At 69.9% G+C, this 52,749-nt stretch carries 46 protein-coding genes and 2 tRNA genes; 30 read left to right on the top strand and 18 right to left on the bottom strand.

The window, feature by feature from the left end; all coding sequences use genetic code 11:
* The 3 genes from ACI3KY_RS12905 to ACI3KY_RS12915 form a co-directional block, all read left to right on the top strand.
* Positions 1-519 (top strand): DUF6993 domain-containing protein (locus tag ACI3KY_RS12905; RefSeq protein WP_404930572.1); only part of this gene is annotated, 519 nt, incomplete at its 5' end.
* Between the two features lie 120 nt (positions 520-639).
* On the top strand, positions 640-2,319 hold the full coding sequence (gene ettA / locus ACI3KY_RS12910; protein WP_404930573.1) for an energy-dependent translational throttle protein EttA: 1,680 nt from the start codon (positions 640-642) through the stop codon (positions 2,317-2,319).
* Positions 2,312-2,836, top strand: coding sequence for an acyl-CoA thioesterase (locus tag ACI3KY_RS12915; RefSeq protein ID WP_404930574.1), 525 nt, complete (start codon positions 2,312-2,314; stop codon positions 2,834-2,836). The genes ettA and ACI3KY_RS12915 overlap by 8 nt, the downstream gene beginning before the upstream one ends.
* A gap of 3 nt (positions 2,837-2,839) precedes the next feature.
* Here the strand turns inward: ACI3KY_RS12915 and ACI3KY_RS12920 are convergent, their stop codons facing one another.
* Entirely contained in the window at positions 2,840-3,700 is an 861-nt protein-coding gene (locus ACI3KY_RS12920; RefSeq protein ID WP_404930612.1) for an acyl-CoA thioesterase, read from the bottom strand.
* 112 nt (positions 3,701-3,812) lie between these two features.
* On the opposite strand from ACI3KY_RS12920, the gene ACI3KY_RS12925 reads away from it, so the two are divergent.
* Positions 3,813-4,490 (top strand): hypothetical protein, encoded by a 678-nt coding sequence (locus tag ACI3KY_RS12925; RefSeq protein ID WP_404930575.1) that lies wholly within the window; start codon positions 3,813-3,815, stop codon positions 4,488-4,490.
* Positions 4,491-4,516: 26 nt separating this feature from the next.
* Here the strand turns inward: ACI3KY_RS12925 and ACI3KY_RS12930 are convergent, their stop codons facing one another.
* The 10 genes from ACI3KY_RS12930 to ACI3KY_RS12975 form a co-directional block, all read right to left on the bottom strand.
* A complete protein-coding gene (locus ACI3KY_RS12930; RefSeq protein WP_404930576.1) occupies positions 4,517-6,181 on the bottom strand; it encodes an FAD-binding dehydrogenase in 1,665 nt (554 codons plus the stop codon).
* Between the two features lie 69 nt (positions 6,182-6,250).
* Positions 6,251-6,784, bottom strand: coding sequence for a globin (locus ACI3KY_RS12935; protein WP_404930577.1), 534 nt, complete (start codon positions 6,782-6,784; stop codon positions 6,251-6,253).
* Positions 6,781-7,890: a mechanosensitive ion channel family protein gene (locus ACI3KY_RS12940; protein ID WP_404930578.1), complete on the bottom strand. Its 1,110-nt coding sequence runs from the start codon at positions 7,888-7,890 to the stop codon at positions 6,781-6,783. Before ACI3KY_RS12940 ends, ACI3KY_RS12935 begins: the two co-directional genes overlap by 4 nt.
* Before the next feature lie 88 nt (positions 7,891-7,978).
* On the bottom strand, positions 7,979-8,671 hold the full coding sequence (locus ACI3KY_RS12945) for a response regulator (protein WP_404930579.1): 693 nt from the start codon (positions 8,669-8,671) through the stop codon (positions 7,979-7,981).
* Positions 8,664-9,983 (bottom strand): sensor histidine kinase, encoded by a 1,320-nt coding sequence (locus ACI3KY_RS12950; protein WP_404930580.1) that lies wholly within the window; start codon positions 9,981-9,983, stop codon positions 8,664-8,666. The genes ACI3KY_RS12945 and ACI3KY_RS12950 overlap by 8 nt, the downstream gene beginning before the upstream one ends.
* A gap of 9 nt (positions 9,984-9,992) precedes the next feature.
* Positions 9,993-10,853 carry an ABC transporter permease gene (locus ACI3KY_RS12955; protein WP_404930581.1) on the bottom strand — a complete coding sequence of 287 codons (861 nt, stop codon included), beginning with the start codon at positions 10,851-10,853 and terminating at the stop codon, positions 9,993-9,995.
* Positions 10,853-11,761 carry an ABC transporter ATP-binding protein gene (locus tag ACI3KY_RS12960; RefSeq protein WP_404930582.1) on the bottom strand — a complete coding sequence of 303 codons (909 nt, stop codon included), beginning with the start codon at positions 11,759-11,761 and terminating at the stop codon, positions 10,853-10,855. The genes ACI3KY_RS12955 and ACI3KY_RS12960 overlap by 1 nt, the downstream gene beginning before the upstream one ends.
* Positions 11,762-11,861: 100 nt before the next feature.
* Entirely contained in the window at positions 11,862-14,408 is a 2,547-nt protein-coding gene (pepN, locus tag ACI3KY_RS12965) for an aminopeptidase N (protein ID WP_404930613.1), read from the bottom strand.
* Between the two features lie 113 nt (positions 14,409-14,521).
* On the bottom strand, positions 14,522-16,162 hold the full coding sequence (locus ACI3KY_RS12970; RefSeq protein ID WP_404930583.1) for a SulP family inorganic anion transporter: 1,641 nt from the start codon (positions 16,160-16,162) through the stop codon (positions 14,522-14,524).
* 53 nt (positions 16,163-16,215) lie between these two features.
* Positions 16,216-16,578, bottom strand: coding sequence for an ArsR/SmtB family transcription factor (locus ACI3KY_RS12975; RefSeq protein WP_404930584.1), 363 nt, complete (start codon positions 16,576-16,578; stop codon positions 16,216-16,218).
* Positions 16,579-16,632: 54 nt separating this feature from the next.
* Between ACI3KY_RS12975 and ACI3KY_RS12980 the strand changes: the two genes are divergently transcribed.
* The 8 genes from ACI3KY_RS12980 (at position 16,633) to ACI3KY_RS13015 (ending at position 25,418) form a co-directional block, all read left to right on the top strand.
* Positions 16,633-17,832, top strand: coding sequence for a ferrochelatase (locus ACI3KY_RS12980; protein ID WP_404930585.1), 1,200 nt, complete (start codon positions 16,633-16,635; stop codon positions 17,830-17,832).
* Positions 17,833-17,915: 83 nt separating this feature from the next.
* Positions 17,916-18,458 (top strand): ribose-5-phosphate isomerase, encoded by a 543-nt coding sequence (locus ACI3KY_RS12985; RefSeq protein ID WP_404930586.1) that lies wholly within the window; start codon positions 17,916-17,918, stop codon positions 18,456-18,458.
* 4 nt (positions 18,459-18,462) lie between these two features.
* The gene (locus ACI3KY_RS12990; RefSeq protein WP_404930587.1) at positions 18,463-19,461 is read left to right on the top strand and encodes an Fpg/Nei family DNA glycosylase; all 999 of its coding nucleotides are present in this window, start codon (positions 18,463-18,465) and stop codon (positions 19,459-19,461) included.
* A 42-nt stretch (positions 19,462-19,503) separates the two neighbouring features.
* Positions 19,504-20,145, top strand: a complete 642-nt coding sequence (locus tag ACI3KY_RS12995) for an FMN-binding negative transcriptional regulator (RefSeq protein ID WP_404930588.1) — start codon at positions 19,504-19,506, stop codon at positions 20,143-20,145.
* Positions 20,142-21,647 carry an amidohydrolase family protein gene (locus ACI3KY_RS13000; RefSeq protein WP_404930589.1) on the top strand — a complete coding sequence of 502 codons (1,506 nt, stop codon included), beginning with the start codon at positions 20,142-20,144 and terminating at the stop codon, positions 21,645-21,647. The genes ACI3KY_RS12995 and ACI3KY_RS13000 overlap by 4 nt, the downstream gene beginning before the upstream one ends.
* 90 nt (positions 21,648-21,737) lie before the next feature.
* Positions 21,738-23,342 (top strand): multicopper oxidase family protein, encoded by a 1,605-nt coding sequence (locus ACI3KY_RS13005; RefSeq protein ID WP_404930590.1) that lies wholly within the window; start codon positions 21,738-21,740, stop codon positions 23,340-23,342.
* The gene (locus ACI3KY_RS13010) at positions 23,323-24,729 is read left to right on the top strand and encodes a sensor histidine kinase (protein ID WP_404930591.1); all 1,407 of its coding nucleotides are present in this window, start codon (positions 23,323-23,325) and stop codon (positions 24,727-24,729) included. Before ACI3KY_RS13005 ends, ACI3KY_RS13010 begins: the two co-directional genes overlap by 20 nt.
* A 20-nt stretch (positions 24,730-24,749) precedes the next feature.
* Positions 24,750-25,418 (top strand): response regulator transcription factor, encoded by a 669-nt coding sequence (locus tag ACI3KY_RS13015; RefSeq protein ID WP_404930592.1) that lies wholly within the window; start codon positions 24,750-24,752, stop codon positions 25,416-25,418.
* Between the two features lie 48 nt (positions 25,419-25,466).
* Here ACI3KY_RS13015 and ACI3KY_RS13020 read toward each other — a convergent pair whose 3' ends face one another.
* Complete coding sequence (locus ACI3KY_RS13020) at positions 25,467-25,949, bottom strand: Dps family protein (RefSeq protein WP_404930593.1); 483 nt, start codon at positions 25,947-25,949, stop codon at positions 25,467-25,469.
* A 166-nt stretch (positions 25,950-26,115) separates the two neighbouring features.
* Here ACI3KY_RS13020 and ACI3KY_RS13025 point away from each other — a divergent pair, with 166 nt between their 5' ends.
* On the top strand, positions 26,116-28,263 hold the full coding sequence (locus tag ACI3KY_RS13025; protein WP_404930594.1) for an acyltransferase family protein: 2,148 nt from the start codon (positions 26,116-26,118) through the stop codon (positions 28,261-28,263).
* Positions 28,260-28,799 (top strand): gamma carbonic anhydrase family protein, encoded by a 540-nt coding sequence (locus ACI3KY_RS13030; RefSeq protein ID WP_404930595.1) that lies wholly within the window; start codon positions 28,260-28,262, stop codon positions 28,797-28,799. The genes ACI3KY_RS13025 and ACI3KY_RS13030 overlap by 4 nt, the downstream gene beginning before the upstream one ends.
* A gap of 33 nt (positions 28,800-28,832) precedes the next feature.
* Here ACI3KY_RS13030 and ACI3KY_RS13035 read toward each other — a convergent pair whose 3' ends face one another.
* The gene (locus tag ACI3KY_RS13035; RefSeq protein WP_404930596.1) at positions 28,833-29,741 is read right to left on the bottom strand and encodes an alpha/beta fold hydrolase; all 909 of its coding nucleotides are present in this window, start codon (positions 29,739-29,741) and stop codon (positions 28,833-28,835) included.
* 174 nt (positions 29,742-29,915) lie between these two features.
* On the opposite strand from ACI3KY_RS13035, the gene ACI3KY_RS13040 reads away from it, so the two are divergent.
* On the top strand, positions 29,916-30,485 hold the full coding sequence (locus tag ACI3KY_RS13040; protein ID WP_404930597.1) for a hypothetical protein: 570 nt from the start codon (positions 29,916-29,918) through the stop codon (positions 30,483-30,485).
* Between the two features lie 65 nt (positions 30,486-30,550).
* On the opposite strand, the gene ACI3KY_RS13045 is transcribed toward ACI3KY_RS13040, so the two are convergent.
* A tRNA-Gly gene (locus ACI3KY_RS13045) sits at positions 30,551-30,624 on the bottom strand.
* Positions 30,625-30,723: 99 nt separating this feature from the next.
* Between ACI3KY_RS13045 and ACI3KY_RS13050 the strand changes: the two genes are divergently transcribed.
* The 9 genes from ACI3KY_RS13050 (at position 30,724) to ACI3KY_RS13090 (ending at position 38,530) form a co-directional block, all read left to right on the top strand.
* Complete coding sequence (locus tag ACI3KY_RS13050; protein WP_404930598.1) at positions 30,724-31,101, top strand: nuclear transport factor 2 family protein; 378 nt, start codon at positions 30,724-30,726, stop codon at positions 31,099-31,101.
* A 99-nt stretch (positions 31,102-31,200) separates the two neighbouring features.
* Positions 31,201-31,274: transfer RNA gene (locus ACI3KY_RS13055), tRNA-Pro, on the top strand.
* A 79-nt stretch (positions 31,275-31,353) separates the two neighbouring features.
* Positions 31,354-32,889 carry a trigger factor gene (gene tig, locus ACI3KY_RS13060; RefSeq protein WP_404930599.1) on the top strand — a complete coding sequence of 512 codons (1,536 nt, stop codon included), beginning with the start codon at positions 31,354-31,356 and terminating at the stop codon, positions 32,887-32,889.
* A 69-nt stretch (positions 32,890-32,958) separates the two neighbouring features.
* On the top strand, positions 32,959-33,450 hold the full coding sequence (locus ACI3KY_RS13065; protein ID WP_404930600.1) for a tetratricopeptide repeat protein: 492 nt from the start codon (positions 32,959-32,961) through the stop codon (positions 33,448-33,450).
* 79 nt (positions 33,451-33,529) lie between these two features.
* A complete protein-coding gene (locus tag ACI3KY_RS13070; RefSeq protein WP_194415272.1) occupies positions 33,530-34,123 on the top strand; it encodes an ATP-dependent Clp protease proteolytic subunit in 594 nt (197 codons plus the stop codon).
* Between the two features lie 33 nt (positions 34,124-34,156).
* Complete coding sequence (locus ACI3KY_RS13075; RefSeq protein WP_194415273.1) at positions 34,157-34,837, top strand: ATP-dependent Clp protease proteolytic subunit; 681 nt, start codon at positions 34,157-34,159, stop codon at positions 34,835-34,837.
* Between the two features lie 216 nt (positions 34,838-35,053).
* Positions 35,054-36,322, top strand: a complete 1,269-nt coding sequence (clpX, locus tag ACI3KY_RS13080; protein WP_194415274.1) for an ATP-dependent Clp protease ATP-binding subunit ClpX — start codon at positions 35,054-35,056, stop codon at positions 36,320-36,322.
* Between the two features lie 96 nt (positions 36,323-36,418).
* A complete protein-coding gene (locus ACI3KY_RS13085) occupies positions 36,419-37,402 on the top strand; it encodes a serine hydrolase domain-containing protein (protein ID WP_404930601.1) in 984 nt (327 codons plus the stop codon).
* A 9-nt stretch (positions 37,403-37,411) separates the two neighbouring features.
* Positions 37,412-38,530, top strand: a complete 1,119-nt coding sequence (locus ACI3KY_RS13090) for an epoxide hydrolase family protein (RefSeq protein ID WP_404930602.1) — start codon at positions 37,412-37,414, stop codon at positions 38,528-38,530.
* Positions 38,531-38,537: 7 nt separating this feature from the next.
* Here ACI3KY_RS13090 and ACI3KY_RS13095 read toward each other — a convergent pair whose 3' ends face one another.
* On the bottom strand, positions 38,538-40,589 hold the full coding sequence (locus ACI3KY_RS13095) for a M3 family metallopeptidase (RefSeq protein ID WP_404930603.1): 2,052 nt from the start codon (positions 40,587-40,589) through the stop codon (positions 38,538-38,540).
* A 106-nt stretch (positions 40,590-40,695) separates the two neighbouring features.
* Here ACI3KY_RS13095 and ACI3KY_RS13100 point away from each other — a divergent pair, with 106 nt between their 5' ends.
* From ACI3KY_RS13100 to ACI3KY_RS13110, 3 genes are read left to right on the top strand one after another with little or no spacing between them, the layout of a single operon-like run.
* Complete coding sequence (locus ACI3KY_RS13100) at positions 40,696-41,331, top strand: ArsR/SmtB family transcription factor (RefSeq protein ID WP_404930604.1); 636 nt, start codon at positions 40,696-40,698, stop codon at positions 41,329-41,331.
* Positions 41,328-41,558 (top strand): hypothetical protein, encoded by a 231-nt coding sequence (locus tag ACI3KY_RS13105; RefSeq protein WP_404930605.1) that lies wholly within the window; start codon positions 41,328-41,330, stop codon positions 41,556-41,558. Before ACI3KY_RS13100 ends, ACI3KY_RS13105 begins: the two co-directional genes overlap by 4 nt.
* Entirely contained in the window at positions 41,555-42,931 is a 1,377-nt protein-coding gene (locus ACI3KY_RS13110) for an MFS transporter (protein WP_404930606.1), read from the top strand. The genes ACI3KY_RS13105 and ACI3KY_RS13110 overlap by 4 nt, the downstream gene beginning before the upstream one ends.
* Before the next feature lie 9 nt (positions 42,932-42,940).
* Here the strand turns inward: ACI3KY_RS13110 and ACI3KY_RS13115 are convergent, their stop codons facing one another.
* The 3 genes from ACI3KY_RS13115 to ACI3KY_RS13125 all read right to left on the bottom strand — a co-directional run bounded on the left by ACI3KY_RS13115 (position 42,941) and on the right by ACI3KY_RS13125 (position 47,283).
* Positions 42,941-43,189, bottom strand: coding sequence for a hypothetical protein (locus tag ACI3KY_RS13115; RefSeq protein WP_404930607.1), 249 nt, complete (start codon positions 43,187-43,189; stop codon positions 42,941-42,943).
* Position 43,190: 1 nt separating this feature from the next.
* Positions 43,191-45,785: a valine--tRNA ligase gene (gene valS / locus ACI3KY_RS13120; protein ID WP_404930608.1), complete on the bottom strand. Its 2,595-nt coding sequence runs from the start codon at positions 45,783-45,785 to the stop codon at positions 43,191-43,193.
* 148 nt (positions 45,786-45,933) lie between these two features.
* Positions 45,934-47,283 carry an MFS transporter gene (locus tag ACI3KY_RS13125; RefSeq protein ID WP_404930609.1) on the bottom strand — a complete coding sequence of 450 codons (1,350 nt, stop codon included), beginning with the start codon at positions 47,281-47,283 and terminating at the stop codon, positions 45,934-45,936.
* Between the two features lie 312 nt (positions 47,284-47,595).
* Here ACI3KY_RS13125 and ileS point away from each other — a divergent pair, with 312 nt between their 5' ends.
* From ileS to ACI3KY_RS13140, 3 genes are read left to right on the top strand one after another with little or no spacing between them, the layout of a single operon-like run.
* Positions 47,596-51,000, top strand: a complete 3,405-nt coding sequence (gene ileS, locus ACI3KY_RS13130) for an isoleucine--tRNA ligase (protein ID WP_404930614.1) — start codon at positions 47,596-47,598, stop codon at positions 50,998-51,000.
* The gene (locus ACI3KY_RS13135) at positions 50,997-52,355 is read left to right on the top strand and encodes a bifunctional folylpolyglutamate synthase/dihydrofolate synthase (protein WP_404930610.1); all 1,359 of its coding nucleotides are present in this window, start codon (positions 50,997-50,999) and stop codon (positions 52,353-52,355) included. Before ileS ends, ACI3KY_RS13135 begins: the two co-directional genes overlap by 4 nt.
* Entirely contained in the window at positions 52,352-52,747 is a 396-nt protein-coding gene (locus tag ACI3KY_RS13140) for a DUF4233 domain-containing protein (protein ID WP_404930611.1), read from the top strand. Before ACI3KY_RS13135 ends, ACI3KY_RS13140 begins: the two co-directional genes overlap by 4 nt.
* The last annotated feature ends 2 nt before the right edge of the window (positions 52,748-52,749 follow it).

Raw genomic sequence — 52,749 nt, forward strand, 5'->3', positions numbered from 1 at the left:
CTCCCGCCCCGCGCTGGCTTTCCCGACCGGCGTCGTCGTGCGACCTGGGCGCTCACGGCGACTCTGCTCGTCGGCGCGCTCACGGCGTGCGCTCCCGGCGAGACTCCCGACCCGACCCCCACCCCGACCATCTCGGCGTCGAGCGCGCAGCCGACCCCGGATCCGACGCCGACGCCTCCGCCCGCGCCGACGCTGATGCCGAACGGCACAGCCGCCGAGAATCTGCCGCTGTTCACATCGGTGACCGCGGCCGTGTGGGCATCGGAGAACCGCGTGGCCGGACGAGCGTACGTGGACGCGCTGACGGCTGCAGGGTTCGACAAGGCGGCGATGCAGCTCACGAACGACCAGACGACGGTGGGCAATCCGGCCGAGAGCATCCAGTTCTCGGTGCGATGGGGCGACGAGTGCCTCGTCGGCCAGGTGGGTCCCGCCACGGGGAACCCCGTCACGGTGGTGGTGCCGGTTCTCGCCGAAGGCACATGTCTCGTCGGCGAGACGCGCCCCATCGACTGGTGACAGCCCGCTCGACCGGTCGGCGGCGGCGCCCGCCCGCAGGCACCGCCGTGGAGTCGGCCCGCCGTGAGGCCGGTAGGCTGGGACGCTGACGTCCGAAGTCCGAGGAGAGCAGAAACCCGCATGGCTGAGTACATCTACTCCATGGTCCGAGCCCGTAAGGCGGTCGGCGACAAGCTGATCCTGGATGACGTCACGATGGCGTTCCTTCCCGGCGCGAAGATCGGCATGGTGGGCCCGAACGGCGCCGGCAAGTCGACGATCCTGAAGATCATGGCGGGGCTCGACACGCCGTCGAACGGCGAGGCGAAGCTGGCGCCCGGCTTCAGCGTCGGCATCCTCATGCAGGAGCCGGAGCTCGACGAGACGAAGACGGTCCTCGAGAACATCCAGGACGGGATCGCGATCAAGGCGAAGGTCGACCGCTTCAACGAGATCTCCGGGCTGATGGCCGATCCCGATGCGGACTTCGACGCACTGCTGGCAGAGATGGGCGTGCTGCAGGAGGAGATCGACGCGGCCGACGCGTGGGACCTCGACTCGCAGCTCGAGCAGGCGATGGATGCGCTGCGCACCCCGCCGGGCGATGCCGAGATCGCCCCGCTGTCCGGCGGTGAGAAGCGGCGTGTCGCGCTCACCAAGCTGCTGCTGCAGAAGCCCGACCTCCTCCTCCTGGACGAGCCCACCAACCACCTCGACGCCGAGAGCGTGCTGTGGCTGGAGCAGCACCTGCAGAAGTACCCCGGCGCCGTGATCGCCATCACCCACGACCGGTACTTCCTCGACAACGTCGCCGAGTGGATCGCCGAGGTCGACCGCGGTCGCCTCATCGGCTACGAGGGCAACTACTCGACCTATCTCGAGAAGAAGGCGGAGCGCCTCGCGGTCCAGGGCAAGAAGGACGCGAAGCTCGCGAAGCGCCTGGCGGAGGAGCTGGACTGGGTCCGCTCCAACGCGAAGGGGCGCCAGGCCAAGTCCAAGGCGCGTCTCGCGCGCTACGAGGAGATGGCGGCGGAGGCGGACCGCACCCGCAAGCTGGACTTCGAGGAGATCACGATCCCGCCGGGGCCGCGCCTGGGCAGCGTCGTGATCGAGGCCAAGAAGCTGCAGAAGGGCTTCGACGGTCGTTCGCTCATCGACGGTCTGAGCTTCAGCCTGCCGCCGAACGGCATCGTCGGCGTGATCGGCCCGAACGGCGTCGGAAAGACCACGCTGTTCAAGACGATCGTCGGCCTCGAGCCGCTCGACGCCGGCGACCTCAAGATCGGCGAGACCGTCAAGATCAGCTACGTCGACCAGTCGCGCTCCAACATCGATCCGAACAAGACCCTGTGGGAGGTCGTCTCGGACGGCCTCGACATCATCACGGTGGGAAAGACGGAGATCCCCTCGCGTGCGTATGTCTCGAAGTTCGGGTTCAAGGGGCCCGATCAGCAGAAGAAGGCCGGCGTGCTCTCGGGCGGTGAGCGCAACCGCCTCAACCTGGCGCTGACGCTCAAGGAGGGCGGCAATCTGCTGCTCCTCGACGAGCCCACCAACGATCTGGACGTAGAGACGCTGCAGTCGCTCGAGAACGCGCTGCTCGAGTTCCCCGGCTGTGCGGTGGTCATCACGCACGACCGCTGGTTCCTCGACCGCATCGCGACGCACATCCTCGCCTATGAGGGCACCGACGACGACCCCGACAAGTGGTACTGGTTCGAGGGCAACTTCGAAGCGTACGAGACGAACAAGGTCGAGCGCCTCGGCGCCGACGCCGCCCGGCCGCACCGTACCGCCTACCGCAAGCTCACGCGTGACTGACACCGGCGACACGGCACGGACGGCCGCTCCGAGCGGCCGGCGCCTGCACGTGCCCATCCACCTGCGCTGGGGCGACCTCGATGCGCTCGGGCACGTCAACAACACCTCCATGCTCAAGCTGCTCGAAGAAGCGCGCCTGCGCGCCTTCTGGCGCCCCGAGGACGGGACGGATGCCGCGGCCACCGCGGTCTTCGACATGTCGGTCCTCGAGGGCGGCGGCTCGCGGGCGACTCTCGTCGCACGGCAGGAGATCGAGTACCTGCGACCCGTGCCCTACGGGCAGAAGCCGCTGGACGTCCAGCTCTGGGTCGGCCGCATCGGCGGCTCGAGCGTGGAGGTCTGCTACGAGGTGTTCAGCCCTGAGGGGAACGACGCGCAGGTCCTGTACGCGCGGGCGTCCGCCGTCGTCGTCCTGGTCGACACCGCCAGCGGTCGCCCGACGCGGTGGGGAGCGGCCGAGCGCGCCGCCTGGGCGCCGTTCGTCGGCGAGCCCATCGTGTACGCGAAGCGTCGCTGAGGCTCAGTCCCGGCGCTCGGCGGCGTCGGGCACACGCACCATGATCTCCTGCGCGACACTGGCGAGCAGCGTGCCGTCCGCGGCATAGATGCGTCCGGTCGCAAGGCCGCGGCCGCCTCGGGCGCTCGGCGACTCCTGGACATACAGCATCCATTCGTCCACCCGCCCGAAGCGATGCCACCACATCGCATGATCCAGGCTGGCCACCTTGAGTCCGGGAGTGGCCCACGAGACGCCGTGGGCGCGCAGGATCGACTCCTGGATGGTCAGATCGCTGAGGTACGCCAGCGCCGCACGGTGGATGGCCGGATCGTCGGGAATCGGACGCCGCACACGCATCCACACCGCCTGCCGGGGAGAGCGCGCCGCGTCCGCCGCGACGTAGATGGGCGACGGGATGTGCCGCAGATCGACAGGTCGGTCGGTGAACAGGCGCTTGGACATCGGATGCAGGCCCTGCAGGTGCGACTCGACGTCGGGGAGATCGTCGGGCGCCGGCACGTCGTCGGGCATCGCCTCCTGATGCTCCAGACCGGGGTCCTCGTCCTGGAACGACGCGATCATCGAGAAGATCGGCACGCCCTCCTGGTAGGCCTGTGTGCGCCGCGTGGAGAAGGACCGCCCGTCGTGGATGCGGTCGACCGAGAACGTGATGCCCTTCGCCGAGTCTCCCGGCCGGAGGAAGTAGCCGTGCATGGAGTGCACGGTCCGCTCGTCGGGGATGGTCCGCGACGCCGCGACGATCGACTGCGCGAGCACCTGGCCGCCGTAAACCCGGCCGAGCGGCATCGACTGTGAAGCCCCGGTGAAGATGTCCTCCGTGGTGCGCGCATCCGACGCACTGAGATCGATCACCGACAGCATCGACGCGACCGGATCGGCCTCGGGCGCCACCTCGGCGTTCGACTCCGCATCCACGGGTGCTCCTCTCCGGGGCGGCGGCCGCCCGCAGGTCCGCTTGGTAGCTTAGGGGGCGATGTCCCAGCGCCTGTTGCTCGCCGATCCCGATTCCGCCGCCGATGCCCTGACCTTCGCCGGACGAGCCTCGCGCGTCACGGTCGAGGGGGTGCGGCTGCGCGCAGAGGGCGGAGTGCTCGTGATGACCGCTGCACCGCTCGCTCCCCGCGGATTCGGCGACCCTACCCCGACGGTCCTGGCCCTGCGCACCCTCGCCGCCGATCCTGAGCTGGAGTGCGACCTGGTGGTCGACGCATCCGCCCTGCGCGCCGTCGCGGACGACCCGCGCGCGCTCGAGCTGCCCGAGACGGCGCTGTCACCGGCTTGGGCCGGCATCACACCGCCCCGGGGCGGCTGGGACTCTCGCGCGGGGATCGATGCGTCCACCCTCGCGGCGCAGGCGCAGGCCGGCATCGCGCGCGTGGCCGAGACGGTTCCGACGGATGCCGGCGAAGACGTCGTGCGGACGGTGCGCGCCGCGGTGTGGGGCGCACCGTCCGACGAACTGGGCGGCCTGCCGCTCGGCGTCGCCTACGCGGCGCTCAGCCTGGGCTTCATCAGCGGAGGTGAGACCGCGAGGGTTTTCGCCAACGGGCCGTGGACGCGCATCAGCCTGACCCGCGGACACGTGCTGGTGCGAGGTCCGGTGGCGACCGGTCTCACGGCCGTGCGCCGCACCGGTCCAGCCGCGGGCTGAGACGCCCTCGCGCCGGCGGGCAGCCGTCAGAGGGCCGCCGCCGCTGCCCGGCCGGCCACCCGGCCCGAGAACAGGCATCCACCCAGGAAGGTGCCCTCCAGCGCGCGATAGCCGTGCACCCCGCCCCCGCCGAAGCCGCTCGCCTCGCCGGCGGCGTACAGGCCGGGCACGGGCTCACCGTTCGCACCCAGTGCGCGCGCCGAGAGGTCCGTCTCGATGCCGCCGAGCGACTTGCGCGTCAGCACGTGCAGCTTCACGGCGATGAGTGGACCCGACTTCGGGTCGAGGATGCGGTGCGGTGCGGCGGTGCGGATGAGCCGGTCGCCGCGGAAGGCGCGCGCCGAGCGCAGCATCGCGATCTGCGCGTCTTTGGTGAAGTCGTTGTCCATCTCGCGGTCGCGCGCCTCCACCTCGAACCGCACACGATCGGCGTCGAGCACGTCGCCGCCGGGGAGGGCACGCATGCCGGCGATGAGATCGTCGAGGGTGTCGCGCACGACGAAGTCCGCACCGCGGTCCATGAACGCCTGCACGGGGCCCGACGCCCCTTTGCCCAGGCGCGACTTGGCCAGCAGGCGCACGTCCTTGCCGGTGAGGTCGGGGTTCTGCTCGCTGCCCGAGAGCGTGAACTCCTTCTCGATGATCTGCTGCGACAGCACGAACCACGAGTGGTCGTGGCCGGTGGCACGGAGATGCGCCAGGGTGCCGAGGGTGTCGAAACCCGGGAAGAGCGGCACCGGCAGACGGTTGCCGGTCGCATCGAGCCAGACCGACGACGGTCCAGGCAGGATGCGGATGCCGTGATCCGGCCATACCGGATCCCAGTTCTGGATGCCCTCCACGTAGTGCCACATGCGGTCGCCGTTGATGAGGCGGGCACCCGCGGCCTCGCTGACCGGCTGCAGCGAGCCGTCCACGTACGCGGGGACACCGGTCAGCATGGTGGCCGGGGGAGTGCCCAGGCGCTCGGGCCACCACCGGCGTACCAGTTCGTGGTTGCCCCCGATGCCGCCGGACGAGACGATCGTCGCGCCGGCGGTGATCGCGAACGCGTCGACCACCTCGCGAGAACTGGCGACGCCGCGTGCCGCGCCCGACGGCGCCAGCACATCGCCCGCCGCACCCGTGACGGTGCCGGCCTCGACGGTGAGCGAGGTGACCCGATGCCGCGGCAGGATCGTCACGCGTCCGTCCGCCTCGCCCGACTCGACGGCCGCCTGGAACGGTGCGACCACTCCCGGACCGGTGCCCCAGGTGACGTGGAAGCGCGGCACCGAGTTGCCGGGGCCCGTGGCCGAGTAACCGCCGCGCTCTGCCCAGCCGACGATCGGGAAGAAGCCGACGCCCTTCTCCCGCAGCCACGCGCGCTTCTCCTCATGCGCGAACTGCAGGTACGCCTCCGCCCAGCGGCGGGGCCAGAGATCCTCCTCGCGGTCGAAGCCGGCGTTGCCCAGCCAGTCCTGCCGTGCCAGCTCGAGGGAGTCGCGGACGCCGAGCCGGCGCTGCTCGGGCGAGTCGATGAAGAACAGCCCGCCGAACGACCACCACGCCTGACCGCCGAGATTGGAGCGCGGCTCCTGGTCGACGATCGTGACCCGTTTGCCGGCGGCCACGGCTTCCGCCGCGGCGACGAGACCGGCGAGGCCCCATCCGATGACGAGGATGTCGGTCTGGTGGGTGGCGAGGGGCATGTCGACTCCTTCGTCGGCGTTGGGGTGGGCTGTCGGGAGGCGGTCTGGGAAGCGGTGCGGGGCGGTGTCTCAGCCGGTGGCGCCGGGATCCGCCGGCGGCGCCGGCGTCACGGGCAGACCGGTTGCGCTGCGGACGCCCGCGGACGGCCCGATGCCTGCGGGCTCGAACGTGTTCACCATCGCGTACGCGGCGCGCTGCAGGTAGTCCCAGAGCGTGGTCTCATGCAGCGGCGGCAGATCGAGGTCGTCGACGGCGATGCGCATGTGCGCCAGCCAGCGGTCGCGCGCGTCAGGATCCACATGGAACGCCGCATGACGCATCCGCAGGCGCGGATGCCCGCGCTCCTGGCTGTAGGTCGTGGGGCCGCCCCAGTACTGCTCGAGGAACAGTGTGAGACGTTCTTTCGCGGGCCCGAGGTCCTCCTCGGGATACATCGGTCGCAGCACATCGTCGTCCGCGACGCCCCGGTAGAACGCGTCGACCAGGCGCACGAAGGTCTCGTGCCCGCCGATCTCGTCGTAGAAGCTGAGGGGCGTGGCCGGTTCCGACGCGCCCGGGGCAGCGCCACCGGCAGTCGGCTGGGGAGGCGTGGAATCGGTCATGGCGTTCCTCCCGGAGTGGTCCCCGGCTCCTCGCCCGAGGGCGGGGAAGCGGGCTTCTTGGTGGGTCGCTTCGGCTTCCACACCGGACGTTCGGGCGTGGCCGCGACGGGAGTGGGCTTCGTCTTCGGGGGGTTCGCGCCGCGGACGCGCTGCGCGCCTTCGATACCCGTGGGCATCACGGCAGTGAGTGCGGGAAGCGTGATGCCCATCTCGTCGATCGTGTGCTTGAGCCGCATGCGCAGTTCGCGGGCGACGTCGTCCTTCGCGTTGGCGCGGGTCTTCATCACGAGGCGGATGACGAGCGCGTCGCCCGAGATGGATTCGAGGCCCCAGACCTCGGGCTGCTCGAGGATGCGCGTGCGCCACTTCGGGTCCTTGGCCAGGGCCTTGGCGGTGTCGAGCATCGCCTTCTCGACCTCGTCGATGTCGGAGTCGGTGGCGACGGACAGATCGAGGATGACACGGGACCAGCCCTGCGACAGGTTGCCGATGCGGGTGATCTCGCCGTTGCGGACGTACCAGAGCGTGCCGTTGACGTCGCGCACGTGGGTGACACGGACGCTCACGTACTCGACGATGCCGGTGGCGAGCCCGAGGTCGACGACGTCGCCGATGCCGACCTGGTCCTCGGCGACGATGAAGATGCCGTTCAGCACGTCCTTGACGATGTTCTGGGCACCGAAGCCCAGACCGGCGCCGATGGCGGCGGTGAGGAGGGTCAGCGACCCGAGCGCCGTCGGCGCGAGGACGTTGAGGATGAGCAGCAGTGCGACGATGACGATCGTCACGTTGACGATGTTGCTGAGGATCGAGCCCAGCGTGCGGGTGCGCTGCACCAGCCGCACCGATGCGAGCGGCGACCGCTCCAGGGCCTGCGTGTCGTCGACGTTCGCCTTGTTCTTCGCGCCGTTGACGATGCGGTTCACCACGCGGTGGATGACGAGCCGGAGGATCCAGGTGACCACCAGCGCGCCCACGATGATGCCGATCACCGCGAGCAGATTCCATCCCGCGAGGACGAAGAACGAGCCGACGCCGGTCCAGAATTCGGGCGTCGTGATGTCCGGGGCATCGGCGGTCGGCGTGGTCGTGTCGAAGGGGAGCATCGTGTCGATCCTAACGAGCGTCGCCCGAGCATCGGCCGAGTGGCGCAGGCCGAGACGGACGTGGGCTCAGGGAGTGTCCGGGGTCGTGTCAGCCCGGTCGCCCGGAATCGCGCGGGACGACGCCCAGGCGGTGAGCCAGGATCACGGCGTGGACCCGATCCCGCGCGCCCAGCTTCGCGAGGACGCGCCCGACGTGGGTCTTCACCGTGGACTCGCTGACGAACAGCTCCGCGCCGATCTCGGCGTTGGTGAGCCCGCGTGCCATCGCGACGAAGACCTCCTGCTCGCGCTCGGTGAGGTCGCGCGTGCGCGCGTCGGCGGCGGCATCCACCGGAAGCCGATCGCCGAACATCTCGAGCATGCGGCGCGTCACGCGGGGTGCCAGCACCGCGTCCCCGCCGTGCGCGGCGCGGATCGCGCCGGTGAGCTCGTGGGGGTGTGCGTCCTTCAGCAGGAACCCGCTGGCTCCGGCGCGCAGCGCCGCGAAGGCGTACTCGTCCAGGTCGAACGTGGTGAGCACGACGATGCGGACGCTCGGATGCTCGGCGACGATGCGCCGCGTGGCTTCCAGGCCGTCCATCCGCGGCATCCGCACGTCCATCAGCACGACGTCGGGATGAGTTGCGCCCACCGCGGAGACCGCCTCGACGCCGTCCGACGCGTCTCCGACGACGGCGATGTCCTGCTCCGCCTCGAGCACGAGCCGGAACCCGAGGCGGATCAGCTGCTGATCGTCCACCAGCAGCACCCGTATCGGTTCCATCGTGGTCGGCTCAGCCATGCTCCGCTCCCTCATCCTCGGCTCCCTCGCGCTCGCCTTCCGCAGGCTCAGCTTCCTCCCGCTCGCCATCCATCGGCAGCTCGGCGGTCAGCCGCCAGAGTCCGGGAGCGGCGAGGCCGGCGACGACCGTGCCGCCGAGCGTGCCGACCCGTTCCTGGAGGCCGCGCAGTCCCCAGCCCGCACCCGCCGACTCCGCTTCGGGGTGAGCCCCGTCGTTCTCCACGACGATGCGCACACCGCCAGGCGAATACGCCGTGGTCACGCGGATGAAGCTCCCGTCGCGGGAGTACCTCATGGCGTTGGTGATGGCCTCCTGCACGACCCGGAGGATCGCAAGCCGGTGGGCGGAGGGAACGTCCGGGTCGCCGGACACCGACAGCGTCGCGGGGAACCCGGCCGCGCGTGCGGCCTCGATGACGTCGTGGAGTGACGCGTCGAGCAGCGGGCCGAGCGGCGCGTCGTCCGCCGAGCCTGCGCCGCGGAGCACACCGAGCATCATCCGCATCTCCGAGAGCGCCTCGCGGGCGGTCGCCGCCACCGCCCGGCTCGCCTCGCGTGCGCGCACCGGATCTGCGGTGGCGCTCGCACCCTCGGACAGCGCCACGATGACGGTGAGCGAGTGCGAGACGATGTCGTGCATCTCCCGGGCGATGCGGGCACGCTCGGATGCGGCGGCGAGCGCGGCCTGCTGGTCCCGCTCCACGAGCAGCTGACGGGAGCGGTCGATGAGGGCGCTGAGGTAACGGCGGCGATTGCCGACGTTGATCCCGACCAGTGCGCCCAGCAGCAGCGCGACCGTCGTCGACACGTCGACGTTGATCTGCGCGACGGCGACCGCAGGCTGCGTGAGCACCAGTGCCAGGGTGCGCACGGCGATCAGCCCCGCCGCCGCGCCGAACGCGATCCAGCACGCGCGCACGCCGCGATAGACCGCGACCGAGTAGATCGCGATGAGCGAGACCGGTCCGCTGAGCGTCGCCGCGAGCCCCGGCTCGATCAGCAGGGCAGGAAGAAGCGAGATGGCGAAGACCGTCAGCGGCCAGCGCCGCCGCCACACGAGGGCGACGCAGCCGACGAGAACCAGCGCCAGCCCGGCGCCGATCATCCATGGATCGATCGGCTCGGGCAGTGCCGAGCGCACCGTGACAGCGGGGATGGAGATCAGGAGCGCGATGACCGCGATCAGGATGTCGGTGCCGAGCGGATGCCGCGCCCAGAACTGCCGGAACATGCCGGGCGGCTTCGGCAGACGCAGCTCGTCCTCGGCCGGGAGCGACTCCCGGCCGAGGACGATGTCTGGGTGTTCGGACACCGATCGACTCTACGCGTCGCGCGTTTTCAGCACGGCGATGCCTCCGGCGATGGCGACCACGGCCCAGGCGGCGAGCGTGACGAGCGCCGGGACGGGCTCCAGGAGCTCCCCGGTCATCGGCGCGCCCATGAAGAGCGACTGCCCGGCGTTGGAGGGCAGGTAGCTCGCCGCATCGTGGATCCACTGGAACGAGTCGAGCCGGGGGAAGAACAGCACGAGGATCGGCGCCACGAAGACGAGGCCGATCCCGGCCGCCAGCGCACCGGGCCCGTTGCGGATGATGAAGCCGATGCCCACGCCGACGACGGCGGTGATGGCGAGGTAGACGGTCGCACCCAGCAGCGGCATCAGGGAGCTGTCGGGATGGCTGAGATCGACGGCGCCCGTCGGCAGCACGGGACCCGACACGGCGGCGGCGATCGCGAACACGACGGCGCTCGTCACGAGCATGGTGACGGCGACGACGAGGGCCTTGGCGAACAGCGCACCCACACGCCCCGGCGCGGCGGTCAGGGTGGAGTGGATCATCCCGGTCGAGTACTCGCCCGTCACGGTGATCGTGCCGAGCACGACGGCGAGCAGCTGCGTGAGGACGGTGCTGAACACCACGACCTGCACGGCCTGCCGGTTCGCCTCTTCGACCGACATCGGCGGCATGTCACCGGCGAAGGCCGCGTAGGAGAAGGCCATGAGCAGGCTGAGGCCGATCGAGACGACGGCGACGAGTCCGATCGACCACCAGGTGGAGCGGAGGCTCGTGAACTTGATCCACTCGGAGGCGACGAGGCGCGCGAAGGAGAGACGGTAAGGGGAGTCGGCGGCGGAAGCACGCGCCGGTGTGGTGGGGGCGGGAGCGAGTGCGGTGGTCATCAGATGTCCTTCGTCTTGTATTCGACGTCGTCGCCGGTCAGCCCGAGGTACGCGTCTTCGAGGGTGCCGGATGCGGGGGTCAGCTCGTGCAGGGCGATGCCGTGCGCGAGGGCGAGATCGCCGATGTCCTGAGCGGCAGCGCCCTCGACATCCATCAGCCCGTCGGCGAGGTGCGTGACCGTCACGCCGTCTCGCGCGATGAGCTCGGCCAGCTCGACCGCCCGCGGCGTGCGGATGCGCACCGTGGCGCGCGTCCACTGACGAACGAGGTCGTCGACCGACGCATCGGCGAGCACCCTGCCGCGTCCGAGCACGATGATGTGATCTGCGGTGAGGGCCATCTCACTCATCAGGTGGCTCGACAGCAGCACCGTCTTGCCCTCGGATGCCGCGTGCCGGACGAACCGCCGGACCCAGAGGACGCCCTCGGGGTCGAGGCCGTTGACCGGCTCGTCGAGGATGAGCGTCCGGGGGTCGCCGAGCAGCGCGGCCGCGATGCCGAGGCGCTGACCCATGCCGAGCGAGAACCCGCCGGCGCGCTTGCGTGCCACCGAGCTGAGCCCGGTGATCTCGATCACCTCGTCGACGCGTCGACGGGGGATGCCGTGGGTCGCGGCCATCGCCCGCAGATGGTTCTGGGCGCTCCGGCCGGTGTGCACCGCTTTCGCGTCGAGGAGCACGCCGACCTCCGTGAGCGGCGAATGCAGCCGACGGTAGTCGCGGCCGTCGACGGTCACCCGGCCGCTGGTCGGCCGGTCGAGTCCGACGATCATCCTCATCGTGGTCGATTTGCCGGCACCGTTCGGACCGAGGAACCCGGTCACCCTGCCCGGTTGGACGGTGAAGCTCACGTCTTGGACGGCGTGCTTGGCTCCGAAGCTCTTGCTCAGATTCTCTGCGACGATCATGTCTTCGACGCTACGCAAGACCCTCCCTGGGCCGCGTCGGCCGCAAGGAGGGTCTTGGTGAACGGCGACTGGTACCTGGGTACCACGCCGGGAGTGTGTCCTACTGAGCGTCGCGGTCCTGCACCGAGAGCGCCCGCTCGACACCCGCGAGGTTCTCGGCGACGAGGCGGCGCAGCGCCGGAGCGGCATGGGCGTTCGCCTCGAGCCAGGCACGCGTGGCGTCGCGCAGGGCGACGTTCGCCAGCGGCGCGGGGTAGAGCCCGACGATCAGGTACTGCGCGATCTGGTACGTGCGCGAGTCCCAGATCGGCACCAGCGCGTCGAAGTAGCGCTCCACGAAGCCGTCGAGCAGCTCCCGACCCGCCGGGTGCACGAATCCGAGCGACGCGGCGCGAACGATCGTGTTCGGCTGGTCGTCGCTGTCGACGAGCGACGACCACGCCGTGGCCTTCGCCTCGGCCGTCGGCAGGGCCGCCTTCGCCTGTGCCGCGAACTCGCCGCCCTTCGCCGTGTTGTCGGCCGCGAGGGCGGCGTCGATCTCGTCCGCGGTCACGACACCGCCGGCGGCGAGCGACACGAGCAGCTGCCACGAGAGGTCGGTGTCGATCTCGAGGCCGGTGAACGTCGCCTCGCCCTCGCGCACCTGACGCACCTTCTCCCACTGGCTCGGCGTGGCGGCCGCGGAGGCGAAGGCAGTGACGAACTGCAGCTGGCTGTCGCTGCCCGCCTGGGCGGACTCCGCGAGCCGCCACAGTGCGTCGGCGACGCGGGCACGGGTGATGTCGCGCTTCTCGGGCGCCACATACGAGTTGGCGGCCAGCTGCAGCTGCGCCAGGGTCGTCCGCACCGTGGTCGACTCGGTCTCGGCACCGATGTTGCGCAGCACCAGGTCGACGTAGTCCGACGCCGAGGTCTCGGCATCCCTCGTCTGGTCCCACGCGGCACCCCACACCAGCGACCGCGCGAGCGGGTCGGTGATCTTGCCGAGGTGGTCGATCGCGGTCTGCAGCGACTGGTCGTCGAGGCGGATCTTGGCGTAGGCGAGGTCCTCGTCGTTCAGCAGGACGAGCGCGGGGCGCCGGCGGCCCTTGAGCTCAGGCACCTCGGTCAGGTCGCCGTCGACGTCGAGCTCGACGTGGTGCACACGCACGAGCGCATCCCCGTCGAGTTCGTAGAACCCGACACCGAGCCGGTGAGGGCGGATGGTCGGGTAGTCGGCCGGCGCCGTCTGCACGATGGCGAAGCGCGTGATCGTGCCGTCGACGTCCGTCACGATCTCGGGCGAGAGCGTGTTGACGCCCGCGGTCTCGAGCCACTTCTTCGACCACGTCGAGAGCTCACGGCCGCTGGTGGTCTCGAGCTCGGTCAGCAGGTCCGAGAGCTCGGTGTTCGACCACTCGTGCTTCTTGAAATACGCGCCGACGCCCGAGAAGAAGGCGTCGATGCCGACCCACGCGGCGAGCTGCTTGAGCACCGAGCCGCCCTTGGCGTACGTGATGCCGTCGAAGTTGACCTGCACGTCCTCGAGGTCGTTGATCTGGGCGACGACGGGGTGCGTGGAGGGGAGCTGGTCCTGGCGGTACGCCCAGGTCTTCTCCATGGCGTTGAAGGTCGTCCACGCCTCGGTCCACTCGGTGGCCTCGGCGGTGGCGATCGTCGACGCCCACTCGGCGAACGACTCGTTGAGCCACAGGTCGTTCCACCACTTCATCGTGACGAGGTCGCCGAACCACATGTGGGCGAGCTCGTGCAGGATCGTGACGACGCGACGCTCCTTGACGGCATCCGTCACCTTCGAGCGGAACACGTACGTCTCGGTGAACGTCACCGCGCCGGCGTTCTCCATGGCGCCCGCGTTGAACTCGGGGACGAACAGCTGGTCGTACTTCGCGAAGGGGTAGGGGTAGTCGAACTTCTCCTCGAAGTACGAGAATCCCTCCCGCGTCTTGTCGAAGATGTAGTCCGCGTCGAGGTGCTGCCAGAGGCTCTTTCGGCTGTAGGCGCCGAGGGGGATGACGCGGCCCGACGAGCTGGTGAGCTCCGAGAACGTGGCCTCGTAGGGGCCGGCGATGAGCGCCGTGATGTACGACGAGATGCGGGGAGTGGGCTCGAAGCGCCACGTCGCGGTGCCGTCGCCGTGCTTCTTGGGCTCGGGGGTGGGGGAGTTGGAGACGACCTTCCACGGCTCGGGTGCGGTGACCGTGAACGCGAAGGTCGCCTTGAGGTCGGGCTGCTCGAACACCGCGAAGACGCGGCGGGAGTCGGGAACCTCGAACTGCGAGTAGAGGTAGACCTCGCCGTCGACGGGGTCGACGAAGCGGTGCAGGCCCTCGCCGGTGTTCGTGTAGAGGCAGTCGGCGTCGATGACCAGCTCGTTGTCGGCGGCGAGGCCGTCGAGCGCGATGCGCGAATCCGCGAAGGCGGCCGCCGGGTCGATCGACCGGCCGTTGAGGGTGATCTGCCGCACCTCGCGCGCGATCAGGTCGATGAACGTCGCGGCACCCGCCGTGGCGGTGAAGCGGACGACGGTGCGCGATCCGAAGATCTCAGCGCCCTTCGTCAGGTCCAGCGCGATCTCGTAGGACTGCGTCTCGACGATCGCGCGGCGCTCCTGCGCCTCGATGCGGGTGAGGTTCTCTCCAGGCACTGCTGTGGCTCCCATGGGTGAGGATGACGGATGATCTCGATAAGCCCGTTGCGCGGACACTCGATCCGGCGGCCGTCATCAGCGCTGCTGGCACCGATGACAACCGCTCCAGCCTACGCGGTGAGTCCCTGCGATTCTCGACGGACGTGGCTCCGCGCGTGCTCGACGGCGGCGGGGAGGGTGTCGAACAGGTGCTGGTGATGCCGGAGGGAGTCGAGCACTCCGACGGTTCGGAACAGCTCCTCGTGCCCGGGCTGAACGCCCTTGATGAGCACCGTCACTCCGCGCCGCTCGAGCGATTGCACGATCTCGCTGAGGATGCGCGCGCCGGACGCGTCGACCAGCTCGATCTGCGACATCCGCAGGATCACGACCGACACCGCCGTGATGCGCATCACCGTGTCGAACACCCGGTCGGCCGCGGTGAAGAACAGCGGGCCGTCGATCCGCACGATGGCGATCCGCTCGTCGCCCGGCTCGGGCCGGCCGGTGAGCGCTTCGCGGTGGACCCCGGTCGCGCGCGAGAAGCTGCGCAGAGCGAAGACGCCGGCGACGACGACGCCGATCACGACCGCGACGATGAGGTCGAACGACACCGTGATCACTGCAGTGACGACGAACGCGGCGGCGTCGGACCGCGTCGAACGCAGGATCGAGCGCCCCGTCCGCGCGTGAACCATCCGCACCGCCGTGACCATGAGCACCCCGGCGAGGCCCGCGAGCGGGATGGCGCCGACCGGCCCCGCTGCGACCATCACGACGGCGACGAGCACCAGCGCGTGCACCATGGATGCGAGCCGGGTGCGTCCGCCGGAGCGCACATTGACGGCGGTGCGCGCGATGGCCCCCGTCGCCGGCATCCCGCCGAGCAGCCCGGATCCGATCGACGCGATGCCCTGTCCGACGAGCTCCCGATCGGGGTCGTACGGCCCGGTGTCGGCCAACGACGCGGCGACCCGTGCCGAGAGCAGTGACTCGAGGGCGGCGAGTGCCGCCACGGTGAGCGCCGGGGCGGCGAGCTCGCCGAGCGTGGCCGGATCGAGCGCGGGAAGAACCGGCAGAGGCAGTGAAGACGGCAGCGCGCCGATCGTCGCCAGCGGCGTGACCAGCACGGCCGCGAGCACGGTGACGACGACGATGCCGATCAGCGATCCGGGCAGCGCGGCGTGGATGCGCGGCGCGAGCAGCATGCATGCCGCCACGATCGCGGCGGCGGCGGCCGCCCACGGCACGTAATCCCAGTCGGCGTTCGCGATCGCCTGGACGGCGGCCACGACGGCGTTCGCGCTGTGTTCGGCGGCGCCCGGCGTGGTCGGCGACACGATGAGGGGGATCTGCTGCAGGAAGATGATGACGGCGATACCGAGCGTGAAGCCCTCGATGACGGGCCAGGGGACGAACGACACGGCGCGTCCCAGTCGCAGTGCTCCGGCAACGAGCACCACGATTCCGGCCATCACGCTGAGGGCTGCGACGGCCCCGGCGCCCTGAGAGGCGACGATCGGCAGCAGCACCACGACCATCGCTCCGGTCGGCCCCGACACCTGCACGTTCGACCCTCCGAACACCGCTGCCAGCAGACCGGCCACGATCGCGGTGACCAGCCCGGCTTCGGCGCTGAGTCCGGAGCTGACGCCGAAGCCGAGGGCGAGCGGGAGAGCCACGATGCCGACCGTCACGCCGGCGAGGAGGTCGCCTCGCCAGGTGCGTCGGAGCAGACGGTAGTCGCCGAGCGAGGGCAGCAGCTCTCGCATCGACCGCAGCAGACGAGTTGCACGAGGTGCTCGCGCTGCGCCATCGCTGGCACTCATCGCGAGGGCAGGGCGGGAAGGGAGCCTGCGCCGGCGAGCAGGTCCCTGTCTCCCGCGAGCATCCCGATCAGCAGCGCACGCGCGACGGCGAGCAGCTCTGCGACGCGTGGGTCGGCCAGCCGGTAGAAGACGTGACTCGCGCGCCGCTCGGACGCCACCAGCCGGTGCCGTCGCAGCACCGCGAGATGCTGCGACAGGTGGGATGCCTCGAGACCGGTCTCCGTCTGCAGCTCTGCGACGCTCACCTCGTCCGCGGCGGCGAGCAGTTCGAGGATGCGGATCCGGAGCGGGTGCGAGAGTCCCTTGAACAGCCCGGCCTTGACCTCGTAGAGCGGACGCTCACTCTGTGTTAGCGGCATGATGAAGTCATCATATCGCGGAGGTGCTGGAGTGAGCGGTGTCAGGATGGAGGGGTGACCTCTCCCGAGCAGCACGTCGTCCCGTTCGCATCGCCCGCCGCCGCCTCCGGGGCTCCTTACGTGGAGCAGCCCGTCGCCTATGACGGCCTCCTGCTCGCCGGCTTCGGGGGTCCGGAGGGCCAGGACGACGTCATCCCGTTCCTCCGCAATGTCACGCGCGGGCGCGGCATCCCCGACGAGCGCCTGGAAGAGGTCGCCCACCACTACCGGCACTTCGGCGGCGTGAGTCCGATCAATGCGCAGAACCGTGCGCTGAAGGCCGCGCTGGAGGCGGAGCTCGCCGCCCGAGGCATCGACCTGCCCGTGTACTGGGGCAACCGCAACTGGGCGCCCTACCTCGATGAGGCGGTGACGGATGCCGCGGCCGCCGGCGACACCAGGCTCCTGGGTCTCGCCACCAGCGCCTACTCCTCGTTCTCGAGCTGCCGGCAGTACCGCGAGGACTTCGCACGCGTGCTGACCGAGACCGGGCTGGAGGGGACGGTCACGATCGACAAGGTGCGCCAGTTCTTCGACCACCCCGGCTTCGTGCAGCCTTTCGTCGACGGCGTGCGCGATGCGGTGGGCGGATTCCTGGCCGACGGCATCGCCCCGGAGGCCGTGCGCGTCCTGTTCTCGACCCACAGCATTCCGACGGCGGATGCCGAGCGGTCGGGCCCGCGCGACGGCGACGAGCATCACCGGGACCTCGGTGAGGGCGGAGCCTACGCGGCGCAGCATCTCGCGGTCGCCGAGGTGGTCATGGCGGCGGTCGCGGCGGAGATCGCGGGCGCCGAAGGCATCGGGTGGGACCTCGTGTACCAGTCGCGTTCGGGCCCGCCGAGCCAGCCGTGGCTCGAGCCCGACGTCAACGACGTGATCGCGGAGCTTCCGGCAGCCGGCGTGCAGGCCGTCGCGATCGTGCCGCTCGGCTTCATGAGCGACCACATGGAGGTCCTCTGGGACCTCGACACCGAGGCGATGGATGCCGCAGCCGAGGTCGGGATCCGTTCCGTGCGCACGCCGACCCCGGGTGTCGACCCGGTGTTCGTCGCAGGGCTGGTCGACCTCGTCCAGGAGCGGCTCAGCGGCACGCCCGCCGCTGACCGCCCGCATGCGACCGACCTCGGGCCGTGGTTCGACGTGTGCCGCCCGGCCTGCTGCGAGAACGTGCGGGCGGGCTTCAAACCGGCTGCCGCGGGCGTCGCGCCCTGAGCCCCGGGAGGCTTCGCAGCACCGCCCGGCACCGACGTGCCGGCATCCGTCTCCGTCCCCATCTGCCTGCCTAGGATTGAGCCATGCGCATCCACATCGCGACCGACCACGCCGGCCTCGAGTTCTCGACGCAGCTGCAGCACCATCTCGCGGCGGCCGGTCACGAAATCGTCGACCACGGCCCCCTCGAGTACGACCCGCTCGACGACTACCCTGCCTTCTGCATCCGTGCCGCCGAGGCCGTCGTGCGCGACCAGGCCGCGGGCATCGAGACGCTCGGCATCGTGTTCGGCGGGTCCGGCAACGGTGAGCAGATCGCCGCGAACAAGGTCGTCGGCGTCCGTGCAGCGTTGGCGTGGAGCATCGCCACCGCTGAGCTCGCGCGTGAGCACAACGATGCGAACGTCATCGCGATCGGCGCACGCCAGCACACCTTCGAAGAGGCGACGACGTTCATCGACCACTTCATCGCGACCCCGTTCTCGGGCGAGGAGCGGCACGCGCGACGCATCGCGCAGCTGGCAGCGTACGAGCAGGACGGCACGCTCCAGCCCGACCCGCGCGCCGCCCAGCAGCCCGACGTCCTGGCCGCCGACGACAGTTCGTTCGACCCCGAAGCCGGCTGACCCGATGCCCGAGGGCCATTCCGTCCATCGCATCGCCCGCCAGTTCGACCGCAACATCGTCGGCCGCGCCGTCGTGGCCTCGAGTCCTCAGGGCCGCTTCGTCGAAGGCGCCGCCGTCATCAGCGGCCGCACCGCCACGATGGTGCGCGCCGTCGGCAAGCAGATGTTCCTCGAGTTCGACGACGATCTGTGGCTGCGGGTGCACCTGGGCATGTACGGGGCCTGGGACTTCGCGGGTGAGATCCTCGTCGACCCCACGATCGCCTCGGCGAACGGCCGCATGGGGCAGACCAACCAGCGCGGCACCGAGCTGGGCGAGACGATCCTCGACAGCGCGGGGGAGAACTCGCTCACTTCGATCGGCGCACCGCGGCGATCCCGGGTTCACGTGCGCATGTCGGAGCAGACCACCGGTCTCTCGGACGACGGGGACGAGTGGCCGCCCCCGGTGGTCGGGCAGGTGCGCTTGAGGCTGCTGACCGATCTGACGTGCGCCGATCTGCGCGGCCCGACCGCCTGCGAGCTGCAGAGCGCCGACGAGGTGGCCGCGACGATCGCGAAGCTCGGCCCCGACCCTCTCGTCGACGACGTCGCGGAGGGCGAGGAGCGGTTCGTCTCGGTCGTGCGTCGCAAGCCGACGTCCATCGGCCTGCTGCTGATGGACCAGAGCGTCGTCAGTGGCATCGGCAACGTGTATCGCGCCGAGCTGCTGTTCCGGGCACGCCAGAACCCGCACACGGCGGGACGGGATGTGCCCGAGGAGGTCGTGCGCGGCATCTGGCGCGATTGGGTGCGGCTCCTCGCGATCGGCGTCGAGACCGGCCAGATGATGACGATGGACGACCTCGACCCCGATGCCTACCGCAGGGCGATGGCGAGCCGCGACGACCGGCACTGGGTCTATCACCGGGCGGGGCTGCCGTGCCGTGTGTGCGGCACGGCGATCCTGGTCGAGGAGGCCGCCACCCGCAAGCTCTACTGGTGCCCCTCCTGTCAGGCGTGACGCCGCGGCTCAGGGCCGGGCGGCGCGAATAGGCTGGGATCCATGCGCCAGAACCCGAGCTTCGTCCTGTCCGATGTCGGCGAGATCCGCCGCCTCATCGAACAGAATCCGTGGGTGACGCTGGTCAGCTCCACGGATGCCGGGCTCGTCGCCTCCCACTACGCGGTGCTCCTCGATGCCGAGCGTGACGACCTCACGATCGTGGGCCACGTCGGCAAGCCCGACGACCTCATCCATCAGCTGGGCGAGCGCGAGCTGCTCGTCGTCGTGCAGGGGCCTCACGGGTACGTCTCACCCGGCTGGTACGGCGACGTGCAGAGCGTGCCCACCTGGAACTTCATCTCGGCGCATCTCACGGGCATCCCGGAGCTGCTCACGCCTGAGGAGAACCTCGAGGTGCTCGAGCGCCTCGTGACCCGCTTCGAGAGCGGCATGCCGCAGCCGCGCATGATGTGGGAACCGCCCAACGACCCGGAGTTCGTGCGTCGACTCGAGAAGGGGACGGCCGGATTCCGCCTCACACCGACCCGGGTCGTCGGCAAGCGCAAGCTCAGCCAGAACAAGCCCGACGAGGTCGTAGAGACGGTGATCCTCGAGCTCGAGGCGGGTGCGAGCCCCTACGCCGATCCGCGACTGCCGGCAGAGATGCGGCGGGACCTGGAGACCCGGAAGGCGGCTCGGTGACGCTCGCCCGCGGTGACGCCCCCGACGTGATCGCGAACGCGCGGCTGACGGGATCCCCGCGCACCGACCCGTTCGGATCCGAGCCGGTCGACGTCCACCTGGCCGAGGGAGTCGTCGTCGACATCGCACCCGCCGGGGCGCTCCCGCGCAGCGGTCGCGTGCTGGACGCCGCCGGCGGTCACGTCATCCCGGGACTCTGGGACCACCACGTTCACACCGTGCAGTGGGCGCTCAGCGCGCAGCGGGTCGCTCTCGGCCAGGCCGAGTCTGCCGCGCACGCGGCCGCGCTCATGTCGGCGGCAGAACCGACGGCCGATGGCCGCCGGGTCGGCGGCGGATATCGCGATGCGTTCTGGGCCGACGTACCGGACCTCGCCGTCCTCGATGCCGCGACAGGCGAGGTGCCGACGTACCTCATCAACGCGGACGTCCACAGCGTCTGGCTCAACAGCGCGGCACTCCATCGCGAGGGCTTCGCGCCGGACGGCATCGGCGTGCTCCGCGAGGAGCCGGCGTTCGAGATCTCGCGGCGGCTCAACGCCGTCGACGCGTCGGTGTCGGACCCGCTCGTCGGACGCATGTCGCAGGATGCCGCGGTCCGCGGTGTGGTGGGGCTCGTCGATCTCGACATGGCGTGGAACGAGGACGCCTGGGTGCGCCGCCTCGCAGACGGTTTCGACGCGCTCCGGGTCGTGTTCGGGATCTACCCCGAGTACCTCGACCGCGCCGTGTCGGAGGGACTGCAGACCGGCGATGTCGCCCGAGGCGCGGCATCCGACCTGGTCCGTGTCGGCCCCCTCAAGGTCATCACGGACGGCTCGCTGGGTACCCGCACGGCAGCCACGTCCCAGCCGTATCCGGGTGATCCCCACAACCACGGGATGCTGACGGTCGACCTCGCCACGCTGGTCGATCTGATGACACGGGCGACGGCGGCCGGGATCGCGTCCGCCATCCACGCGATCGGCGACGTCGCGAACTCTCACGCGCTCGACGCGTTCGCCGCGACCGGCGCATGGGGCACCATCGAGCACGCGCAGCTCGTCGCGCACGCCGACATCCCGCGCTTCGCGCGTCTGGGCGTGGGAGCGAGCGTGCAGCCCGAGCACGCGCTGGACGATCGCGACCTCACCGACAGGGTCTGGGCCGGCCAGACCGCGCAGCCCTATCCGCTGCGCGCTCTCGCCGACACCGGGGCGAACCTGCTGTTCGGGTCGGACGCGCCGGTGGCACCGCTCGACCCGTGGGCGACGATGGCGGCGGCGGTGTTCCGCACGCGCGGCGGGCGCGACCCTTGGCAGCCCGATCAGCGAGTAGACGCCGCGACCGCGCTCTCGGCATCGACCCGCGGCGGGTCGGCGACGCCGGCCCGCATCGAGCCGGGCGACGTCGCGGACCTCGCGATCTGCGAGCGCGATCCGCTCACCGCCGACGAGACGGAGCTCCGCCGCATGCGCGTCGGCGCGACGCTCGTGGGCGGGCGCCTGACCCACCTGGCGTAAAGCCCTCCCCGCGGTGCGGGGGTCTTCCCCCGTACCGGTTCGGGAGGGGGTCGGATGCCGCGGCGACGGCGTCGTGGCGAGGCTGGAGGCATGACCTTCCCCCCGTCCGCGCAGCGAGCTCCGCAGCCGCCGTCCCCGCCCACCATCGGGCCGCCCACCATGGTGCCTCCGCCCGCCGCACCACGCCGGCGCCGCCGCCGGCTCATCATCGTCCTCGTCGCGATCCCGCTCGCCGTGCTCGCCCTGCTCGTCGCGGCCGGCGGCATCTGGTTCGCGACCAACGCGGTGCGCAAGGCGCCGCCGGCCGCAGGGACGATCGATTTCCACGCGCCGCTCGCCGTCCCGCCCCTGGCGCCGTCGCGCGTCGAGAACGGGGTCCGCATCTTCGAACTGACCGCCCAGGAGGGGCGGACGTCGTTCGTCGCACAGGGCGACACGCCGACCCTCGGGTACGACGGCACCTACCTCGGCCCCACGCTCGTCGCCGAGCGCGGTGAGCAGGTGCGCGTCGACGTGACCAACGGCCTCGCGGATCCCACGACCGTGCACTGGCACGGCATGCACCTGCCTGCCGCCATGGACGGCGGTCCTTCCTCGCCGATCGCCGCGGGCGGCACATGGCAGCCCGAGTGGACGATCGACCAGCCGGCCTCGACCCTCTGGTACCACCCCCACCTGCACGGCCGCACGCGCGAACAGGTCGACGCGGGGCTCGCGGGCATGTTCCTGGTGCAGGACGACGAGGAGTCGGCTCTGGCCTTGCCGCGCGAGTACGGGGTCGACGACCTCCCGGTCATCGTGCAGGACCGCTCCTTCAACTCCGACGGGTCGTTCGCCGGCGGCCTCGGCATGCAGTTCGATGGAGTGCTGGGCGACACGATCCTGGTCAACGGCACGGTGGCGCCCTACCTCGATGTCAGCACGGAGCGGGTGCGCCTGCGCCTCCTGAACGGCTCGAGCGCGCGCATGTACGACTTCGCGTTCGCCGATGGCCGCGAGTTCGCCCTCGTCGGCACCGACGGCGGGCTGCTCGAGGCGCCGGTCATGGCCACCGACATCCCGCTGTCGCCCGGAGAGCGCGCCGAGATCGTCGTCTCCGTCAAGCCGGGGGAGCGCACGGTGCTTCGCTCGCTGGCGCCCGACCCGGCGCTCAACGCGGGCTCGGCCGCCTTCGACGTCATGGAGCTGCGGGCCGCGGCACCCCTGGCGACCTCACCGGAGGTGCCGTCACGGCTCGCGGACGTGCCGGCGGCAGATGCGAGCGGCGCCGCAGCCGAGCGCGACTTCGTGATGTCGGGCCACAACATCAACGACCGGCAGATGGACCTCGGCCGCGTCGACGTCGTCGCCACCGTCGACACCAGCGAGGTGTGGACGGTGCGCAACGCGAATCCGCTGCCGCATTCGTTCCACGTGCACGACACGCAGTTCCGGATCCTCAGCGTCGACGGCGCCCCGCCGCCGGCTCGGCTGGCCGGCTACAAAGACACGATCGCGCTCGAGCGCGACCGCGAGTACCGACTGCTGGTGAGGTTCGACGACTACGCCGATCCCACCACTCCGTACATGTATCACTGCCACCTCCTGTGGCACGAGGACCAGGGCATGATGGGACAGTTCCTGGTCGTCGAACCGGGCCAGCAGCCCGATCTGAAGCGTCCCGAGGGAGACACCGATGACCGTCACGACCACTGAGCCGGCCCCGCTGCAGCCGGACGCGTCCAGACCCGCCACCGGGTTCTGGGCCTCGTACGGGCGGGCCTGGATCCGCACGCCGGGCAGCGCCCTCTACCTCCTGGCGGTCTTCGTCCTCGCGATCATCTCGATCAGCGTGCTCGCCCCGCTGTTCTGGACGAGCGTCGGTCTGCTGGTCATCCTCATCGGGCTGCCGCTGGGGGTGCTCACCCTGCTCATCGCGAGAGGGTTCGGTGTGGCCGACCGGTTCCTGCTGCTGCTCACCGGTCTCCCCGAGATCGAGGAGCCGGAGTGGAACCGCGACAGGTCCGACAGCACCGGCTTCTGGATGACGCTCACGCGACCCATCCGCAACGCGCACTACTGGCTCTACCTGGTGCACGGCATGATCGTGAGCCCCCTCATCAGCACGATTTCGTTCGCACTGACGACGGTGTGGCTGAGCGTCGGGCTCGGCGGACTGACCTACTGGTTCTGGGGATCGTTCCTGCCGCGGGGGGGCAGCGACGGGCGCGACGGCGAGTGGGGCCGTTTCGTCGGCGACTACCTGCCGTGGCTGTTCGGCGGCTGGTCGAGCTGGTCCGTGGAGGTCACGCTGTACCTGGTCGCCGGCATCCTCTTCACGGCCACCATGCCGTGGGTGCTGGGCGGACTGGCCCGCGGTCATCACGCCGTCGCGAGGGGCATGCTGGGGCGTTGGCACTCCGATGAGCTGGCCGCGGAGGTCCGTGCCGAGGCGGCAGCACGCGGTGCCGCGGTGCACGCCGAGGATGTGGCGCTGCGCCGCCTCGAGCGTGACATCCACGACGGACCTCAGCAGCGCCTCGTGCGCCTGCAGATGGACCTGGCCGCGCTCGAGCGTCGAGCCGAGGCCGGAGACGCGGATGCCGCGGCCGAGCTCGCCCGCGAGGCGCGGGGCCACGCGAAGGCGGCGCTCGACGAGTTGCGCGCCCTGTCGAGCGGGGTCGCGCCGCCCCTGCTGCAGGACCGCGGCCTCGCCGCCGCGCTCGACGCGCTGGCGGCCGGCTCGCCGTTGTGGGCGCAGGTGGAGATCGATCCCGCGATCGACCGCGCCGTGAGCCAGGAGGTCGCCCGGACGGTGTACTTCGTCGTCGCCGAGCTGATGACCAACGCCGTCAAGCACTCGGGCGCCACCGCAGCGACGGTGCGCGCCGCGCTCCGCCGCAGCACCGCCGGCGCTCCGCCCACGCACCTGGACGTCTGGGTCGTCGACAACGGCCGGGGCGGCGCCGTCATCACGACCGGGCACGGCCTCGAGGGGCTGCGCGAGCGCGTCGCCGGTCTGCGCGGCATCCTGGTCATCACGAGCCCCGTCGGCGGGCCCACCTCCGTCGGAGCACACATCCCGCTGGCGGTCGCATCGTGACCACTGCCTATCCTGAGGGGATGGCCGAATCGCACGACTCCGCCGGGCTCCGCGTCGTCCTCTTCGAGGACTCGCTCCTGCTGCGCGAGGGCCTCGTCCGGCTGTTCGACGAGGCCGGTTATACGACCGCCGGCGCGTGGGGCGATGCACAGGACGTCGTGGCCCGGGTTCGCGACGCGCAGGCCGACGTCGCGATCCTCGATGTGCGCCTGCCGCCGGGCTTCCGCGACGAGGGCATCCGTGCCGCCCTCGCGGTGCGCGCAGCGCTGCCCCACGTCGGCATCCTCGTGCTGAGCCAGTACGTCGAAGGCGTGTACGCCCGCGAGCTGCTCGCGGGCGGTGAGGGCGGCATCGGCTACCTGCTGAAGGACCGCGTCACATCCCTCGACGAGTTCACGGATGCCGTGCGCCGCGTCCGTGAGCGCGGCACGGTCCTCGACCCGCTCGTCGTGGAGGGCCTGCTCTCCGCCCGGCCGGACCCGCTGGCCACGCTCACCCCGCGTGAGCGGGACGTCCTCACGCTCATGGCCGAAGGCCGGAGCAACGCCAGCATCGCCGAGCGGCTGTTCATCGGTGTGGGCGCGGTCGAGAAGAACATCAGCGCGATCTTCGCGAAGCTCGGGCTGGAGGAGTCCGGCACCGAGCATCGGCGGGTGCTCGCGGTCCTCGCCTTCCTGCAGCATCCGTGAAACGACGAACACCCCCGGATCTCCGGGGGTGTTCGTCTGGCGGTCAGCTCACTCGGCGAGATGCGCGAAGAGGAACCAGCGGTCCTTCTCGAGCGACTCCTTGATGTTGATCGCGATGTCCTGGCTCGTCAGGTCGAACTCGTCGAGTCCGTCGATGGCGGCCTGGACGTCCGCGATGACGGTGTCCATGTCGGTGATCACGTTGCGGATCAGCGCGTCCCACTGCGTGAATCCGGCGGGAACGGCCGTCGCGGTCTTCTGCGCCACGGTGCTGACACGCGCGTCGACGGGCAGGCCCAGTGCGACGATGCGCTCCGCGGCCTTGTCGGCGCCGTCCTGCGCGTGCACGACCACTGAGTCGAGGAGCTCGTGGATCGCGATGAAGTTGGCGCCGCGCACGTTCCAGTGCGCCTGCTTCCCGTTCACGGCCAGGGCCTGCAGGCCCAGGACGACGGGGGTGAGGAACTGCGCCGTCGCGGCGGCGACGTCGGGGTTCGCTGCGGTTGCGGGGGTGGTCTGGGTGTTCGTCATATCTCCGGCCTCCATCGTGCGGAGGATCGCTCAGATCGGCGGTCGTCCTCCAGTGAGTGCAACGCTACTCAGCAGGGGTCATTCCGCAAGCAAGAGAAGGCTGGGCTAAACCGCTTTGCGGTTCGTCGGTGCGGAGAAGCGATGCGACAGCGGCTAACGTCGATGCGTGCCTTCCGCCGATCACGACCTCGGACCGCAGGATCTGAGCGTTCCCGCCAAGACCGTGACCCGCGAGCCTCGCGATCGCTCGCCCGAACACGCCGAGCCGTCGCGGTTCATCCCGCACGTGCAGGGTCTTCGCGCCATCGCGGTCCTGGGCGTCGTGCTCTACCACTTCTGGCCCGGCCGTCTCACCGGCGGCTACATCGGCGTCGACATCTTCTTCGTCATCTCGGGCTTCCTCATCACCGGGCACCTGATGCGCGAGCTCACCGCGACGGGCACGGTCAGACTGGGCCAGTTCTGGGCGCGCCGCGCACGGCGGCTGCTCCCGGCATCCCTCCTCGTCCTGCTGTTCTGCGCCGTCGTGGTGATGTCGCCCTATCTCATGCCCACGTCGGCCCTGCCGAACGAGGTGCGCGAGATCCTGGCGTCGACGTTCTACGTCGAGAACTGGTACCTCGCGCTGAACTCGGCGGACTACCTCAACCACGCGGGCTCGCCGACCACGGTCCAGCACTACTGGTCGCTGTCGCTCGAAGAGCAGTTCTATGTGATGTGGCCGCTCATCATGCTGCTGGCGGCATGGATCGGCGTGAAGTGGTTCCGCGGCGCACGGCGCCGGACCGTCATCGGCGCCCTCGGGATCGTCACGGTCGTCTCGTTCGTGTTCTGCGTGATCTTCACCATCACGAACCCGGCCCCGGCCTACTTCGTCACGTTCGGCAGGATGTGGCAGTTCGGGGTCGGCGCACTCATCGCCCTCGTCCCGATGCTGCGGATACGCAACGCCCTCGGCAGCTTCCTGCTCGGATGGGGCGGCATCCTGCTCCTGCTGTACGTCGCCTTCACGTTCGATGCCCAGACGCCGTTCCCCGGGTACATGGCGGCCCTGCCGACGCTCGGCGCCGCCGCCGTGATCGCCGCGTCGAACACCGACCGCTGGTGGTACCCGACCCGGATCCTCGCCATCCGCCCCGCACAGTTCGTCGGAGACATCTCGTACTCGCTGTACCTGTGGCACTGGCCTTTGATCGTCATCGCGCCGTCGGTGCCGTTCTGGGGGCTCACGATCTACCATCGCGTGGCGCTCCTCGCGCTGTGCTTCGTACTCGCGTGGCTGACCAAGCGGTTCGTCGAAGACCCCGCGCGCCGCTGGAAGGTGCTGACCTCGCGACCACCGCGCGTGACACTGTGGACATCCCTCGCGGCGATGATGGTCGTCGCCCTCGTCGCCGGCACCGCATGGCTCGTCAACGCACCGCTGTACAGCCAGGGCACACGCGACATCGCCGCGCTGCAGGAGAACCCGCCGGAGTGCTTCGGTGCGGCATCCGTCCTCGATGCGTCGTGCGCCGACGCCGACTTCGACGGCGAGATCCTGCCTGCCCCCGGGTTCGCCGGCATCGACCGCCCGGAGCACCCGCAGTGCTTCGTGCAGCTGACCGACTCGAGGCCGGTGTCGTGCACGTTCGGCTCGGACGATCCCGACGCCCCGCGCATCGCACTCATCGGCGACAGCCACGCGTACCAGCTCCTCACGACGTTCCAGCGGATGGCCGACGAGAACGGCTGGCAGCTCGTCACATGGTTCAAGGGCGCGTGCCCCTGGAACACGACGCCGCTGTCGACGCCCGGAGCGTTCGGCGCCGCGTGCACCGAGTGGCGCGAGCGCGTGCAGAACGCGATCGACGACGCCGACCTGGATGCCGTGTTCACGGCCGCGCTGGCCACGACGCCGTATTCGTCAGCCGGGTACGACTCGTCGCACGACGCCGCCGTGGCCGGCTACCGCGAGGCGTGGAGCACGGTGCAGGATCGCGGCATCCCCGTGATCACCGTCGTCGACAACCCCGTCTGGGAGACGGACCCGAACAAGTGCCTCCGCACGCGCGACGTCGCCGAATGCGATGGGGTCCGCTCCGATGTGCTGGTCGCCGACGATCCGCTCAAGGATGCGGCATCGGGTCTCGACGCGGCGACGCTGCTCGACTTCACCGATGTCTACTGCGGCGCCGAGCTGTGCGCCCCCGTCGTCGGCGGCGCGAACATCTATCGCGACCAGGACCATCTCACCGTGACGTTCGCCGACACGCTGGCACCCTGGTACACCGCCGCCATCGAGACCGCGCTCGCGAAGAGAGGCCAGCCATGACCGTCGCCCCCGGAGCCTCCGTGCTCGCCGCCGCCGGCAGGACGCCGGAGCTCGACCCCACGGCATTCGTCGCGGCCGGCGCGCGCATCGTCGGGGGAGTGACCCTCGCCCGCGGCGCGAGCGTCTGGTACAACGCCGTGCTCCGCGCAGACGGCGACACGATCGCGGTGGGCGTCAACAGCAACCTGCAGGACAACGTCTCGGTGCACGTGGATGCCGGAAAGCCCGTCGTGATCGGCGAGAACGTCTCGGTCGGCCACAACGCCGTCGTCCACGGGTGCACGATCGGCGACGGATCGCTCATCGGCATGGGCGCGGTGGTGCTCAACGGCGCGAGGATCGGCGCGGGATGCCTCATCGCCGGTGGAGCAGTGGTCCTGGAGGGATCCGAGATCCCTGACGGCTCGCTCGTCGCCGGGGTGCCCGGCAAGGTGCGACGCTCACTGACCGACGAGGAGCGCGCCGGTCTGCTCCGCAACGCCGAGCACTACCTCTCGCACGTCCGCGAGCACCTCGAGGCGACGCCGATCGCTTGAGCAGCCCCCGCTCGGCCGGCTCGCCCGGACCGATCAGCTCTTCGGCTTCGTCGGAGGGTGATGCTTGCCGCGGTGCACCTCGTAGAGGCGCACGTGACCCGGCCATGCCGGGTCGTTCTCGATCGGGAGGTCGTCCATGAAATGCCGGATGACGTGCGCGAGCTGCCCGGGGTGACTGAAGTTGATCGCGTGCGCGGCGCCCTCCAGCATCACCACGAGCACATGGCTGTCGGTCTGGCTGGCGATCTCGTCGACGCGGTGCGCGTGCGGCAGGAGCGGATCCCGCTGCCCCAGCACGACCAGCGTCGGCAGCTTCATCTCGAGCAGCCGCTGCAGTGACGGATACTGCGTGAGCGCGCGGAACATCCGCACGGTGCTCGGCACGCCGAACCGCACGTAGTCGGGCACTGCCACCCGCGCCATCCTGACCGGCTCCCGCGGCGCGTCCTGGGAGAGCTGGGTCATCGCGCGCCGCAGCGGCTGATTGAACAGTCCGCCGGCGGGGGAGACCAGGACGGCGCGATCGATGCGCTCGGGGTACCGGTGCGCGAACTCGATGATGACGGGGCATCCCATCGAGTTGCCGACGAGCGTCGCCTTCTCCACGCCGCGATCGTCCAGGAAGTCGAGCGTGGCCCGGGCGAGGTCCGGGATGTCGAGCATGTCCCGCCGCTTTCCGCTGTGGCCGAAGCCGGGAAGGTCGGGCACGTAGGTGTGGAACTCCTCGGCCAGCATCTCGGCCGTCGGCAGCAGGTAGCGGCCCGACAGCCCGAACCCGTGCACGTGCGCCATGACGCGAGGGTCTCGAGACGGTCGGGGAGACTCGCGATAGAAGACGTCGACGTCGTCGATGCGCGTCCACTTCTCGGCGAGGCTGGATGCCGGACGGCGCGGCAGCCTCTTCGGCTGCGGCGGACCGGGTGTCGGCTTCCGGGTGCTCATCACGCCTCCTGGGCGAGTAGGGAACGGTGCTGCTGTCAGTCTGCCCGCTGCGGCGCCCGTCGCGATAGCGCGGATCGCCTGAAGACGAAAGCCCTCAGCGGGCGGCCTCCGCCCGTCGCACGTGCTCACGGCACCGCCCTGTGCGCGCCTCGCGCCGGCCAGTATGGTTGCCCCGTGGGAGCCTGTGAGGAGCGCCTGGATCCTGTCAGCTGCCGGCTCGACGACGTCGTCACTCTGCTGGAGAGCCAGAGTCGAGTGGGGCTGACCGCCCTCGTCGTCGCGCTCATCTCGGCTGCCGTGGCCACGGTGCTGGCAGTAGCGGCACTGCGGGCGTCGTCCGCTGCGAATCGGCTGGCCACCCAGAACGTGGACCTCATCCGCCGGTCCGAGCGGCGGCGGCTGGTCGACGCGCTCGAGGGCTACCGGGCATCGCGAGCCAAGGACATGGGTCTCGGGCAGCGCAGCGGCATCCGGCACTACCTTGCTCTCGCGCGGGGCATCATCGCCGAGATCGACGAGCCCAACGCCGAGGTGCTGACGAACTGGCTCACGACGGCGATCGACACGATCATCGACGATCCCGATGCCGCAGAGCGGCGCATGGACCGCCACCGACTCCGGATGGAGTTCCCTCCCGTCGCGGCATCGTGGTTGAGCCACCCTGAAACGTTCCGCCCGCAGCCTTTCCGCCGACGGTCCGAGCAGCAGGCACTCAGTCGCGGCGCGGCGGATGGATCGGGATGATCGTTTCGGACGGCATCCACGCGAATGCCCCTCATGAGCGACCTTCGGCCGGTCTCGAGGGGCAGTGGAGGGGATGACGGGAATCGAACCCGCACCATCAGTTTGGAAGACTGAGGCTCTACCATTGAGCTACATCCCCGTGCGCCCGCGAACGGGCACCGCCCAATCGTAGTACATCAAGGCGGTGATCCTTTTCCGACCCGCCTCCCGACGCGCGGCCGAGGGAAGGACCGTTGCGATGGAACGCACGGGCAGGCAGGTGGTCGAAGCGCTGGTCGCGACGCTCAACGCCGGCGAGGTCGGCGGAATGGACGATCTGTTCCACGATGACGCCGTCATGGAGTGGCCGCAGTCCGGAGAGCGCATCGTCGGCGCCGCCAACCGCCGCGCGGTCTATGGCGCGTTCCCGCAGCTGCCGAGCATCTCGCCGCGGCGCCTCAACGGCGAAGGCGACTTGTGGGTGCTGCAGGCGGATCTCGATTACGGCGACGGCGATCCTTATCAGACGGTCTTCCTCTTCGAGCTGCGCGACGGTCGCATCGCGAAGGAGACCGCGTACTGGACCAAGCCGTTTCCCGCTCCTGCCTGGCGAGCCGCCTGGGTGGAGTCGATCTGAGGCCTGCGCAGGTAGGGCGCGGGCGGGTCGGCTAGACTTCTCGGGGCCACTGTGCTTCTCGGAGTGCAGGAAGGGCGCACGTACGCGTGCGAACCCGCCCGGGGCGTAGCTCAGCTTGGTAGAGCGCCCGCTTTGGGAGCGGGAGGCCGCAGGTTCAAATCCTGTCGCCCCGACATCACGGCCCGCAGAATTCCGAACCCAGACCTTCAACAGCCGCGTCCTCGCGCGGTCCGATAGAGGAGAAGTACAGGCATGGTGAACAGCACCGTCGAGAAGCTCAGCCCGACCCGGGTGAAGCTGCACATCACGGTCAGCCCCGACGAGCTCAAGCCGTCGATCAAGCACGCGTACGAGCACATCGCGCAGGACGTGCAGATCCCCGGCTTCCGCAAGGGCAAGGTGCCCGCGCCGATCATCGACCAGCGCATCGGTCGCGTCGCAGTGCTCGAGCACGCCGTCAGCGAAGGGCTCGACACGTTCTACCGCGAGGCCGCCGCAGCGCACGAGCTGCGCGTGCTCGGCCGCCCGTCGGCCGAGGTCACCGAGTGGCCGAACGAGAAGGACTTCTCGGGCGACCTCGAGGTCACCGTCGAGGTCGACGTCCGGCCGGAGTTCGACCTTCCCTCGTTCGAGGGCACCACCGTCGAGGTCGACGCCATCGAGGTCGACGAGGCCGCGATCGATGAAGAGCTCGACCGTCTGCGCTCGCGCTTCGGCACCCTCGTCACCGTCGACCGCCCCGCGGCCACCGGCGACTTCGTCGAGCTGGACCTCGTGGCGACCATCGACGACGCCGAGATCGATCGCGCCGAGGGCGTGTCGTACGAGCTCGGTTCGGGCGAACTGCTCGAGGGCATCGACGAGGCCATCGAGTCGCTCACGGCCGGCGAGGAGACCACCTTCCGCTCGAAGCTCGTCGGTGGCGACCACGCCGGCGAGGAGGCGGAGGTCTCTGTGAACGTCAAGGCCGTCAAGGAGCGCGAGCTTCCCGAGGCCGACGACGACTTCGCCCAGATCGCCAGCGAGTTCGACACCATCGGCGAGCTGCGCGACAGCCTCAAGGAGCGCGTCGCCCAGCAGGGTGCCTTCACGCAGGGGTCCGCCGCGCGCGACAAGCTCATCGAGACCCTGCTCGAGCAGGTCGAGATCCCGGTGCCCCCGCAGCTGATCGAGGACGAGGTGCACAACCACCTCGAGGGCGAAGGCCGCCTCGAGGACGACGTGCACCGCGCGGAGGTCGCCGAGGCCAGCGAGAAGCAGTTCAAGACGCAGATGCTGCTCGACAAGATCGCCGAGACGGTCAACGTCCAGGTGTCGCAGGACGAGCTCACGCAGTATCTGGTGCAGTCCGCTGCCCAGTACGGCATGGCTCCGCAGGAGTTCGTCAACGCGCTGCAGGAGGGCAACCAGCTGCCCGCCATGATCGGCGAGGTCTCGCGCAACAAGGCCCTCGCGGTCGCCCTGGGCAAGGTCACCGTCGTCGACACGAACGGCAACCCCGTCGACCTGAGCGGCTTCGTCGCCACTGAGGACGAGGCCGCCGACGAGGCGGAGGTCGTCGAAGAGGCGGAGGAGATCGCGGATGCCGCGGCCGACGCCGACGCGGTGATCGAGGCCGAAGAGACCGAAGCGCCGGCCAAGCCGGCCAAGAAGGCGCCTGCGCGCAAGCCGGCCGTCAAGAAGGCCGACGCCGAGGCTGCGGACGCCGAGGCAGCAGAGAAGCCCGCCGCGAAGAAGGCCCCGGCCAAGAAGGCTCCGGCCAAGAAGGCCGCTGCCGACAAGGAGTAATAGCCGCGACTGCGGTGATCAGGGGACGGATGCCGCGGCATCCGTCCCCTTCTTCATGGAGGAGGAACCGTGCACGACGACTGGACGTCACGCGTCGAGGCCGTCTGGAACGACGACGCGCTGAGCGACGACGACCGGCTGGAGCGGATCGACGCCCTCGCTGCCGAGCGACCCGCCGGTGACGCGGTCGCGCTGTTCGAGCGTGCCGGCGCGCGCGACGCCGCGGGGCTCGAGGCGGACGCGGCCCCGCTGTATCGCGCCGCACTCGACGCGGGCCTCGACGCCGTGCACCGGCCGCAGGCCGTGATCCAGCTCGCCAGCACGCTGCGCAATCTCGGGCGGGCGGAGGAGGCTGTGTCGATGCTGCGAGCCGAGGTCGCGCGGCGGCCGGCCTCTCCGCTCCAGGATGAGGCCTCGGCCTTCCTGGCCCTCGCGCTGGTGTCGCTCGGACGCGAGCGGGAGGCCGCATCCCTCGCGCTGCGAACCCTGGCCCCTCACCTCAGCCGATACACGCGTTCGGTGGCGTCGTATGCCGACGAGCTCGCCGGACGCACGCCCTGATCTGCCCAGGGCGAACACGGGCGGGTCGCTCGTGGCGCGCCGGTAGATTCGATGGCGACCCAAGGAAACAGGAGTACACATGGCCGAACCACTTGTCGCGACCAGCGTCTTCGACAGGCTGCTGAAGGACCGCATCATCTGGCTGGGGTCGGAGGTGCGTGACGACAACGCCAACGAGATCTGCGCGAAGATCCTGCTTCTCGCCGCCGAGGATTCCGAGAAGGACATCTACCTGTACATCAACTCGCCGGGCGGGTCGATCACGGCCGGCATGGCGATCTACGACACCATGCAGTTCGTGCCCAACGACATCGTGACGGTCGGCATCGGCATGGCCGCCTCGATGGGGCAGCTGCTGCTCACCGCCGGCACCAAGGGCAAGCGCTACATCACGCCGAACGCCCGGGTGCTGCTGCACCAGCCGCACGGCGGCTTCGGCGGCACCGCGAGCGACATCCAGACCCAGGCGCAGCTGATCCTCGACATGAAGAAGCGCCTCGCCGAGATCACGGCGTCGCAGACCGGCAAGACCGTCGAGCAGATCAACGCCGATGGTGACCGCGACCGCTGGTTCACGGCGCCCGAGGCCCTCGAGTACGGCTTCGTCGACCACATCCGCGACTCGGCGCTCGACGTCATCGGCGGCGGCGGCACCGCCGTATCCGCGAGCTGACGGCACCCGAAGGCGAAAGAGAGAGAACCCGGAATGCAGACCCCCACCTTCGGCGGAGCGCCCCAGGCCCCGCAAGGCCTCCAGATGCCCGGCAGCCGCTACATCCTGCCGCAGTTCGAGGAGCGCACGGCCTACGGCTACAAGCGCCAGGACCCCTACAACAAGCTGTTCGAGGATCGCGTGATCTTCCTGGGCGTCCAGGTCGACGACGCGTCCGCGGATGACGTCATGGCGCAGCTCCTCGTGCTCGAGAGCCAGGATCCCGACCGCGACATCATCATGTACATCAACTCGCCCGGCGGCTCGTTCACGGCGATGACGGCGATCTACGACACCATGCAGTACGTGTCGCCGCAGATCCAGACCGTCGTGCTGGGTCAGGCGGCTTCGGCGGCAGCCGTGCTGCTGGCCGCAGGCGCACCCGGCAAGCGCCTCGCGCTGCCGAACGCCCGAATCCTGATCCACCAGCCCGCCGTGGGCGAGGCGGGGCACGGACAGGCGTCCGACATCGAGATCCAGGCCGCGGAGATCCTCCGCATGCGCACGTGGCTCGAAGAGACCCTTGCCAAGCACTCGAACAAGACGCAGGCAGAGGTGAACAAGGACATCGACCGCGACAAGATCCTGTCCGCCGAGGAGAGCGTCACGTACGGTCTCGTCGACCAGGTGCTGACGACGCGCAAGCGCGGCCAGCAGGCGGCGCTGACCAAGTAGTCGCTTCCGACAGGCACCAGCGGTTCATCGACGCCCCGTCGTCCGGATTCCCCGGGCGGCGGGGCGTCGTCGTGCCGCCCCGCGGCGGCGTCCGCTCAGCGCGAAACCGGCGATTCCACAACGCGTGTCGCAATGCCGCCGCATGTCGGCGTCAGCTATTAGGCTCGGAGAACAGCTGGGGGGCTCGTCCCCCAGAGGTCACCAAGGAGGAGCGGCATGGCACGCATCGGTGAGAGCGCCGACCTGTTCAAGTGCTCCTTCTGCGGCAAGAGCCAGAAGCAGGTCCAGCAGCTGATCGCAGGACCGGGCGTCTATATCTGCGACGAATGCGTCGAGCTCTGCAACGAGATCATCGAAGAGCGCATGGCCGAGTCCTCCTCGGGCGTCGTCGCCGATTTCGATCTGCCGAAGCCGCGCGAGATCTTCGCGTTCCTCGAGGAGTACGTGGTCGGGCAGACCGACGCCAAGCGGGCACTCTCGGTCGCGGTGTACAACCACTACAAGCGCGTGCGCGCCCACGGCACCATCCAGTCCGCCGAGCAGCGCGCCGACGAGATCGAACTCGCGAAGAGCAACATCCTCCTTCTCGGCCCCACCGGCTGCGGCAAGACCTATCTCGCGCAGACGCTGGCCAAGCGGCTCAATGTGCCGTTCGCCGTCGCCGATGCCACCGCGCTGACGGAGGCGGGCTACGTCGGCGAAGACGTCGAGAACATCCTGCTGAAGCTCCTGCAGGCGGCCGATTTCGACACCAAGCGTGCCGAGACCGGCATCATCTACATCGACGAGGTCGACAAGATCGCCCGCAAGGCCGAGAACCCGTCGATCACCCGCGACGTGTCGGGAGAGGGGGTCCAGCAGGCGCTCCTGAAGATCCTGGAAGGCACCGTCGCATCGGTGCCGCCGCAGGGCGGCCGCAAGCACCCGCACCAGGAGTTCATCCAGATCGACACCACGAACGTGCTGTTCATCGTCGCGGGCGCCTTCGCCGGGCTGGAAGACATCATCTCGTCGCGCGTCGGCAAGCACGGCGTCGGCTTCGGCGCCTCGCTGCACCGCAAGGACGAGGATCTGAACCTTTTCGGCGACGTGCAGCCCGAAGACCTCCACAAGTTCGGCCTGATCCCCGAATTCATCGGCCGCCTACCGGTCGTCGCCTCGGTGTCGCCGCTGGACCGTGAAGCTCTGATGGAGATCCTCACCGAGCCGAAGAACGCGCTGGTGAAGCAGTACCAGCGCATGTTCGAGCTCGACGGCGTGGCCCTGGAGTTCGATCGCGAGGCGCTCGAGGCCATCGCCGATCTCGCCGTGGCCCGCAAGACCGGTGCGCGCGGTCTGCGTGCGATCCTCGAAGACGTCCTCGGTCCGATCATGTTCGAGATCCCGTCGACCGACGACGTCGACAAGGTCGTCGTGACCCGTGCAGCCGTCGAAGAGGGCGCGGCGGCCACGCTGGTCCTGAGGGAGAAGCGCAAGAGCGCCTGACCTTCCGGTTCGCGCGCTGCAGCGGGAACGGCGCGAGCGTCGGCGGCGCGGCGACCTGCCGGAGCGCCGGCGGCGCGGCGCGGATACAGTTCGAGGATGGACGAGTTCACTCCCGACCTCGACGGGTTCTCCGGAGTCATCAGCATTCGCCGCGGCGACGACGTCCTCGGCGAATGGGCGGTCGGCGTGGCGAACCGCACCTTCGATGTGCCCCACACGACCGAGACCCGGTTCGGCTTGGCGAGCGGCACGAAGACGTTCACCGCGATGACGGTGCTGTCCGTGGTCGGCGACGGGTTGCTGTCCCTCGACACGCCTGCACGCGAACTCCTCGGGCCCGACCTGCCGCTTATCGCCGATGACGTCACGATCGATCACCTGCTGACCCACACCTCCGGCATCGGCGACTACCTCGATGAGGAGGTGGACGCGCTCGCGCCGCTGACCCTCCCCGTTCAGCAGCTCGACTCGACGCCGGCGTACCTTCCGATGCTCGACGGCTTGCCCACGAAGTTCCGCGCGGGGGAGCGGTTCTCATACTGCAACGGCGGATACGTGGTCCTGGCGGTCATCGCGGAGCGCGCTGCGGGTGCGCCCTTCACCGAGCTCGTCGCGAACCGGGTCTTCGCACCCGCGGGCATGACGGCTTCCGGCTTCCCGCGCTCCGACCTGCTGCCACCGGGCACCGCCACCGGCTACAAGGACGACGGGCGCACCAATGTCTTCGAGCTGCCCGTCGTCGGGTCCGGCGACGGCGGGGCGCATTCGACTGTCGCGGATCTGCACCGGTTCTGGGTCGCCCTGCGCGCAGGCCGCTTGCTGCCGCGTGAACTCGTGGAAAGCGCGCTGGAGACGACCACCGCGGATGCCGGCGACGGCCGCGGCTACGGACGCGGTGTGTGGCTCGAGGAAGGCGATCTGGTCATTGCAGGAGGCGACCACGGCGTGACCGCGGTCAGCCGGCACGACCGCTCGACCGGGATCACCGTGTCGGCCCTCGCCAACATCGAGGTCGCGACGTTCGCGCGCACGCGCGAGGCCATGCAGCGGATCCGAGAGCGTGTCGGCGGTGCCGAGTAGCTTCGGCGTGTGAACAGTCCGCGTCCATTCTCGATCCAGGTACCCGACTCCGAGCTCACCGACCTGCGCGAGCGCCTGGCCCGATTCCGGCCGCTGCCCGATTCGCCGCGCCGACCCGCGTCCGGCATGAGCGCCGACTACCTCGCCGAGCTCGTCGCGACGTGGCGCACGTGGGACTGGCGCGGTCGCGAACGGTGGCTGAACCGGCATCCGCAGTTCCTCGCCGAGATCGGCGACACCACCGTCCACTTCGCCCACCTGCGTTCCGAACGTGCTGATGCCCCGGCGCTGCTGGTCATGCACGGCTGGCCGCACACCTTCGCCCTGCAGCTGGAATTCGCCGATCTGCTGCCCGACTTCCACGTGGTCGTACCGAGCTTCCCGGGTTTCGCCTACTCGTCGGCCTACACCGACGGGCCGATCACCGAGGTGCGCCTCGCCACCACGATGCACGCACTGATGACCGATGTGCTGGGGTACGAGAAGTACCTCACCTACGGCGAGGACGTGTCGGCCAACGTGAACGATCTCATCGCCGGCTCATATCCCGACGCGGTGAGCGGCGTCATGGTGACGCATTCGCACTTTCCCTCGATGGCAGAGCGACCGGAACTCACGGCGCCCGACGAGGTGGCGTTCTTCGCGCGCCTCGAGCAGTGGGGCGGCGCGAACGGCGCCTACGGTCACGTGCAGGCCACTCGGCCGGACACCCTGGCTGCGGCGCTGAACGACTCCCCGGCGGGCCTCGTCGCCTGGCTGGCGGAGAAGCTCGTCGAGTGGAGCGACACACCCGCGGGAGATCCTCGGGCGATCGAACGCCGGATCTCACGCGAGCGCATCCTCACCGAGGCGATGATCTACTGGACGACGCAGAGCATCGGCTCCTCGTTCCGGCCGTACTACGAAGGGGCCGACCAGCCCGATGAGATGCCCGCGGTGGTGATTCCGGCATCCGTGCACATCCAGCGTCACGAGGGCGACTATCCAGAATCACTCGCGCGGCGCTTCTATCGCGACCTCCGCACCTTCGAGCGCCTCGACGAAGGCGGACATTTCGCGGTCGCCGAGGTGCCGGAGGCGATGGCCGATCGAGTCCGGGCGTTCGCGCGCGAGCTCGATCTCCTCTGACGGGACGTCAGTCGGCGAGGCCGCGGCGCTCCAGCAGCGGCTGGATCTCTGCATCCCGCCCACGGAAGTCGCGGTAAGCCTCGAGCGGGTCCTTCGATCCGCCGACGCCCAGCAGCCGCCCGCGGAAGCGGTCGCCGTTCTCACGGCGGAGACCGCCGTTCTCGCGAAACCATTCCACGGTGTCGGCATCGAGCACCTCGCTCCAGATGTAGGAGTAGTAGCCCGCGCTGTAGCCGCCGGAGAAGACGTGCGCGAAGTACGTCGATGAGTAGCGCGTCGGCACGACCGGGTTGTCCAGACCGATGTCGGCCAGAGCGGATGCCTCGAACGCGGCCACATCGAGGTCGGCCGACGCCTCATCGACCGAGAGCGAGTGCCACGCCTGGTCGAGCCACGCGGCGGCCAGATACTCGCTGGTCGCGAAGCCCTGGTTGAACGCCTCCGACGCGTGCAGCTTCTCCACGACCTCGGCGGGGAGCGGTTCGTCGGTGTCGATGTGGCGGGCGTACGACCCGAGGATCTCGGGCCAGTAGATCCACATCTCGTTCACCTGGCTCGGGAACTCGACGAAGTCGCGGTACACGTTCGTGCCGGCGAAATGCGGGTAGGTGACCGTCGCGAACAGGCCGTGCAGTGCGTGTCCGAACTCGTGGAACAGCGTGGTCACCTCGTCGAGGCTGAGCAGCGTCGGACGACCCTCGGCGGGCTTCGGGACGTTCAGGTTGTTGACGACGATCGGCTGCGTCCCGCGCAGGCGCGACTGCAGGACGATCGAGTTCATCCATGCCCCGCCGCGCTTGGTGTCGCGCGTGTACAGGTCGAGGATGTAGAGCCCCAGCGCCGATCCGTCGGCGTTGTGCACCTCGAACACGCGGGTGTCGGCGTGGTATCCGCCGAGATCGCCGCGCTCGCTGAACGTGATGCCGTAGAGATCGGTCGCGGCACGGAACACGCCGTCCTGCAGCACGCGCTCCGCCTCGAACCAGGGACGCAGCGCCGACCGATCCAGGTCGTACTCGGCGGCCCGCACCTTCTCGGTGTAGAACGCCCAATCGTGCGCCTCGAGCGGGAAGGGCTCGGCACCGGCGTCGATGATCGCCTGCAGCTTCTCCTGTTCGCGGCGCGCGTTGCGGGCCGCCGGGACCGCCAGACGACGCAGCAGGTCGTGAACCGCCTCCGGCGAGCCCGCCGTCTCGTCCGACGTGATGTACGCCGCGTGGGAGTCGTACCCGAGCATCGCCGCACGCTCGGCGCGCAGGCGCACGATCTCGAGCAGCGTGGCACGGTTGTCGTTCTCGTTGCCGCGCGAACCGCGCGAGCGGGACGCCGACAGCAGGCGTGCGCGAGACTCCCTGTCGGTGAGACTCGAGAGATAGGGGTGGCCGGTGAAGAGGGTGAGCGTCACCACCCACTTGCCGTCCAGCTCGCGCTCGGCGGCCGCCTGTGCCGCGGCCGAGAGCTCGCCCTCCGAGAGCCCGTTCAGCTGGGCGGCGTCATCGAACACGACCGCCAGGTCGTTCGTGTCTGCGAGCAGGTTCTTCTCGAACTGCGTGGTGAGGGTCGACAGGCGCTGGTTCAGCTCGGTGAGGCGCTTCTTGGCCTCGTCGTCGAGGCCGGCGCCGGCGTGCGACATCTCCGTGTAGTGGCGTTCGACGAGGTACCGCTGTTCCGGCGTGAGGTCGAGCTGATCGAGCTGATCATGGATCGTCTTGATGCGCCAGTACAGCGCCGAGTCGAGCTGGATCGAGTCCTGGTGCGCCGACATGAGCGGCGCGAGCTGCTCCTCGATCTCCTGGATCTCGTCCGTCGCATCTGCCGAGGACACGGTGTAGAACGTCCGCGCGACGTCGCCCAGGAGGCGGCCGCTCTCCTCGAGCGGGACCAGGGTGTTCTCGAACGTCGGCATCGACCGAACCCGTGTGATCGCCGACACCTCCGCGGTGTGCGCGGCGAACGCCTGCTCGAACGCGGGGAGGTAGTGCTCGGGAAGGATCTCGGCGTAGTCCGGAAGCCCGTAGGGGAGAGCGCTGGGCGCGAGGAGCGGGTTGTCGTTCGGCATGGCGTCCAGCCTAGTCAGGAGCGACGCTGGTGCCGAAAAGCCTTTGCAAACCATCGCTTGCAAAGAAACGCTTGCAAAGAATTCTTTGCATGGCTACTCTGGTGCCATGGCACAGAACGAGGCGCACGAACCGGATGCCGCCACCCGCAGTGAGCGGCACCACAACGAGGATCGGGTCCTCGACTCCGGTGCGCTCCGCGCGCTGGCACATCCTCTCCGGGTGAGGATCTACGACATCCTCAGCCAGTACGGCCCGCAGACGGCCAGTTCCCTGGCCGAGCGGCTGGGGGAGTCCAGCGGCTCCACCAGCTATCACCTGCGGGCCCTCGCCAAGCAGGATCTGATTCGCGAGGCCGCCGATCGCGGCACCGGCCGGGAGCGGTGGTGGGAGCGTCCGGTCGGCGGTGTCTCGTTCGCGAACCCCTCCGCGATGGCGACCCCTGCCGGCCGCGCTGCGACGCAGGTCGTGATGACCGAGTTCCTGCGCAACCGCAACGATCAGCTGCTGGACTTCATCAACCGCGGCATCGCCGGCGAAGACGAGAGCTGGCAGGACGGCACCCTCATCTCCACGGCGACCGCCCGGCTCACGCCGGAGCAGAGCAAAGAGCTCGCGCTCAAGATCATGGCCCTGATCGACGAGGCCGTGGAGAACAACCGCAACCAGACCGGCGAGAGCGTCCGCCCCGTCACCATCCGGGCAGATCTGTTCCCGCTCCCAGAACTAGGAGGACAGTCATGACCACCATCACCGCAGGCGAAGCGGCACGGCACGGCTTCGTGACACCCGCCACCCGCTTCGACCGCACCCTGCTGCGCGCGGCAGCCGCCATCGACGCCTTCGTCCTGGCGCGGGTGGAGCGTCGGGTCGGCGCCGAACGCCGCCGCGCGCTGACCGCGCAGGCCACTGCGAGCGGCGCACGGCGCGAGGCACAGGCACTCGCAGCCATCGGGATCCTCCCGCGATGAGCGAGAGCACCGACACCGTGGCGGAGGCCGGATCGTCGGCCGGGCGGCCAGGCAGGGTCCCGCTCGGCCGCGATTTCGGCAAGCTGTGGACGGCGGCGGCATTCAGCAACCTGGCCGACGGGGTGGGGCGCGTCGCCGTGCCGCTCATCGCGACGACGCTCACCCGCGACCCCCTCGCCATCTCCGCACTCGGTGCCCTGGCGTTCCTGCCCTGGCTGGTCTTCGGGCTGCCCGCCGGCATGATCGTCGACCGCTTCGACCGCCGCTGGATCATGGCGATCGCGAACGGGCTTCGCGGGCTCGCGGCCGTCGGGCTCGCAGCGCTCACCGTCGCGGGCGCCATCGACATCTGGTGGCTGTTCGCCGGTGTGCTCGTGTTCGGCCTCGGAGAGACGCTCTTCGACAACGCGACGAACTCCATCGTGCCCAGCGTCGTACAGCGTCCGGCGTTGGATCGCGCCAACGGGTGGCTGCAGGCCGCGCAGATCACGATCGACAGCTTCATCGCCTCGCCGATCGGCGGCGTCCTGTTCGCCGTCGCGCTGGCGCTGCCTCTGTGGGTGGGAGCCGCGGGCTATCTCATCCCCATCGTCCTCGCTGTGATGCTGCCGCTGTCGGCCGCGCGCCCGCTCCGGACCGATCGCACGCCGAGCGCCGGTGCAGCTGCGAGAGCAGAGGCCGGCGTCGCCGCGGGCGAGCCGCTCGCGGCGGCCGACATGGACCATGAGGTCGACATGACCGCCGAGGTCGAGGCATCCGCATCGTCGAACGTGTCGGCGCGCGAAGCCCTCGTCTATCTCTGGCGGCACCGCTTCCTGCGGTCGATGGTCGTCTTCACCTCGATCGTCGGCTGCGCGTTCGCGTTCGCCCAGGCGCCGGTGTTCCTCTACTTCCTCGATGTGCACGGCGTCGCGCCGGCGGCCATCGGACTCGTGACGGCGGGGATCGGACTGGGCGGCCTCGGCGGCTCACTCGTCGCGGCTTCGCTCGTCGCCAAGTTCGGACGCGGCAAGGTCATGCTCGGTGCCAACATCGTCGCTGCGATCGGCCTCGCCGGCGTGTGGGCCGCCCCGGAGGCGATCTCGGCGACCATCGCGTACGCCACCATGGCAGCCGCGGTGTCGATCTGGAACGTGCCGTGGGGCGCTCTGCGCCAGCGGATCGTGCCGGGGCACCTGTTCGGTCGCGTGCTCGGCATCAGCCGCACCCTCACCTGGGGCATCTTCCCGTTCGCGACGCTGCTGGGCGGCTGGGTGGCTCGCATCGATCTGCGACTGCCCTTCCTGCTGGCCGCGGGCGTCACGCTGGTCGCGACGGCGGTCGCCGTACGCCTGCTGCTCTCGGCCTCGACGCACAACGCGCCGGAGGAGTGAGCTCGGCTTCTAGCCGAAGCCGTCCTCCGGGTCGTTCCGCGCGACGGCGTGGCCATCCGCGTCGAGCGTCACGATGACGCCGGTGTCGAGCTCCGCGATCGGCTTGCCCTCCAGCCACGTCAGCGTCCAGCGCGGGCGCGGCTGACCGAGCTGGTCGAGCGGGATCGTCGCGTCGACAGCGCGGACGCCGTCCCGCAGCGCCTCGGGTACGGCCTGAGGCGGTTCGTCGCCCGAGGTCCAGCGGGTTCCCAGCTGCATGTCAGTCCTCCTGCGGGGCGAGCTCGATCTCGGTGACCGACAGGGCATCGGCCTCCTCGTAGCGGATCTCGGCGATCCGCCCCACGGCCTTCAGATCGCCCTCCGCCAGCCGGAGGGCGGCGATCGCGTCGGCGGGGGCCGCGATCGTGGCGTGCGACACCTCGGCCTTCTGCGACACCTTGGCCTCGGTCTTCGCACGGCGGACGCCGATCAGCGCCTCGCCGACGATCTTGAGCACGGCCGGGTCGCCGTCGATGCCGAGCGGCTCGGGCCACTGCGCGTTGTGGACCGACCCCTCGTTGAACCACGACCACGACTCCTCCGTCGCGAACGACAGCACGGGCGCGAACAGGCGCAGCAGCGTCGACAGCGCGATGCGCAGCGCGAGGGCCGCGGATGCCTGAGCCACGTCGGCCTGGTTGTAGGCACGCTCCTTGACGAGTTCGAGGTAGTCGTCGCAGAACGTCCAGAAGAACGATTCCGTGAGCTCGAGGGCGCGCGCGTGGTCGTACGCATCGAGGGCCTTGGTCGCGTCGCGTACGACGGCGTCGAGCGCGGTCAGCATCGACGCGTCCAGGGCGTGCGTGACCTCCGCACCGGCGGCAGCGGGGAACGACAGCACGAACTTGGCCGCGTTGAGCACCTTGATCGCCAGACGCCGGCCGATCTTCACCTGCGTCGGGTTCTGCGGATCGAACGCCGCGTCGGTGCCGAGACGGCTCGACGCCGCCCAGTAGCGCACCGCGTCCGAGCCGTGCTGCGAGAGGATGTCGGCCGGGGTGACGACGTTGCCCTTGGACTTCGACATCTTCTTGCGATCGGGGTCCACGATGAACCCCGAGATCGCGGCATCCCTCCACGGCGCGCGGTCGTCCTCGAGGGCGCTGCGGAGCAGGGTGGAGAACAGCCACGTGCGGATGATGTCCTGACCCTGCGGGCGCATGTCGAACGGGGCGACGAGGTTCCAGAGCTCCGGATCGCGCTCCCAGCCGCCGGCGAGCTGCGGGGTCAGCGACGAGGTCGCCCAGGTGTCGAAGATGTCGTTCTCACCCTCGAAGCCGCCCGGCACTCCGCGCTGGTCGGCGGAGTATCCGGCCGGAACGTCGGTCGAGGGGTCGACGGGCAGTGACGCGTGGTCGGGCGTGATGATGCGGTCGTAGTCGCGCTCGCCGTTCGCGTCCAGCCCGTACCAGACCGGGATCGGCACGCCGAAGAAGCGCTGACGCGATACGAGCCAGTCGCCGGTGAGGCCGTTGGTCCAGTTCTCGAACCGCACCCGCATGAAGTCCGGGTGCCACGACATCTGCTTCCCGAGCGTGATGAGCTTCTCGCGGAGGGCCTCGTCGCGCGCGCCGTTGCGGATGTACCACTGGCGGGTCGAGACGATCTCCATCGGGCGATCGCCCTTCTCGTAGAACTTCACGACGTGCGTGAACGGCTTCGGGTCGCCGACGAGCTCGCCCGACTCCTGCAGCAGCTCCACCACGCGCTTCTTGGCGCTGAACACCGTCTTGCCCGCCAGCTCGGCATAGGCCGCCTTGCCCGCATCCGTGGCGATCGCATCCGGCGCGTCGGTGACGATGCGACCGTCGAGGCCGAGAATAGTGCGGTTCGGGAGATTCAGCTCACGCCACCAGATGATGTCGGTCACGTCGCCGAAGGTGCAGATCATCGCGATGCCCGAGCCCTTGTCGGGCTGAGCGAGGGGATGCGCGAGCACGGGCACCTCGACCTCGAAGAGCGGGGTGCGCACGGTGGTGCCGAAAAGCGGCTGGTAGCGCTCGTCGTCGGGGTGCGCGACCAGGGCCACGCACGCCGCGAGCAGCTCCGGCCGCGTCGTCTCGATGTGCACATCGCCCGAGCCGTCCGTCTTGTGGAACGCGACCCGATGGAACGCGGCGGGCTGCTCGCGCTCCTCCAGCTCGGCCTGGGCGATCGCCGTGCGGAAGTCGATGTCCCACATGGTGGGTGCCAGGTCCTGGTACGCCTCGCCTCGCTCGAGGTTGCGCAGGAACGCACGCTGGCTGGTGCGGATCGTGTCGTCCGAGATGGTGCGGTAGGTCTGGGTCCAGTCGACGCTGAGTCCGAGCTGTCGGAACAGCGCCTCGAAGTGCTTCTCGTCCTCGACCGTCAGCCTCTCGCAGAGCTCGATGAAGTTGCGGCGGCTGATCGGGATCTGGTCGGCGGCGCGACTGGACTTGTTGTCGCCGCCCTCGAACGGCGGCGTGAAATCGGGCTGGTACGCGAGGGACGGGTCGCAGCGAACGCCGTAGTAGTTCTGCACGCGACGCTCGGTGGGCAGGCCGTTGTCGTCCCAGCCCATCGGGTAGAACACCGTCTTGCCGCGCATCCGCTCGTACCGCACCTTGAGGTCGGTGTGCGTGAAGGAGAAGACGTGACCGATGTGCAGGCTGCCCGACGCGGTCGGCGGGGGAGTGTCGACCGAATAGACGCCCTCACGGCCCACCTCGGCGGCACGCACGCGGTCGAACAGATACGTTCCCTGCGCCGACCATGCGGCATCCCACTTGGCCTCGAGGCCTTCCAGCGCGGGCTTGTCGGGGATCGATCCCTGTGCGGGGCGGGCGTCGGTCATGGCAGGACTCCTCGAGCGATATGTGCGGCACTGTGTGAGCGTGCCTGAGTGTGGGATGTCGCTCGATTCTAGCCCGGGCCGTTCGCACCTCGAGAAGCGGGGGGATGCCGCGGCCTGCGGCATCCCCCTGTTCCGGGCGCGTGTCGACTCAGGCCGTGACGGTCGCGGTCGCCGTCGCGCTGGCGGGGTCGGTCGCCAGTTCCGGCTCGACCGGGCGCCGCGCGGCGGCCCACGCTGACACCAGGGTGACCGCCGACATGATCGCCAGGATCACGCCGGGATGCCACCACGCGTAGTCCGTGGCCTCGCCGAGCGCGAGCGTGAGGAAGGGCACGAAGCCGCTGATCGTCGCCGCGAGGGCGTACGCGAACGACAGCGCCGAGTACCGGAAGCGGTCGGGGAAGAGATCGTTCATCAAGCCGCCCAGGGCCGCCCAGGCCATCGTCGGCAGGATGCCGCCGACGATCATCGTCGCGACGAGGATCGGGAACGTGGCGAACTGGAGGAGGAAGTACATCGGGAACGCGATGAGCAGCGTGCCCAGCGCACCCCACAGCACGACGCGCGCGGAGCCGATCCGCGCCGCCCACCGTCCGAACAGCGGGATCGTCACCAGCTGCAGCAGGCCGCCGATGGTGGTGGCGACGAGGAGATCCTGGAAGCTGAAGCCGAGCTGCTCGACCCCGTAGTTGACGGTGTAGGTGTTCATCAGCGAGTACGACCCGATGCCCAGCAGCGCGGCGCCGATGGCGATCGCCATCGCACCGGGGCGCTTCGCGAACATCGTGACGAACGGGATGCGGTCGCGGCGGCCCTCGGCGACGACGCCCTCGAACACCGGCGTCTCGGAGATCGACCACCGCAGGTAGAGCGAGACCAGCAGCAGCGGAACGGCGAGCAGGAACGGGATGCGCCATCCCCACTCCGCGATCTGCTCGGCGGGGAGCACCGCCGTGAGGACGATGAAGACCGCGGCCGACAGGATGGAGCCGACGGGCGAGCCGAGCTGGGGGATCGCGGCATAGAACGCGCGCTTGACCGGGCCCGAGTTCTCGGTGGCGATGAGGATCGAGCCGCCCCACTCGCCGCCCAGCGACAGCCCCTGCACGATGCGCAGCAGGATCAGGAGAACGGCGCCGAGCCAGCCCGCCTGCGCGTAGGTCGGCAGCAGGCCGATGAGGCCGGTCGCGACGCCCATGATGCCGACGGTCCACAGCAGGGTCGCCCTGCGCCCGACGCGGTCGCCCATGTAGCCGAAGATGACGGCGCCGATGGGGCGCACGACGAAGGCCAGTGCGATCGTCAGGAACGCTGCGCTGGTGGCGCCGAACTCCCCGAGCGGATCGAAGAAGAGCGGTCCGACGAAGAACGCCGAGAAGTAGGCGAACAGGTAGAAATCGAAGGATTCCAGCGAGGTCCCCACCATCGATGCCCAGGCGACGCGGCGCGTGGGGGCGGATTCGGGAACCAGAGCGGATTCGGGTGCGGCTGCGGTCACGGATGTCAATCTTGGCACGAGTCCAGAAACTCCGTCCCCCTGCTCCGCATTCCCCCTTGCGCAGCCACGGTAGACTCGTTGCACAGCGTCGATCCGGCCATCACCGGGGAGCACTCGGAAGAACAGGAGCCCGCGCGAGCGGGATCCCCATTAGAACCGAGCGGGTCAGGCCCGTCACAGCCGCAGTGAGAGGGGATGGATGCCCGGGCCACCGGCATCCGTCAACGCAGGGTGGTACCGCGGTCGACCTGGATCCACGTTCAGGCGGATCGTCCCGGCAGGAAGCACACGAGCGAGCACCTGCGAGAGATGATGACCTACCCCCGCCCCTCCGCCTTCGGCCCCGCCGCCGACGCGGCGCCTGCAGCAGTCGTCCCGAGCCCGCGCTTCCCCGAGATCGAGCGGGAGACGCTCGCGTTCTGGGAGGCCGACCAGACCTTCCGCGCGTCGATCGATCAGCGCGAGGGCGCCGATGAGTGGGTCTTCTACGACGGCCCGCCGTTCGCCAACGGCCTGCCGCACTACGGACACCTCCTCACCGGCTACGCCAAGGACCTCTTCCCGCGCTTCCAGACCATGCGCGGCAAGAAGGTCGACCGTGTGTTCGGCTGGGACACGCATGGCCTTCCCGCCGAACTCGAGGCGATGAAGCAGCTCGGTATCACCGAGAAGAGCGAGATCGAGGCGATGGGCATCGCCGCGTTCAACGCCAAATCCCGCGAATCTGTGCTCGCGTACACCCGCGAGTGGGAGGACTACGTCACCCGGCAGGCGCGCTGGGTGGACTTCGGACGCGGCTACAAGACGCTGGACCTCACCTACATGGAGTCCGTGCTGTGGGCGTTCAAGACGATCTACGACAAGGGACTGGCCTACGAGGGTCACCGCGTCCTTCCGTACTGCTGGCGGGACGAGACGCCGCTCTCGGCGCACGAGCTGCGCATGGACGACGACGTCTACAAGATGCGCCAGGATCCGTCGGTGACGATCACGTTCCCCCTGACGGGGCTCAAGGCGGAAGCACTGGGGCTCACCGCGGTCCGCGCGCTGGCCTGGACGACGACGCCGTGGACGCTCCCCACCAACTTCGCCCTCGCCGTCGGCCCGGGCATCCGCTACGTCGTCGTGCCCGGCGGGCCCAACGGCGCCGCGGACGTCCACCGCGACGACGAGCCCGCCGAAGCCGAGTCGCACCGCTACCTTCTCGCCGAGGAGCTGCTCGCCGGGTACGCGAAGGACCTCGGCTACGAGTCGGCGGACGACGCGCGCGCGGCGGTCCAGCAGACGATCCTCGGCGCCGACCTCGAAGACGTCACCTACGACAGTCTCTTCGACTACTACGCGGATGCCGCGACCTGGGGCACCGAGCGCGCCTGGCGGATCCTCGTCGACGACTACGTGACGACCGGCGATGGCACCGGCATCGTCCACCAGGCCCCGGCTTACGGTGAGGACGACCAGCGGGTGACCGAGGCCGCCGGCATCCCGCTCATCATGAGCCTCGACGACGGCGGACGGTTCCTGCCGCAGGTGACGGATGTCGCGGGCCAGCTGTGGATGGACGCGAACCGTCCGCTCATCCGCCTGCTCCGCCAGGCAGGCCGCCTGCTGCGCGAGGCGAGCTACGAGCACTCGTACCCGCACTGCTGGCGCTGCCGCAACCCGCTCATCTACCGTGCCGTCTCCAGCTGGTTCGTGCGGGTCACCGACGTCAAGGACCGACTGCTCGCCAACAACGAGCAGATCACCTGGGTGCCCGAGAACGTCAAGCACGGCCAGTTCGGCAAGTGGCTCGAGGGCGCACGCGACTGGTCGATCAGCCGCAACCGCTACTGGGGATCGCCCATCCCGGTGTGGAAGAGCGACGACCCCGAGCACCCTCGGGTCGACGTCTACGGCTCCCTCGAGGACCTCGAGCGCGACTTCGGCCGCCTCCCGCGCAACGCGGAGGGCGAGGTCGACCTGCACCGGCCGTACATCGACGACCTGACGCGCCCCAATCCCGACGACCCCACCGGCAAGAGCACGATGCGCCGCATCGAGGACGTCTTCGATGTCTGGTTCGACTCGGGCTCGATGCCGTACGCGCAGGTGCACTACCCGTTCGAGAACCAGCAGTGGTTCGACGAGCACTCGCCCGCCGACTTCATCGTGGAGTACATCGGGCAGACCCGCGGCTGGTTCTACGTGATGCACGTGCTGTCGACCGCGCTGTTCGACCGGCCCGCGTTCACGGGGGTGTCGTGCCACGGCATCGTGCTCGGCAGCGACGGGCTGAAGATGTCGAAGTCTCTGCAGAACTACCCGGATGTCAGCGAGGTCTTCGACCGCGACGGCTCCGACGCGATGCGCTGGTTCCTCATGTCGAGCTCGGTGCTGCGTGGTGGCAACCTCATCGTCACGGAGGAGGGCATCCGCGCGGGCGTCCGCGAGTTCCTGCTGCCGCTGTGGAACGCGTGGTACTTCTTCGCCACCTATGCCAACGCCTCCGGCGGTCCCTCGACGGGGTCGGGCGCGGCGGGCGAGGGCTACCAGGCGTCGTGGCGCACCGATTCGACCGATGTGCTCGACCGGTACATCCTCGCGCTGACCGGCGATCTCGTCCGCGACGTCGGCGTGGACCTCGACGCGCTGGACTCGACTCTCGCCGCGGCGAAGCTGCGCGACTTCACGGAGGCGCTGACCAACTGGTACATCCGCCGGTCGCGGGACCGCTTCTGGGTCGGGGTGGACCCGTCGGACCCGAAGAGCACCGAGGCGTTCGACACGCTGTACACGGTGCTCGAGACGCTGACCCGCGTCGCGGCGCCGCTCATCCCGCTGGTGTCGGAGAAGATCTGGCAGGGCCTCACCGGTGGGCGAAGCGTCCATCTGCAGGATTGGCCGGACGCCGACGCCTTCCCCGCCGCCGACGACATCCGCACCGCCATGGACGCCGTGCGGGAGGCCTCCAGCGTCGCCAACGCGCTGCGCAAGAAGGAGGGTCGCCGCGTGCGCCTGCCGTTGCCGGCATTGACGGTGGCGGTGGCGGATGCCGCGTCCCTCGCGCAGTTCGAAGGCATCCTCCGCGACGAGCTCAACGTGAAATCGGTCGAGCTCATCGAGCTCGGCGAGGACGTGTCGGCGCGGTACGGCATCAGCAGGCGCCTGACCGTCAACGCGCGCGCCGTGGGTCCGCGCCTCGGCAAGCAGGTGCAGCACGTCATCGCGGGCGCCAAGGCGGGCCTGTGGGAGGAGCGGGACGGCGGGGTCGTCGTCGACGGCATCGCGCTGCAGCCGGGGGAGTACGACCTCAGCCTGGAGGCGGGCGGGGTCGCCGACGGCACGGCGATCGCACTGCTCTCGGGTGAGGGCTTCGTCCTGCTGGACACCACGACGACACCCGAGCTCGAGGCCGAAGGGCTGGCTCGCGATGTCGTCCGCGCCGTGCAGGACACCCGCAAGGCGGCCGGCTTCGACGTCAGCGACCGCATCCGGCTCGATCTCCTCTTCGACGACGCGGCCGACGCCGAGGCGGTCGCCGCGGCGTTCGGTGCCGCCAATGTGGCCGGTGAGACGCTCGCCGTCGCACATGCCGTGCGCTCCCGTGTCGCTCCGCTCATCACGGCCGGCGACAGCGACGGGACCGTCGAGTACGAGGCGGTCATCGACGCCGGGACGTACGCGAACCGCGGTGCGTTCACCGTCTCGGTGAGCCGGGCGGGGGTCTCGTCATGAGCGATCGCGAGCGCCGGAGGGCCGACGCCGTCTACGAGGCGCTGCTGCAGCGGCAGGGCGAGCAGTGGGTGCAGCCGCGCGTCGAGCGCACGCGCCGTGTGCTCGAGCTGCTCGACGACCCGCAGAAGACGTACCGTGTCGTGCACGTGACGGGCACGAACGGCAAGACGTCGACGAGCCGCATCATCGAGAGTCTGGTGCGTGCCCACGGCCTCCGGACCGGCCTGTTCACGAGCCCGCACCTGGAGCGCTTCACCGAGCGCATCATGATCGACGGGGAGCCGATCGACGACGCCGCCGTGGCCGACGCCTGGGACGAGATCGTGCCGTTCGTGGATCTCGTCGACGCCGAGCTCGTCGCGGGCGGCGACGCCCGGCTCACGTTCTTCGAGCTGCTCACCGTGCTCGCGTTCGTCGCCTTCGCGGACGCGCCGATCGACGTGCTCGTGCTCGAGGTGGGCATGGGCGGCTCGTGGGACTCCACGAACAGCGCCGACGGCGACGTCGCGGTCTTCGCGCCGATCGACCTCGATCACGCCGACCGCCTGGGCGACACGATCGCCGAGATCGCGACGGTGAAGGCGGGCATCATCAAGGACGGCGCCGCAGTCGTGTCGGCCCGGCAGGATCCCGCCGCCGAGGCGGTGCTGCGTCAGGCAGCCGCGGCGCGCGGCGCCTCGATCTCGTTCGAGGGTGCGGAGTTCGCGCTGGCACAGCAGCGGCTCGCCGTCGGCGGGCAGCAGATCACCGTGCGGGGGCTCGCCGGCACGTATGAGGACGAGTACCTGCCGCTGTACGGCGCGCATCAGGGCTTCAACGCCGCCCTCGCCGTCGCCGCTGTCGAGTCGCTGGTCGGCGGCGGAACCCAGCCGATCGCCGGCGACGTGCTCGCCGACGGACTCGGCGGTGCGACCTCGCCCGGACGCCTGCAGCTGATCGGTGCGGGCCCGACGGTGCTCGTCGACGCCGCCCACAACCCGCATGGCGCGCGGGCGCTCGTCACCGCCCTCCGGGAGGCGTTCGACTTCGACGAGTGGGGCGTGGTTCTGGGGGTCCTCGCCGACAAGGACGCCGCGGGAATCGTCGCGGAGATCGCACCCGTCGCGGCGCAGGTGTTCGCGACCGCGCCGGATTCCGAGCGCGCGGAGGAGGCCGACGCCATCGCCGACCTCGCCGAGGCCCACGGGCTGCGCGTCTCGGTGCACCGCGATCTGGCCGACGCCGCGGAGGCGGCGCGCGCGTGGGCCGCGGCATCCGATCGACGCGCCGTCGTCATCGCGGGTTCGGTCGTGCTCGCGGGCGAGGCGCTCAACCTGGCTGCCGCCGAGGACTGGAAGTCGGGGTGGAGCGAATGACGGCCGAGCAGCCGCCGCGCATGCGCCGCTCCCGCGGCGCCGCGGAATCGCTGGCGACGATCGTGCTCGGGTTCGAGTCGCTTGTCGCGGTCCTCGCCGGGCTCGCGATCTACGGGCTGAAGGCGCTTCCGGCCTCGATCGCGCCCTGGTGGGGCATCGTCGCCGGCGTGATCCTGGCTCTGCTCATGGTCGCCACCACCCGCGTCCTGAGGTACCGCTGGGGCATCGCGCTCGGCTGGGTGCTGCAGGCGATCGTCGCGCTCGGTGCGTTCCTGGTCTCCTCGCTCGCGCTGGTCGCCCTCATTTTCGGCGCCATGTACGGGTATGCGACGATCAAGGGAGCCGCGCTCGACAAGCGCAACGCCGCCCTCGCGGCCACCCCTCCCGAGTAGCC

The sequence above is a fragment of the Microbacterium sp. ZW T2_14 genome (assembly GCF_044987405.1).
Lineage (GTDB): Bacteria > Actinomycetota > Actinomycetes > Actinomycetales > Microbacteriaceae > Microbacterium.

Excerpts from the sequence above, each read along its gene's own strand:
- ACI3KY_RS12940 (WP_404930578.1), bottom strand. The coding sequence starts at position 7,890 with ATGCTCCCCTTCGACACGACCACGCCGACCGCCGATGCCCCGGACATC.
- ACI3KY_RS13100 (WP_404930604.1), top strand. The coding sequence starts at position 40,696 with ATGGCACAGAACGAGGCGCACGAACCGGATGCCGCCACCCGCAGTGAG.
- ACI3KY_RS12975 (WP_404930584.1), bottom strand. The coding sequence starts at position 16,578 with ATGCCGCTAACACAGAGTGAGCGTCCGCTCTACGAGGTCAAGGCCGGG.
- ACI3KY_RS13030 (WP_404930595.1), top strand. The coding sequence starts at position 28,260 with ATGACCGTCGCCCCCGGAGCCTCCGTGCTCGCCGCCGCCGGCAGGACG.
- ACI3KY_RS13110 (WP_404930606.1), top strand. The coding sequence starts at position 41,555 with ATGAGCGAGAGCACCGACACCGTGGCGGAGGCCGGATCGTCGGCCGGG.
- ACI3KY_RS12935 (WP_404930577.1), bottom strand. The coding sequence starts at position 6,784 with ATGACCGATTCCACGCCTCCCCAGCCGACTGCCGGTGGCGCTGCCCCG.
- tig (WP_404930599.1), top strand. The coding sequence starts at position 31,354 with ATGGTGAACAGCACCGTCGAGAAGCTCAGCCCGACCCGGGTGAAGCTG.
- ACI3KY_RS12990 (WP_404930587.1), top strand. The coding sequence starts at position 18,463 with ATGCCCGAGGGCCATTCCGTCCATCGCATCGCCCGCCAGTTCGACCGC.
- ACI3KY_RS13105 (WP_404930605.1), top strand. The coding sequence starts at position 41,328 with ATGACCACCATCACCGCAGGCGAAGCGGCACGGCACGGCTTCGTGACA.
- ACI3KY_RS12930 (WP_404930576.1), bottom strand. The coding sequence starts at position 6,181 with ATGCCCCTCGCCACCCACCAGACCGACATCCTCGTCATCGGATGGGGC.
- ACI3KY_RS13035 (WP_404930596.1), bottom strand. The coding sequence starts at position 29,741 with ATGAGCACCCGGAAGCCGACACCCGGTCCGCCGCAGCCGAAGAGGCTG.
- ACI3KY_RS13140 (WP_404930611.1), top strand. The coding sequence starts at position 52,352 with ATGACGGCCGAGCAGCCGCCGCGCATGCGCCGCTCCCGCGGCGCCGCG.
- ACI3KY_RS12955 (WP_404930581.1), bottom strand. The coding sequence starts at position 10,853 with ATGACCACCGCACTCGCTCCCGCCCCCACCACACCGGCGCGTGCTTCC.
- ACI3KY_RS13050 (WP_404930598.1), top strand. The coding sequence starts at position 30,724 with ATGGAACGCACGGGCAGGCAGGTGGTCGAAGCGCTGGTCGCGACGCTC.
- ACI3KY_RS13070 (WP_194415272.1), top strand. The coding sequence starts at position 33,530 with ATGGCCGAACCACTTGTCGCGACCAGCGTCTTCGACAGGCTGCTGAAG.
- ACI3KY_RS13075 (WP_194415273.1), top strand. The coding sequence starts at position 34,157 with ATGCAGACCCCCACCTTCGGCGGAGCGCCCCAGGCCCCGCAAGGCCTC.
- ACI3KY_RS12925 (WP_404930575.1), top strand. The coding sequence starts at position 3,813 with ATGTCCCAGCGCCTGTTGCTCGCCGATCCCGATTCCGCCGCCGATGCC.
- ACI3KY_RS13135 (WP_404930610.1), top strand. The coding sequence starts at position 50,997 with ATGAGCGATCGCGAGCGCCGGAGGGCCGACGCCGTCTACGAGGCGCTG.
- ileS (WP_404930614.1), top strand. The coding sequence starts at position 47,596 with ATGACCTACCCCCGCCCCTCCGCCTTCGGCCCCGCCGCCGACGCGGCG.
- ettA (WP_404930573.1), top strand. The coding sequence starts at position 640 with ATGGCTGAGTACATCTACTCCATGGTCCGAGCCCGTAAGGCGGTCGGC.
- ACI3KY_RS13085 (WP_404930601.1), top strand. The coding sequence starts at position 36,419 with ATGGACGAGTTCACTCCCGACCTCGACGGGTTCTCCGGAGTCATCAGC.
- ACI3KY_RS13015 (WP_404930592.1), top strand. The coding sequence starts at position 24,750 with ATGGCCGAATCGCACGACTCCGCCGGGCTCCGCGTCGTCCTCTTCGAG.
- ACI3KY_RS13095 (WP_404930603.1), bottom strand. The coding sequence starts at position 40,589 with ATGCCGAACGACAACCCGCTCCTCGCGCCCAGCGCTCTCCCCTACGGG.
- valS (WP_404930608.1), bottom strand. The coding sequence starts at position 45,785 with ATGACCGACGCCCGCCCCGCACAGGGATCGATCCCCGACAAGCCCGCG.
- ACI3KY_RS12945 (WP_404930579.1), bottom strand. The coding sequence starts at position 8,671 with ATGGCTGAGCCGACCACGATGGAACCGATACGGGTGCTGCTGGTGGAC.
- ACI3KY_RS12995 (WP_404930588.1), top strand. The coding sequence starts at position 19,504 with ATGCGCCAGAACCCGAGCTTCGTCCTGTCCGATGTCGGCGAGATCCGC.
- ACI3KY_RS13005 (WP_404930590.1), top strand. The coding sequence starts at position 21,738 with ATGACCTTCCCCCCGTCCGCGCAGCGAGCTCCGCAGCCGCCGTCCCCG.
- ACI3KY_RS12920 (WP_404930612.1), bottom strand. The coding sequence starts at position 3,700 with ATGCTGTCGGTGATCGATCTCAGTGCGTCGGATGCGCGCACCACGGAG.
- ACI3KY_RS13115 (WP_404930607.1), bottom strand. The coding sequence starts at position 43,189 with ATGCAGCTGGGAACCCGCTGGACCTCGGGCGACGAACCGCCTCAGGCC.
- clpX (WP_194415274.1), top strand. The coding sequence starts at position 35,054 with ATGGCACGCATCGGTGAGAGCGCCGACCTGTTCAAGTGCTCCTTCTGC.
- ACI3KY_RS12985 (WP_404930586.1), top strand. The coding sequence starts at position 17,916 with ATGCGCATCCACATCGCGACCGACCACGCCGGCCTCGAGTTCTCGACG.
- ACI3KY_RS12960 (WP_404930582.1), bottom strand. The coding sequence starts at position 11,761 with ATGATCGTCGCAGAGAATCTGAGCAAGAGCTTCGGAGCCAAGCACGCC.
- ACI3KY_RS12970 (WP_404930583.1), bottom strand. The coding sequence starts at position 16,162 with ATGCGAGAGCTGCTGCCCTCGCTCGGCGACTACCGTCTGCTCCGACGC.
- ACI3KY_RS13010 (WP_404930591.1), top strand. The coding sequence starts at position 23,323 with ATGACCGTCACGACCACTGAGCCGGCCCCGCTGCAGCCGGACGCGTCC.
- ACI3KY_RS13020 (WP_404930593.1), bottom strand. The coding sequence starts at position 25,949 with ATGACGAACACCCAGACCACCCCCGCAACCGCAGCGAACCCCGACGTC.